The 56,261-nt window shown below is 73.2% G+C and carries 52 protein-coding genes and 1 pseudogene (1 of these 53 running past the window's edge); 26 read left to right on the forward strand and 27 right to left on the reverse strand.

Going from position 1 to position 56,261, the window contains the following annotated elements; genetic code table 11:
* Positions 1 to 686: 686 nt before the first annotated feature.
* From ngcE to dxs, 8 genes are all read left to right on the forward strand, one after another.
* Positions 687 to 2,105 (forward strand): N-acetylglucosamine/diacetylchitobiose ABC transporter substrate-binding protein, encoded by a 1,419-nt coding sequence (gene ngcE, locus ACTWQH_RS23790; RefSeq protein ID WP_443288751.1) that lies wholly within the window; start codon positions 687 to 689, stop codon positions 2,103 to 2,105.
* Between the two features lie 24 nt (positions 2,106 to 2,129).
* Positions 2,130 to 3,191 (forward strand): carbohydrate ABC transporter permease, encoded by a 1,062-nt coding sequence (locus ACTWQH_RS23795; protein WP_443288752.1) that lies wholly within the window; start codon positions 2,130 to 2,132, stop codon positions 3,189 to 3,191.
* A gap of 3 nt (positions 3,192 to 3,194) precedes the next feature.
* Complete coding sequence (locus ACTWQH_RS23800; protein ID WP_443288753.1) at positions 3,195 to 4,121, forward strand: carbohydrate ABC transporter permease; 927 nt, start codon at positions 3,195 to 3,197, stop codon at positions 4,119 to 4,121.
* Between the two features lie 119 nt (positions 4,122 to 4,240).
* Positions 4,241 to 5,425 (forward strand): ROK family transcriptional regulator, encoded by a 1,185-nt coding sequence (locus ACTWQH_RS23805; RefSeq protein ID WP_443288754.1) that lies wholly within the window; start codon positions 4,241 to 4,243, stop codon positions 5,423 to 5,425.
* Positions 5,426 to 5,600: 175 nt separating this feature from the next.
* Positions 5,601 to 6,698 (forward strand): substrate-binding domain-containing protein, encoded by a 1,098-nt coding sequence (locus tag ACTWQH_RS23810; protein WP_443288755.1) that lies wholly within the window; start codon positions 5,601 to 5,603, stop codon positions 6,696 to 6,698.
* Positions 6,699 to 6,837: 139 nt separating this feature from the next.
* Entirely contained in the window at positions 6,838 to 7,671 is an 834-nt protein-coding gene (locus tag ACTWQH_RS23815; protein ID WP_443288756.1) for an ATP-binding cassette domain-containing protein, read from the forward strand.
* Positions 7,665 to 8,942: a sugar ABC transporter permease gene (locus ACTWQH_RS23820; RefSeq protein ID WP_443288803.1), complete on the forward strand. Its 1,278-nt coding sequence runs from the start codon at positions 7,665 to 7,667 to the stop codon at positions 8,940 to 8,942. The genes ACTWQH_RS23815 and ACTWQH_RS23820 overlap by 7 nt, the downstream gene beginning before the upstream one ends.
* Before the next feature lie 204 nt (positions 8,943 to 9,146).
* On the forward strand, positions 9,147 to 11,096 hold the full coding sequence (gene dxs, locus ACTWQH_RS23825; protein ID WP_443288757.1) for a 1-deoxy-D-xylulose-5-phosphate synthase: 1,950 nt from the start codon (positions 9,147 to 9,149) through the stop codon (positions 11,094 to 11,096).
* Positions 11,097 to 11,154: 58 nt separating this feature from the next.
* On the opposite strand, the gene ACTWQH_RS23830 is transcribed toward dxs, so the two are convergent.
* The 7 genes from ACTWQH_RS23830 to ACTWQH_RS23860 all read right to left on the reverse strand — a co-directional run bounded on the left by ACTWQH_RS23830 (position 11,155) and on the right by ACTWQH_RS23860 (position 18,649).
* Positions 11,155 to 11,574, reverse strand: coding sequence for a VOC family protein (locus ACTWQH_RS23830; RefSeq protein ID WP_443288758.1), 420 nt, complete (start codon positions 11,572 to 11,574; stop codon positions 11,155 to 11,157).
* Positions 11,575 to 11,649: 75 nt separating this feature from the next.
* Positions 11,650 to 12,048 (reverse strand): NTP pyrophosphohydrolase, encoded by a 399-nt coding sequence (locus ACTWQH_RS23835; RefSeq protein ID WP_443288759.1) that lies wholly within the window; start codon positions 12,046 to 12,048, stop codon positions 11,650 to 11,652.
* Complete coding sequence (locus tag ACTWQH_RS23840) at positions 12,045 to 14,183, reverse strand: 3-hydroxyacyl-CoA dehydrogenase NAD-binding domain-containing protein (protein WP_443288760.1); 2,139 nt, start codon at positions 14,181 to 14,183, stop codon at positions 12,045 to 12,047. Before ACTWQH_RS23840 ends, ACTWQH_RS23835 begins: the two co-directional genes overlap by 4 nt.
* An 88-nt stretch (positions 14,184 to 14,271) precedes the next feature.
* The gene (locus ACTWQH_RS23845; RefSeq protein WP_443288761.1) at positions 14,272 to 15,513 is read right to left on the reverse strand and encodes a thiolase family protein; all 1,242 of its coding nucleotides are present in this window, start codon (positions 15,511 to 15,513) and stop codon (positions 14,272 to 14,274) included.
* Between the two features lie 143 nt (positions 15,514 to 15,656).
* Positions 15,657 to 16,919 carry an HRDC domain-containing protein gene (locus ACTWQH_RS23850; RefSeq protein ID WP_443288763.1) on the reverse strand — a complete coding sequence of 421 codons (1,263 nt, stop codon included), beginning with the start codon at positions 16,917 to 16,919 and terminating at the stop codon, positions 15,657 to 15,659.
* A 231-nt stretch (positions 16,920 to 17,150) separates the two neighbouring features.
* Positions 17,151 to 17,813, reverse strand: a complete 663-nt coding sequence (locus ACTWQH_RS23855) for a LuxR C-terminal-related transcriptional regulator (RefSeq protein WP_443288764.1) — start codon at positions 17,811 to 17,813, stop codon at positions 17,151 to 17,153.
* Positions 17,814 to 18,016: 203 nt separating this feature from the next.
* A complete protein-coding gene (locus ACTWQH_RS23860) occupies positions 18,017 to 18,649 on the reverse strand; it encodes a DUF3000 domain-containing protein (RefSeq protein WP_443288765.1) in 633 nt (210 codons plus the stop codon).
* Positions 18,650 to 18,739: 90 nt separating this feature from the next.
* On the opposite strand from ACTWQH_RS23860, the gene hemE reads away from it, so the two are divergent.
* On the forward strand, positions 18,740 to 19,825 hold the full coding sequence (gene hemE / locus ACTWQH_RS23865; protein ID WP_443288766.1) for a uroporphyrinogen decarboxylase: 1,086 nt from the start codon (positions 18,740 to 18,742) through the stop codon (positions 19,823 to 19,825).
* 15 nt (positions 19,826 to 19,840) lie between these two features.
* Here hemE and ACTWQH_RS23870 read toward each other — a convergent pair whose 3' ends face one another.
* Entirely contained in the window at positions 19,841 to 20,818 is a 978-nt protein-coding gene (locus tag ACTWQH_RS23870; RefSeq protein ID WP_443288767.1) for a DUF4349 domain-containing protein, read from the reverse strand.
* A 125-nt stretch (positions 20,819 to 20,943) separates the two neighbouring features.
* Here ACTWQH_RS23870 and hemG point away from each other — a divergent pair, with 125 nt between their 5' ends.
* Together hemG and hemQ are read left to right on the forward strand one after the other, a co-directional pair.
* Positions 20,944 to 22,401 carry a protoporphyrinogen oxidase gene (hemG, locus tag ACTWQH_RS23875; RefSeq protein ID WP_443288769.1) on the forward strand — a complete coding sequence of 486 codons (1,458 nt, stop codon included), beginning with the start codon at positions 20,944 to 20,946 and terminating at the stop codon, positions 22,399 to 22,401.
* 18 nt (positions 22,402 to 22,419) lie between these two features.
* Positions 22,420 to 23,139 (forward strand): hydrogen peroxide-dependent heme synthase, encoded by a 720-nt coding sequence (gene hemQ / locus ACTWQH_RS23880; RefSeq protein ID WP_443288771.1) that lies wholly within the window; start codon positions 22,420 to 22,422, stop codon positions 23,137 to 23,139.
* 20 nt (positions 23,140 to 23,159) lie between these two features.
* On the opposite strand, the pseudogene zapE reads toward hemQ, so the two are convergent.
* Both zapE and ACTWQH_RS23890 read right to left on the reverse strand, forming a co-directional pair.
* Positions 23,160 to 23,705 (reverse strand): annotated as a pseudogene (zapE, locus tag ACTWQH_RS23885) (AFG1/ZapE family ATPase); the annotation flags it as partial.
* Positions 23,706 to 23,959: 254 nt separating this feature from the next.
* Positions 23,960 to 24,196: a hypothetical protein gene (locus ACTWQH_RS23890; protein ID WP_443288773.1), complete on the reverse strand. Its 237-nt coding sequence runs from the start codon at positions 24,194 to 24,196 to the stop codon at positions 23,960 to 23,962.
* Positions 24,197 to 24,262: 66 nt separating this feature from the next.
* Here ACTWQH_RS23890 and ACTWQH_RS23895 point away from each other — a divergent pair, with 66 nt between their 5' ends.
* From ACTWQH_RS23895 to ACTWQH_RS23915, 5 genes are all read left to right on the forward strand, one after another.
* A complete protein-coding gene (locus ACTWQH_RS23895; RefSeq protein WP_443288774.1) occupies positions 24,263 to 25,063 on the forward strand; it encodes a pyrimidine reductase family protein in 801 nt (266 codons plus the stop codon).
* A gap of 167 nt (positions 25,064 to 25,230) precedes the next feature.
* Complete coding sequence (locus tag ACTWQH_RS23900; protein WP_443288775.1) at positions 25,231 to 25,698, forward strand: indole-3-glycerol phosphate synthase; 468 nt, start codon at positions 25,231 to 25,233, stop codon at positions 25,696 to 25,698.
* A 132-nt stretch (positions 25,699 to 25,830) separates the two neighbouring features.
* Positions 25,831 to 27,243 carry a UDP-N-acetylmuramate--L-alanine ligase gene (gene murC / locus ACTWQH_RS23905; protein WP_443288776.1) on the forward strand — a complete coding sequence of 471 codons (1,413 nt, stop codon included), beginning with the start codon at positions 25,831 to 25,833 and terminating at the stop codon, positions 27,241 to 27,243.
* Positions 27,244 to 27,267: 24 nt separating this feature from the next.
* Entirely contained in the window at positions 27,268 to 27,672 is a 405-nt protein-coding gene (gene msrB / locus ACTWQH_RS23910) for a peptide-methionine (R)-S-oxide reductase MsrB (RefSeq protein ID WP_443288777.1), read from the forward strand.
* 23 nt (positions 27,673 to 27,695) lie between these two features.
* Positions 27,696 to 28,391: a type 1 glutamine amidotransferase gene (locus ACTWQH_RS23915; protein ID WP_443288804.1), complete on the forward strand. Its 696-nt coding sequence runs from the start codon at positions 27,696 to 27,698 to the stop codon at positions 28,389 to 28,391.
* Between the two features lie 23 nt (positions 28,392 to 28,414).
* Here the strand turns inward: ACTWQH_RS23915 and treZ are convergent, their stop codons facing one another.
* Positions 28,415 to 30,172: a malto-oligosyltrehalose trehalohydrolase gene (gene treZ, locus ACTWQH_RS23920; protein WP_443288805.1), complete on the reverse strand. Its 1,758-nt coding sequence runs from the start codon at positions 30,170 to 30,172 to the stop codon at positions 28,415 to 28,417.
* 16 nt (positions 30,173 to 30,188) lie between these two features.
* A complete protein-coding gene (locus tag ACTWQH_RS23925; protein ID WP_443288778.1) occupies positions 30,189 to 31,133 on the reverse strand; it encodes a GNAT family N-acetyltransferase in 945 nt (314 codons plus the stop codon).
* 197 nt (positions 31,134 to 31,330) lie between these two features.
* Here ACTWQH_RS23925 and ACTWQH_RS23930 point away from each other — a divergent pair, with 197 nt between their 5' ends.
* Positions 31,331 to 31,906 carry an FHA domain-containing protein gene (locus tag ACTWQH_RS23930; protein ID WP_443288779.1) on the forward strand — a complete coding sequence of 192 codons (576 nt, stop codon included), beginning with the start codon at positions 31,331 to 31,333 and terminating at the stop codon, positions 31,904 to 31,906.
* Between the two features lie 128 nt (positions 31,907 to 32,034).
* On the opposite strand, the gene ACTWQH_RS23935 is transcribed toward ACTWQH_RS23930, so the two are convergent.
* Positions 32,035 to 32,973 (reverse strand): lytic polysaccharide monooxygenase auxiliary activity family 9 protein, encoded by a 939-nt coding sequence (locus ACTWQH_RS23935; RefSeq protein WP_443288780.1) that lies wholly within the window; start codon positions 32,971 to 32,973, stop codon positions 32,035 to 32,037.
* A 149-nt stretch (positions 32,974 to 33,122) separates the two neighbouring features.
* Positions 33,123 to 35,603 (reverse strand): malto-oligosyltrehalose synthase, encoded by a 2,481-nt coding sequence (treY, locus tag ACTWQH_RS23940; RefSeq protein WP_443288781.1) that lies wholly within the window; start codon positions 35,601 to 35,603, stop codon positions 33,123 to 33,125.
* A gap of 159 nt (positions 35,604 to 35,762) precedes the next feature.
* On the opposite strand from treY, the gene ACTWQH_RS23945 reads away from it, so the two are divergent.
* From ACTWQH_RS23945 to ACTWQH_RS23965, 5 genes are all read left to right on the forward strand, one after another.
* Positions 35,763 to 36,986 carry an SAV2148 family HEPN domain-containing protein gene (locus ACTWQH_RS23945; protein WP_443288782.1) on the forward strand — a complete coding sequence of 408 codons (1,224 nt, stop codon included), beginning with the start codon at positions 35,763 to 35,765 and terminating at the stop codon, positions 36,984 to 36,986.
* Positions 36,987 to 37,047: 61 nt separating this feature from the next.
* Positions 37,048 to 37,593, forward strand: coding sequence for a DUF1697 domain-containing protein (locus ACTWQH_RS23950; protein WP_443288783.1), 546 nt, complete (start codon positions 37,048 to 37,050; stop codon positions 37,591 to 37,593).
* 535 nt (positions 37,594 to 38,128) lie between these two features.
* Complete coding sequence (locus tag ACTWQH_RS23955) at positions 38,129 to 38,536, forward strand: NUDIX hydrolase (RefSeq protein WP_443288784.1); 408 nt, start codon at positions 38,129 to 38,131, stop codon at positions 38,534 to 38,536.
* A gap of 600 nt (positions 38,537 to 39,136) precedes the next feature.
* Positions 39,137 to 39,937, forward strand: coding sequence for a calcium-binding protein (locus ACTWQH_RS23960; protein ID WP_443288785.1), 801 nt, complete (start codon positions 39,137 to 39,139; stop codon positions 39,935 to 39,937).
* A 23-nt stretch (positions 39,938 to 39,960) separates the two neighbouring features.
* The gene (locus ACTWQH_RS23965; protein ID WP_443288786.1) at positions 39,961 to 41,034 is read left to right on the forward strand and encodes a glycoside hydrolase family 26 protein; all 1,074 of its coding nucleotides are present in this window, start codon (positions 39,961 to 39,963) and stop codon (positions 41,032 to 41,034) included.
* A gap of 244 nt (positions 41,035 to 41,278) precedes the next feature.
* Here ACTWQH_RS23965 and ACTWQH_RS23970 read toward each other — a convergent pair whose 3' ends face one another.
* Positions 41,279 to 42,682, reverse strand: coding sequence for an MFS transporter (locus ACTWQH_RS23970; RefSeq protein WP_443288787.1), 1,404 nt, complete (start codon positions 42,680 to 42,682; stop codon positions 41,279 to 41,281).
* Positions 42,683 to 43,294: 612 nt separating this feature from the next.
* Between ACTWQH_RS23970 and ACTWQH_RS23975 the strand changes: the two genes are divergently transcribed.
* Positions 43,295 to 44,266, forward strand: coding sequence for an NAD-dependent epimerase/dehydratase family protein (locus ACTWQH_RS23975; protein WP_443288788.1), 972 nt, complete (start codon positions 43,295 to 43,297; stop codon positions 44,264 to 44,266).
* A gap of 143 nt (positions 44,267 to 44,409) precedes the next feature.
* On the opposite strand, the gene ACTWQH_RS23980 is transcribed toward ACTWQH_RS23975, so the two are convergent.
* Positions 44,410 to 44,868, reverse strand: a complete 459-nt coding sequence (locus tag ACTWQH_RS23980; protein WP_443288789.1) for a gamma-glutamylcyclotransferase family protein — start codon at positions 44,866 to 44,868, stop codon at positions 44,410 to 44,412.
* 149 nt (positions 44,869 to 45,017) lie between these two features.
* Here ACTWQH_RS23980 and ACTWQH_RS23985 point away from each other — a divergent pair, with 149 nt between their 5' ends.
* The 3 genes from ACTWQH_RS23985 to ACTWQH_RS23995 all read left to right on the forward strand — a co-directional run bounded on the left by ACTWQH_RS23985 (position 45,018) and on the right by ACTWQH_RS23995 (position 46,877).
* Entirely contained in the window at positions 45,018 to 45,101 is an 84-nt protein-coding gene (locus ACTWQH_RS23985; protein WP_443288806.1) for a putative leader peptide, read from the forward strand.
* 184 nt (positions 45,102 to 45,285) lie between these two features.
* Positions 45,286 to 46,182 carry a TauD/TfdA dioxygenase family protein gene (locus ACTWQH_RS23990; protein ID WP_443288790.1) on the forward strand — a complete coding sequence of 299 codons (897 nt, stop codon included), beginning with the start codon at positions 45,286 to 45,288 and terminating at the stop codon, positions 46,180 to 46,182.
* 26 nt (positions 46,183 to 46,208) lie between these two features.
* A complete protein-coding gene (locus ACTWQH_RS23995) occupies positions 46,209 to 46,877 on the forward strand; it encodes a winged helix-turn-helix domain-containing protein (RefSeq protein WP_443288791.1) in 669 nt (222 codons plus the stop codon).
* Between the two features lie 27 nt (positions 46,878 to 46,904).
* On the opposite strand, the gene ACTWQH_RS24000 is transcribed toward ACTWQH_RS23995, so the two are convergent.
* The 11 genes from ACTWQH_RS24000 to ACTWQH_RS24050 all read right to left on the reverse strand — a co-directional run.
* Positions 46,905 to 47,783, reverse strand: coding sequence for a sirohydrochlorin chelatase (locus tag ACTWQH_RS24000; protein ID WP_443288792.1), 879 nt, complete (start codon positions 47,781 to 47,783; stop codon positions 46,905 to 46,907).
* A gap of 148 nt (positions 47,784 to 47,931) precedes the next feature.
* Entirely contained in the window at positions 47,932 to 48,867 is a 936-nt protein-coding gene (locus ACTWQH_RS24005) for an ABC transporter permease (protein WP_443288793.1), read from the reverse strand.
* Positions 48,854 to 49,684 carry an ABC transporter ATP-binding protein gene (locus tag ACTWQH_RS24010; protein WP_443288794.1) on the reverse strand — a complete coding sequence of 277 codons (831 nt, stop codon included), beginning with the start codon at positions 49,682 to 49,684 and terminating at the stop codon, positions 48,854 to 48,856. The genes ACTWQH_RS24005 and ACTWQH_RS24010 overlap by 14 nt, the downstream gene beginning before the upstream one ends.
* Positions 49,685 to 49,764: 80 nt before the next feature.
* Positions 49,765 to 50,883 carry an ABC transporter substrate-binding protein gene (locus ACTWQH_RS24015; RefSeq protein ID WP_443288807.1) on the reverse strand — a complete coding sequence of 373 codons (1,119 nt, stop codon included), beginning with the start codon at positions 50,881 to 50,883 and terminating at the stop codon, positions 49,765 to 49,767.
* A gap of 341 nt (positions 50,884 to 51,224) precedes the next feature.
* Complete coding sequence (locus ACTWQH_RS24020) at positions 51,225 to 51,380, reverse strand: hypothetical protein (protein ID WP_443288808.1); 156 nt, start codon at positions 51,378 to 51,380, stop codon at positions 51,225 to 51,227.
* Position 51,381: 1 nt separating this feature from the next.
* The gene (locus ACTWQH_RS24025) at positions 51,382 to 52,722 is read right to left on the reverse strand and encodes a sulfate adenylyltransferase subunit 1 (RefSeq protein WP_443288795.1); all 1,341 of its coding nucleotides are present in this window, start codon (positions 52,720 to 52,722) and stop codon (positions 51,382 to 51,384) included.
* Between the two features lie 2 nt (positions 52,723 to 52,724).
* Positions 52,725 to 53,672: a sulfate adenylyltransferase subunit CysD gene (gene cysD, locus ACTWQH_RS24030; protein ID WP_443288796.1), complete on the reverse strand. Its 948-nt coding sequence runs from the start codon at positions 53,670 to 53,672 to the stop codon at positions 52,725 to 52,727.
* 151 nt (positions 53,673 to 53,823) lie between these two features.
* Positions 53,824 to 54,369 (reverse strand): adenylyl-sulfate kinase, encoded by a 546-nt coding sequence (cysC, locus tag ACTWQH_RS24035; protein WP_443288797.1) that lies wholly within the window; start codon positions 54,367 to 54,369, stop codon positions 53,824 to 53,826.
* A 79-nt stretch (positions 54,370 to 54,448) separates the two neighbouring features.
* Positions 54,449 to 55,177, reverse strand: coding sequence for a phosphoadenylyl-sulfate reductase (locus ACTWQH_RS24040; protein WP_443288798.1), 729 nt, complete (start codon positions 55,175 to 55,177; stop codon positions 54,449 to 54,451).
* 9 nt (positions 55,178 to 55,186) lie between these two features.
* Complete coding sequence (locus tag ACTWQH_RS24045; RefSeq protein WP_443288799.1) at positions 55,187 to 55,405, reverse strand: hypothetical protein; 219 nt, start codon at positions 55,403 to 55,405, stop codon at positions 55,187 to 55,189.
* Positions 55,406 to 55,412: 7 nt separating this feature from the next.
* Positions 55,413 to 56,261, reverse strand: the 3' portion of a protein-coding gene (locus ACTWQH_RS24050) for a nitrite/sulfite reductase (protein ID WP_443288800.1). It continues 846 nt past the right edge of the window; only the last 849 of its 1,695 coding nucleotides appear in the window; its start codon lies beyond the right edge, outside the window; the stop codon is at positions 55,413 to 55,415.

Here is a 56,261-nt window from a genome sequence, read left to right on the forward strand (position 1 = left end):
CCCCCCCCCCCCAACCCCCTCATCCGTCCCCGCCCGGCCGCGGACCCGCGGCGCGGGCGAGGGCCCCAGAGTGTGCGCTGGCCCCGGAAGCGCCAGCGGTCTGGGGGCGTAGGCGGCTGCGCGGGTCCGCCCGCAGCGCAGCCGCAAGGCGATGCGCGCGTGAAGGCGGGGGCGCTGGTCCCGGAGATCCCGAGGGCCGGGGCGTGGGCTCCTGCGCGGCTTCGCCCGCGGCGCGGTGCGGGGCGCGGGCCCGCAGAATCCGGGGTGTCTGCGGGGGCGGTGCGGTGGAGCGTACTGCGGGGCAGTGTGCGCGTGGGCCGCGGGGGCGCTGGTCCCGGTGGGCCTGGGGGGCGCGGCGTGGGCTCCTGCGCGGCTTCGCCCGCGGTGCGGGCGCGGGCCCGCAGGATCTGGGGCTGTCCGCGGGCGGCTCGGGGCTGCCGCGGGACGGTGCGCGCATGGGGGGTGCGGGGGCGCAGCCCCCGCAAGCCAAGGGGTCCGGGGGCGTCAGCCCCCGGCCGTCCCCGGGCCGCACGGGGCGGGCGGTCAAGCCCGCGGCATGCGCCATGTGTCGCGGAGATCTCGACTCGGAAAAGCCTGCCGCCGAACCCCGTCCGCGATCTTCCGTGGTCGGGCCGATTGGACTATACCTGTCGAGATCCGGGCCCCCAGAAGGCGAGGACATCACCATGACGTCCAGTCCGCACGTCAACCGCCGCACGCTCATCAGATCGACCGCCGCGGGGCTGCTCGCGGTGCCCGCGATCGGGGCGCTCAGCTCCTGCGCCAGCGGGGGCGGTGACGGCAACGACACCATCGAGCGGGTCGACCCCACCAAGGACAATCCGCTCGGCGCCAACCCCGACGGCGACCTCGAGGTCGTCATCTTCGACGGCGGCTTCGGCGACCAGTACGCCATCGACGCCGAGAAGGTCTACGAGCGCAGCTACGGCAGCGTCGACCACTCCAAGACGCAGGAGATCCAGTCCCGGCTCCAGCCCCGCATGGTCCAGGGCGAGCCGCCGGACGTCATCGACAACTCCGGCGCCGAGGCGATGGACATCGCCGCCCTGATCCGCAACGACCAGGTGCAGGACCTGACCGAACTGCTCGACGCGCCCAGCCTCGACGACCCCAACTCCACCGTGCGCGACACCCTGATGCCCGGCACCGTGGAGATGGGGCAGTTCGGCTCCCAGGCCGTGTGGCGGCTCAACTACGCCTATCACATCTACGGCCAGTGGTACTCCCGCACCGCCCTCCAGCGCCTCGACGCCGAGTACCCGAGAACCTGGGACGAGATGATCGACGTCTGCGAGAAGGCGAAGCGGCAGGGCATGGCGGGCTGGACCTACGCCGGCCAGTACCCGTACTACTTCAACTTCACCCTCTACCCCTTCATCGCCAAGATCGGCGGCGCCGACGTGATGCGCGCCATCGACAACCTGGAGCCCAACGCCTGGCGCCACGACGCCGTGCGCGCCGCCTTCGAGGCGTACCACGAGCTCTACGCGCGCGGCCTGATCCTGGAGGGCACCCCGGGCATGACGCACGAGGACTCCCAGGCCGAGTGGACCGCCGGCAACGCCCTGTTCATCCCCAACGGCTCCTGGGTGGAGAACGAGGCGAAGGAGACCACCCCGGACGACTTCGACATGGCGGTCGGCCCGCCCACCAGCCTGGACGACGGCGACGCCATGCCGTTCGAGACGATCTGGGCGACGGCCGGCGAGCCGTTCATCGTCCCCGCCGAGGCGCGCAACGTCGCCGGCGGCATGGAGTTCCTCCGCATCATGCTCGGCAAGGAGTCCGCCCAGAACTTCACGCGGCTGGTCTCCTCCCTCACCTGCGTGCGCGGCGCCGAGCAGGGCCTGCCGCTCGGCCCCGGCCTGGCCAGCGCGGTGGAGACGTTCAACGCCGCGGGCGACAACGTCCTCATCATCCGGATACAGGACTGGTACCGGGAGCTGAACAACGAGGACATCGGGGGCGCCGTCTCGGCCATGATGAAGGGCGACCTGACGCCCGACGAGGCCATCGACGCCTGCCAGCAGGCCGCCGACGCCACCGCGCAGGACGACTCCATCGAGAAGTTCCAGCACACCTGACGACCGGAGAGTTGGGACCCCCGCATGGACGACCTGGCCGTGTCGGACAACACCGCGAAGGACGCCACGCCGAGCGGGCGGCGGCCCCCGCCGCCCGCCCCGGCCCCCGTGCCGCTGCTCGTCGCGGCGGTCTTCCTTCCGCCCCGCCTCACCCCCACCCGGGTGCGGTACGACCGCCGCTACCGCAAGCTCGACCAGTACCGCTTCATCGCCTGGTTCCTGCTGGCGCCGGTGGTGGTGTACGCCTTCCTCGTCGTCTCGCCCTTCCTCCAGGCGTTCTACTACTCGATGACCGACTGGACGGGCTTTTCGAGCGACTACACCTTCACGGGCCTGGAAAACTACGAGCGCCTCTGGAACGACGAGCAGTTCTGGGACGCCACCCGCAACAGCGTGCTGCTGCTGATCGCCGCCCCGCTCATCACCCTCTCCCTCGGCCTCTTCTTCGCCTTCATGCTGAACGCCGGGGGACGGCAGCGCCCGAACGAGGCGGTTTCCGGCGTCGCCGGATCGCGCCTGTACAAGATCTTCTATTTCTTTCCGCAGGTGCTGTCGATAGCGATCATCGCGGTGATCTGGACCCGCATCTACAGCCCGCGCAGCGGGGCGCTCAACGAGGGCCTCGACGTGGTCGGCCTCACCTCCCTGCGACAGGACGACTGGCTCGGCGGCGATCTCGCGGTCTACTGCGTCCTGACGGTGCTGTGCTGGTCCTTCGTCGGCTTCTACGTGGTGCTCTTCTCCGCCGCGATGAGCTCCGTTCCGCGTGACGTGTACGAGGCCGCGCTGCTGGACGGCGCCAGCCGCCCCGTCACCTTCTTCCGCGTCACCCTCCCGCTGATCTGGGACACCGTCCAGATCGGCTGGATCTACATGGGCATCCAGGCGATCGACTCCTTCGCACTGGTGAACATCATGGTCCCGGAGCACGGCATCGACGTGCTGCCCGTCTACCTCTACGAGAAGATGATCCGGGACGGCCAGGCGGGCTATGCCACCACCATCGGCGTCGCTCTCTTCCTGATCACCCTGGTCTTCGCCGTGCTCGTCATGCGTCTTGGCAGGCGCGAACGGATCGAGTTCTAGCCGATGGAGGCAGAGAACATGACCACCACCCGGTCCGTCGAGCGGCCCGAGGAGGCGACCGCCGCCAAGAGCACCGACCCGCCGCCGGCCGGCCGCCGCGGTGAGGGCCGCGTGCTCAACGCCTTCGCCCACTCCTTCCTCGTGCTGTGGACGTTCATGGCCGCCGGCCCGCTGCTGTGGGTGCTGATCTCCTCCTTCCGCCCCCACGGCGACCTCGTCTCCGACCCCTTCGGCCTGCCGACCAGCCTGGAGTGGGACAACTTCACCCACGCCTGGTCCAACGCCAACATCGGCCGCTACACCCTCAACTCGCTGATCATCCTGTCGGGCTCGCTCACCGGCACCATGCTGCTCGGCGCCATGGCGGCGTACGTGCTGGCGCGCTTCCGCTTCCCGGGCAACCGCCTGATCTACCTGCTCTTCTCCGGCGGCATGATGTTCCCGGTCTTCCTGGCCCTGGTCCCGCTGTTCTTCATCCTCAACAACATGGGGCTGCTGAACACCCGGCAGGGCCTGATCGTGGTCTACATCGCCTACTCGCTGCCGTTCACGGTCTTCTTCCTGGTGGCGTTCTTCCGCACGCTGCCCGGCGCGGTGCAGGAGGCCGCAACCCTCGACGGCGCCTCGCACACCAGGACCTTCTTCCAGATCATGATGCCGATGGCCCGCCCGGGCCTGATCAGCATCGGCATCTTCAACTTCCTCGGCCAGTGGAACCAGTTCGTGCTGCCCCGGGTGCTCAACCTCGGCAGCGAGGACGACGCCGTGCTGCCGCAGGGCCTGGCCGCCCTGATGGTGCAGCAGGGCTACGAGGGCGACTGGGGCGCCCTGTACGCGGGCGTGACCATGGCCATGCTCCCGGTGCTGGTGGTGTACGTGACCTTCCAGCACCAGGTGCAGTCCGGCCTCACGGCGGGCGCCGTCCGCTGACCGCTTCCTGCAAGCGGTTTCACCGCCGTTCTCCCGCGGACCGCCCCGAGTTCATATAGTGGGCGCGGTGTCCCGACCGCCGAGCCGCCCTGCCCGGGACACCGGAAGTGGAGAGAGCCGTGGAGACTCCGGGGTCGCAGTCCTCCCTGCACCGGGCCAATCTCGAACGCGTGGTCCGCGCGGTGCGCGCCGCGGGGTCCCTGACACAGGCGGAGATCGCCCGTACCACGGGCCTGTCCGCCGCCACCGTCTCCAACATCGTTCGGGAGTTGAAGGACCTGGGGACGGTCGACGTGCGCACCGTCTCGGCCAGCGGCCGGCGCGCGCGCAGCGTCTCGCTCTCCTCCGACGCCGGGATCGTCGTCGGCGTCGACTTCGGCCACTCCCACCTGCGGGTGGCGGTGGGCAACCTCGCCCACCAGGTGCTGGCCGAGGAGGCCGAGCCCTTCGACGTGGACGCCTCGGCGGACCAGGGCTTCGACCGTGCCGAGAAGCTGGTGGGGCGGCTGCTGTCGATCGCGGGCGTGGACCGGAACAAGATCATCGGCGTCGGCCTGGGCGTGCCCGGCCCGATCGACGTGGCCACCGGCGCGCTGGGCTCCACCGCCATACTCCCCGGCTGGCGCGGCACCAACCCGCGCGAGGAGCTGGCCGCCCGGATCGGCGTTCCCGTCCACGTCGACAACGACGCCAACCTCGGGGCCCTGGGCGAGCTGGTCTGGGGCAGCGGGCGCGGCTCGAAGGACCTGGCGTACATCAAGGTGGCCAGCGGCGTCGGCGCCGGGCTGGTCATCAACGGCCAGATCTACCGCGGCCCGGGCGGCACGGCGGGCGAGATGGGCCACATCACGCTGGACGAGTCGGGCCCGGTCTGCCGCTGCGGCAACCGCGGCTGCCTGGAGACCTTCACCGCCGCGCGCCACGTGCTGCCGCTCCTGCACGCCAGCCACGGCACCGAGCTGACCATGCGCCGGGTGGTGCAGCTCGCCCGGGACGGCGACCCCGGCTGCCGCCGCGTCATCGCCGACATCGGCCGTCACATCGGCAGCGGCGTCGCCCAGTTGTGCAACCTGCTCAACCCCAGCCGGGTGGTGCTCGGCGGCGACCTGGCCGAGGCGGGCGAGACGGCGCTCGGCCCGATCCGGGACTCGGTGGGCCGGTACGCCATACCCAGCGCCGCGCGCCAGCTCACCCTGGTCCCCGGCGCGCTCGGCGGCCGGGCCGAGGTGCTGGGCGCGCTGGCGCTGGCGTTGCGGGAAATGGGCGAGGGGATGCTGCTGACCCCCGCGGTCCCGCCGCGCTAACTGATAAACCCACAGGATAAAAAAATATCTCCCAATTCCGCGCGCCCGGTCTCACTTTGGTTGAGAACTGTTTTAAGTATTGACGGCGGCTTTCCCTGAGGAGTTAGCTCGCCTCCGATCAACGGCCGCGACGCCGCGGCCCGAGTCGGAGAGGCCAACCCCTATGCGTCGATCCATGCGTCGTTTAACGCGAATAGCCGCCACCGGAGCCGTATCGATTGTCCTGGCCACCGCCCTGGCCGCCTGTGGAGAGGCCGGAGGCGGGGACGATGAGGACGAAGGCGGCGAACAGTCGGGAACCATCGGTCTGCTGCTGCCCGATGACGTCACCACCCGGTACGAGACCTTCGACCGGACCTTCTTCGAGGCCAAGGTCGAGGAGATGTGCCCCGACTGCGACGTCAGGTACAACAACGCGTCCAACGACTCCAACACGCAGAAGCAGCAGTTCGACGCGCTGCTCGCGGCGGGCGCGGACGTCATCGTCCTCGACGCGGTGGACTCCGCCGCCACCTCCTCCTGGGTCGAGGACGCCGCCGCCGAGGGCGTGCCGGTGGTCGCCTACGACCGCCTGGCCGAAGGCCCCATCGAGGGGTACGTCTCCTACGACAACGAGCGCGTCGGCGAACTCCAGGGCCAGACCCTGCTCGACACCCTCGGCCAGGACGCGGAGGGCGCCCGGGTCGTGATGATCAACGGCGCTCCCACCGACCCGAACGCCGGGCTGTTCAAGAGCGGCGCCCACTCCGTGCTCGACGGCGCCGTCGACATCGTCTTCGAGCAGGACGTCGAGGAGTGGGACGGCGCGATCGCCAACCAGGAGATGACCGCCGCCATCGACTCCCTCGGCGCGGACGGCTTCGACGCGGTCTACGTCGCCAACGACGGCATGGCCGCGGGCGTGGTGAACGCGTTGCAGTCCGCCGGCATCAGCGGCATCCCGGTCGGCGGCCAGGACGCCGAGCTCGCCGCCCTCCAGCGCATCGCGGCCGGAACGCAGACCTTCACCATCTTCAAGGCGTACCGGCCGGAGGCCGAGACCGCCGCCGAGATGGCCGTCCGCCTGCTGCGCGGCGAGGAGTTCGGCAGCGAGCTGGCCCCCACCACCGTGGACAGCCCCACCACCGAGGGCATCCCCGCCCAGCTGCTCGACCCCGTCGCCGTGACCGTCGACAACATCACCGACACCGTCATCACCGACGACTACTACACCGTCGAGCAGGTCTGCGAGGGCGAGTTCGCCCAGGCCTGCGAGGACGCCGGCATCCGCTGACACGCCGGCGACGCCCACGGCCGTCCGTCACACCCCCCGCACCACCGCACCACCGCACACCACCGCGCCCGGGGCAGCCCCATACCGGGGCCGCCCCGGGCCGCTCCACGCCCCACAACGAGCGGAGAAGGAGCCGAGCATGACCGCCACCCCCGTCCTGGCGCTGCGCGGTGTCTCCAAACGGTTCGGCGCCGTGCAGGCGCTCACCGACGTTGATCTGGAGATCCGCTCCGGCGAGGTGACCGCCCTGGTGGGCGACAACGGCGCCGGAAAGTCCACCCTCATCAAGACCATCGCCGGGGTACACCCCCTGGACTCCGGCAGCATCTCGTTCAAGGGCAGACCGGTCCACATCGCCCGGCCGCACGACGCCCAGGATCTCGGCATCGCCACCGTCTACCAGGACCTCGCGCTGTGCGACAACCTCGACGTGGTCGCCAACCTCTTCCTCGGCCGCGAGATCAGGACCCGCCACGTGCTGGACCAGGTCGCCATGGAGCAGCGCGCCCGGGAACTCCTGGACACCCTCTCCATCCGCATCCCGAACGTGCGCATCCCCGTCGCCTCGCTCTCCGGCGGCCAGCGGCAGGTCGTGGCGATCGCCCGCGCCCTGGTCGGCTCGCCCGAGGTCGTAATCCTCGACGAGCCCACGGCCGCGCTCGGCGTCGAGCAGACCGCGCAGGTCCTCGACCTGGTGGAGCGGCTGCGGGACCAGGGCCTGGCCGTCGTCCTCATCAGCCACAACATGGCCGACGTGCAGGCCGTCGCCGACGAGGTCGCCGTGCTGCGGCTCGGCCGCAACAACGGCCTCTTCCGCGTCGAGGACACCTCCAACGAGACGATCGTCGCCGCCATCACCGGCGCCACCGACAACGCCGCCAGCCGCCGCCTCGGCCGCCGCCCCCGCCGCGCCTCCGCCCACGGCGAGTCGGACCGGCCCGCCGACGGCGCGGCGAACAAGGAGGAATCGTGAGCACCGAGCCCACGCTGCGCAAGACCGAGGCGGAGGCGAACGGGACGGGCGAGCCCTCCGGCGACCCCCGGCTGCTCGTCCGTCAGCAGGGCCTGTCCGGGCACCTCCAGGACTTCGTACGCCGCGTGCGCGGCGGCGAGCTCGGCTCCCTGCCCGTCATCGTCGGCCTCATCGTCATCGCCATCATCTTCGAGGCCGAGACCGGCACCTTCCTCACCCCGCGCACCCTGAGCAACATCAGCGTCTACATCGCCGGTCCCGGCATCATGGCCGTCGGGATCGTCCTGGTCCTGCTGCTGGGCGAGATCGACCTCTCCGTCGGCTCCATGGCGGGCCTGTCGGCCGCACTGTGGGCCGTGCTGTCGGTCACCCACGGCTGGGACGACCTGCTCGCCATCCTCACCGCCATCGCCGCGGGCGCGGCCGTCGGCACCATCCACGGCTTCTTCTTCGCCCGCGTCGGCGTCCCGGCGTTCGTCGTCACCCTCGCCGGCTTCCTCGGCTGGAGCGGCATGCAGATCTGGGTGATGGGCGAGGAAGGCACCATCAACATCCCCAGCGACAGCCTCGTCCGCGACTTCGGCAACTTCTACTTCTCGGACATCTCAGCCGCCTACTCGCTGGCCACCGTCCTGACCGGCGGCTACCTGCTGGCCCTGCTGCGCGACACGCGCCGCCGTCAGAGGGCCGGGCTGCCCACCCGCACGCGCGGCGAGATCCTGCTGCGCACCGGCCTGATCGCGGTCGCCTCCTTCGTCACCGCCTACACCCTGAACCAGCACCGCGGCCTGCCACTGGCGCTGGTGATCTTCCTGGCCGTCCTGCTGATCGTCGACTTCGTCGTGCGGCGCACCACCTACGGGCGGCAGATCTTCGCCGTCGGCGGCAACGCCGAGGCCGCCCGCCGCGCCGGCATCAACGTCGAGCGCGTCCGGCTCACGGTCTTCACCCTCGCGAGCACCCTCGCCGCGCTCGGCGGCCTCTTCTGGGCCGCCCAGGCCGGCGGCGCCTCGAAGTCCCTGGGCTCGGGCAACCTGCTGATGAACGTCATCGCCGCCGCCGTCATCGGCGGCACCAGCCTCTTCGGCGGCCGGGGCTGGGTCTGGTCGGCGTTCCTGGGCACCCTCGTCATCCAGTCCATCACCACCGGCCTGAACCTCATGAACATGTCCAGCGAGATCCAGTACATGATCACCGGTGCCGTGCTCCTGATCGCGGTGGTCGTGGACTCGCTCTCCCGGCGTACCCAGAGGACCGCCGGGCGGACTTGAATCGCAACATAATCGACACATTCGGTCAAAGAGCGGCCCGGGCTGCGCACAGTGGCCCGGGCACGCCCCTGCGCCGGACGTATGCGGCCGACCGCCCCGCCGCCGTCCGGGGACGGAACACTAGACTCGACGAACCGGCAGGGCCGCTCACACCACCGGCCCCGCGGGCGAGAAGACGACGCGTGCGACCCGCAAGGAGGAACGGTGCCGCTGCTGACCCGCATCTCGGGACCGCGTGATCTGGACCGGCTCACCCCCCAGCAACTCGACCAACTGGCCGGGGAGATCCGCTCCTTCCTGATCACCTCCGTCGCCAAGACCGGCGGGCACCTGGGCCCGAACCTCGGCGTCGTCGAGCTCACCATCGCCCTCCACCGCGTCTTCGCCTCGCCCGCCGACCGCATCCTGTGGGACACCGGCCACCAGAGTTACGTCCACAAGCTGCTCACCGGCCGCCGCGACTTCTCCCGGCTGCGCGCCAGCGGCGGCCTGTCGGGGTATCCCTCGCGCGCCGAATCCGATCACGACGTGATCGAGAACAGTCACGCCTCGACCGTGCTGGGCTGGGCCGACGGGCTGGCCAAGGCCAACGAGCTGCGGGGCCAGTCCCACCGCCACGTCGTCGCCGTCACCGGCGACGGCGCGCTGACCGGCGGCATGGCCTGGGAGGCGCTGAACAACATCGCCGCCGCCAAGGACCGCCCCCTGGTCATCGTCGTCAACGACAACGAGCGCTCGTACGCCCCCACCATCGGCGGCCTCGCCAACCACCTCGCCACCCTGCGCACCACCGACGGCTACGAGCGCTTCCTCGCCCGCGGCAAGCAGATGCTCAACAGGACCCCCGTCGTCGGCAAGCCCCTCTACGAGACCCTCCACGGCGCCAAGAAGGGCCTGAAGGACGTCATCGCCCCGCAGGGCATGTTCGAGGACCTGGGCCTGAAGTACGTCGGGCCCATCGACGGCCACGACATCCAGGCCCTGGAGTCCGCCCTGCACCGCGCCAAGCGCTTCGGCGGCCCCGTCATCGTCCACTGCATCACCGAGAAGGGCCGCGGCTACCAGCCCGCCCGCGACGACGAGGCCGACCAGTTCCACTCGGTCGGCGTCATCCACCCCGACACCGGCCTGCCCGCGAAGACCTCACGCGCCGCCGACTGGACCGACGTCTTCGGCGAGGAGATCGTCCGGCTCGGCCGGGAGCGCGAGGACATCGTCGCCATCACCGCCGCCATGCTCCGCCCCGTCGGCCTCCACGCCTTCGCCCAGGAGTTCCCCGAGCGGGTCTTCGACGTCGGCATCGCCGAGCAGCACGGCACCGTCTCCGCCGCGGGCCTGGCCACCGGCGGCCTCCACCCCGTCTTCGCCGTCTACGCCACCTTCCTCAACCGCGCCTTCGACCAGCTCCTGATGGACGTGGCGCTCCACCGCTGCGGCGTCACCTTCGTGCTCGACCGGGCCGGCATCACCGGCCCCGACGGCCCCTCGCACCACGGCATGTGGGACATGTCGATCCTCCAGTGCGTCCCGGGCCTCAGGCTCGCCGCCCCGCGCGACGCCGACCAGCTGCGCGCCCAGCTCCGCGAGGCCGTCGAGGTCGACGACGCCCCCACCGTCGTGCGGTACTCCAAGGGGAAGGTCGGCCCGGCCGTCCCCGCCCTCGGCACGGTCGGCGGCATGGACGTGCTGCGCCGGCCCGGCACCGACAGCCCCGACGTGCTCATCGTCTCCGTCGGCGCGCTCGCCCAGGTCTGCCTGGAGGCCGCCGAGCACCTCGACCGGCAGGGCATCAGCGCCACCGTGGTGGACCCCCGCTGGGTCAAGCCGGTGGACGAGGCGCTGCCGGGCCTGGCCGCCCGCCACCGCATGGTGGTCACCGTCGAGGACAACGCCCGCTCGGGCGGCGTCGGCTCGGCCATCGCTCAGGCCCTGCGCGACGCCGACGTCGACGTGCCGCTGCGCGACTTCGGCCTCCCGGCCCGCTTCCTCGACCACGGCGCGCGCGACGAGCTGCTGACGGCCGTCGGCCTCACCGGCCCCGACATCGCCCGCCAGGTCACCGGCCACGTCGCCCGCCTGCCCCAGCAGGACCTGTCGGCCCAGCAGGCCCAGCCGGTCCGCGGCGACTTCGTGGGCGACGACCGGCTGGGCTGACGGGGTCGGCAAGGGATAGGGGGCAGGGGGCAGGCGCCCGGGCCCGGGCGGACGGCGTTCAGCCCTGCTCCTGCTGCCCCTCCATGGCCGACATGTCCATCCAGATGATCTCCCACAGGTGGCCGTCGGGGTCGGTGAAGCTGCGCCCGTACATGAAGCCCTCGTCCTGCGGCTCCCGGGGCGACGTGCCACCCGCCGCGAGCGCCCGGTCGACCAACTCGTCCACCTCACCCCGGCTGTCGGCCGACAGCGCGATGATCGCCTCCACGCTGGACGAGGCGTCGACGATCTCCCTGGTGGTGAAGGTCTTGAAGAACGGCTCGACCAGCAGCATCGCGTAGATGTGCTCGCTGATCACGAGGCACGCGGCGTTCTCGTCGCTGAACTGCTCGTCGAACGAGTAGCCGATCTCCTTGAAGAACGCCTTCGAGCGGTTCAGGTCCTTGACCGGCAGGTTGACAAAGATCTTCTTCGACATGGGCACTGCTCTCCCCTCGGGCCCGGCCCCCCAGCGGGGCCGGTCGAAAGGTTAGACCGGGGGGTCCCGCGGAACTCATCGCCCCTGGCGCAGCACACTTTTGGGCCCGGCAACCTCCGCCCCCAGCGCCACCACCCGCGCCCGCAGACCCCGGTCCGCCGTCACCACCACGCACCGCCGCCCAGCGCCCTCCGCGCCGACCAGCTCCACGATCCGGTCGTCCCCGCTGCCCGGGGCGGAGACCACCCGCACGCCGGGCACCGAGGCCACGCCGCGCGCCGCGCCCTCGACCACCAGTACCAGCTCCGCCGGCTCCGGATACGCCACCAGCCGGTCGCGCAGCCGCTCCGCCGCGCCGCGCCGGTCCCGCCACCAGCCGTCGGGCACCGAGCCGACGACGTTCGCCCCGTCCACCACGACGAGCGGCGGCCGGCCCCCCTCGGGACCGGCCGCCGCGCCCAGTTCCTCGCTCACCTCGGAACGCCGGCCTCGCCGACGGGCAGGAAGCGGCGTCCGACGACGCGCTCCGAGACGCCCTCTCGGTCGAGGTAGGGGGCGACGCCGCCCAGGTGGAAGGGCCAGCCGGCGCCCGTGATCAGGCACAGGTCGATGTCCTGCACCTCGGCCACCACGCCCTCGTCCAGCATCAGCCCGATCTCCTCGGCGATCGCCTCCAGCGCCCGCGTCCGCACCTGCTCCTCGGTCAGCGCGGCGTTCCCCGTCTCGAAGAGCGCCGCCACCTCCGGGTCCAGCTCGGTCGTGCCCTGCGCGTACAGGCTCTTCTTGCCCGCCTCGACGACCCGGCCCAGGTTGGCCGAGACGGCGAAGCGGTCGGGAAACGCCCCGTGCAGGGTGCCCGCCACGTGGTGCGCCACGGCCGGCCCCACCAGCTCCAGCAGCGTGATCGGCGACATCGGCAGCCCCAGGGGGGCCAGCGCCCCGTCGGCCGTCGCGACCGGCGTTCCCTCGTCGATGGCGCGCAGCACCTCGCCCATGAAGCGGGTCAGGATGCGGTTGACGACGAACGCGGGCGAGTCCTTCACCAGCACCGCCGTCTTCTTCAGCTTCTTCGCCACCGCGAACGCCGTGGCCAGCGTGGCGTCGTCGGTGCGCTCGGCCCGCGCGATCTCCAGTAGCGGCAGCACCGCCACGGGGTTGAAGAAGTGGAAGCCGACGACCCGCTCGGGGTGCTTCAGGCCCGAGGCCATCTCGCCGACCGACAGCGAGGAGGTGTTGGTGGCCAGCACCGCGTGTTCCGGCGCCACCGCCTCCACCTCCGCGAACACCTGCTGCTTGACCGTCATCTCCTCGAAGACCGCCTCGATGACGAAGTCGGCGTCGGAGAAGGCGGCGGTGGTGTCCAGCGTGCCGGTGACGGCCGCCTTGAGCCGGTTGGCCTTGTCCTGGCCGATGCGGCCCTTCAGCAGCAGCATGTCGATCTGCTCGTGGACATAGCCCACGCCCTTGTCGACCCGCTCCTGGTCGATGTCGGTGAGCACCACAGGCACCTCCAGGCGGCGGGCGAACAGCAGCGCGAGCTGAGAGGCCATCAGGCCCGCGCCCACCACGCCTACCTTGGTGACCGGGCGGGCCAGCGACTGGTCGGGCGCCCCGGCGGGCCGCTTGGCGCGCCGCTGCACCAGGTTGAAGGCGTACAGCGCGCTGCGCTGCTCCTCGCCCATGATCAGGTCGGCCAGCGCCCGCTCCTCGGCGGCCAGGCCCTCGCGCAGGTCGCCGTCGCGCACCCGCGCGATGATGTCCAGCGCCCGGTACGCCGCGGGCGCGGCGCCGTGCACCTTCTCGTCGGCGATCTGGCGGCCCCGGGCCACGGCACGGTCCCACGCCTCGCCGCGGTCCGGCTCCTGCCGCACCACCTCGACCTCGCCGCGCAGCACGGCCGAGGTCCACACCAGCGACTGCTGGAGGAAGTCGGCGCCGTCGAAGAGGGCGTCGGCGATGCCCAGCTCGTAGACCTGGGGGCCCCTGAGCATGCGGTTCTGGCTCAGGGCGTTCTCGACGATGACGGTGACCGCCCGGTCGGCGCCGATGAGGTTCGGCAGCAGGGTGCAGCCGCCCCAGCCGGGCACCAGGCCGATGAGGGTCTCCGGCAGCGCGAACGCCGTGACCGCGCGCGAGACCGTGCGGTAGGTGCAGTGCAGCCCGACCTCCACGCCGCCGCCCATGGCCGCGCCGTTGTAGTACGCGAAGCTCGGCACCGGCAGCGCGGCGAGGCGGCGGAAGACGCCCTGCCCGCTGCGGGCGATCGTCCCCGCCTCCTCGTGCTCCTTGAGCTGCGCCACGCCCTTGAGGTCGGCGCCCACGGCGAAGATGAACGGCTTGCCGGTCAGGCCGACGCCGGTGATCTCGCCCGCCTCGGCCTCCGCCGCCACCTGGTCGATCGCGGCGTTGAGGTGGGCCAGGGACCGCGGCCCGAAGGTGGTGGGCTTGGTGTGGTCGAAGCCGTTGTCCAGCGTGATCAGCGCGAAGCGCCCGCCGCCCTGCGGCAGGTCCAGGTGCCGCACGTGCGCCTGGGTGACCACCTCTCCGGGAAACCGCTCCGCCGCCTTCTCCAGCAGCTCGGCGATGGTCGCCGACTCGCTCGCGCTCACTTGCTGCGCCTCCTGTTCGCTTCTCCGCCCACGCGGCGGCGTGCGGTCATCGTCGTCGTCTGCGGCCCGGCAGCCGCGTGCGCGTCGCTCACGGACGGCCCTCCCAGTGCGGGTTCTCCCAGATGACCGTGCCGCCCATGCCCATACCCACGCACATGGTGGTCAGGCCGTAGCGGACGTGCGGCTGGGCCTCGAACTGGCGGGCCAGCTGCGTCATCAGCCGCACGCCCGAGGAGGCCAGCGGATGCCCGTAGGCGATGGCGCCGCCGTACTGGTTGACCCGGGGGTCGTCGTCGGCGATGCCGTAGTGGTCCAGCAGCGCCAGGACCTGGACGGCGAAGGCCTCGTTGACCTCCAGCAGCCCGATGTCGCCGATCGTCAGGCCCGCCCTGGCCAGCGCCTTCTCCGTCGACGGGATCGGCCCGATGCCCATGACCTCCGGCTCCACGCCCGCGAAGGCGTAGGAGACCAGCCGCATCTTCACCGGCAGGCCCAGCTCGGCCGCCACGTCCTCGGCGGCGATGAGGGAGGCGGTGGCGCCGTCGTTGAGGCCCGCCGCGTTGCCGGCGGTGACCCGGCCGTGAGGGCGGAAGGGCGTCTTCAGCCCCGCGAGGGCCTCCCGCGTGGTGCCCGGCCGCATCGGCTCGTCGGCCGTGGCCAGGCCCCAGCCCGTCTCGCCGCCTGAGCCCGCGGCGGAGCCGCTGTCGGCTGCAGCGGTGCGGCGCACGGCGACCGGCACCAGGTCCGGCTGGATCCGGGCGTCGGCGTACGCCTTGGCCGCCTTCTCCTGGCTGCGCACGGCGTACTCGTCGGCGCGCTCCCTGGTGATCTTCGGGAAGCGGTCGTGCAGGTTCTCCGCCGTCATGCCCATGAGCAGGGCGGACTCGTCGACCAGCTTCTCGGCGACGAAGCGGGGGTTGGGGTCGACCGCCTCGCCCATGGGGTGGCGGCCCATGTGCTCGACGCCGCCGGCGATCGCGAGATCCGCCGCGCCGAAGGCGATCGCGCCCGAGACGGTGGTCACCGCCGTCATGGCGCCCGCGCACATGCGGTCGATGGCGTAGCCGGGAACGCTCTTCGGAAGCCCGGCGAGGACGGCGGCGGTGCGGCCGATGGTCAGGCCCTGGTCGCCGATCTGGGTGGTCGCGGCGACGGCAACGTCGTCGACGCGCTCGGGCGGCAGCTGGGGGTTGCGCCGGAGCAGCTCGCGGATGCAGGCGATGACCAGGTCGTCGGCCCGGGTCTCGTGATACAGCCCCTTCGGGCCCGCCTTGCCGAATGGGGTGCGGACGCCGTCGACGAAGACGACGTCCCTGACGGTACGAGGCACGATGGCTCTCCTCCACGGTGGTTCCCGGTGTCCACCACCCATGCTACTCGCGGGTAACAGCGTGGCAAGGCCCGTCACCAGGGATTCCCCCCGGGGCCGGGCGCGTTCCGGCGCGGCCGCGTGCCCGGGCCGCGCCCCCCGGCTCAGGCCGTGGCACCGAGCGCCTCGGTCAGCGCCTCGACGGTCTGCTCGATCTGCCACTCCCGCGCCCCCAGGCCGCGCAGCGCCTCCGAGACCGCCTGCGGCGTCCGCTCGGCCGGCGGCTCCCAGCACAGCCGCCGCACCACGTCCGGGGCCAGCAGGTTCTCCTGGGGCAGCCGCAGCTCCTCGGCGTGCGCGGTGACCGCGCCGCGGGCGGCGGCCAGCCGGGCGGCGGCGGCCGGGTCGCGGTCGGGCCAGGCCCGGGGCGGCGGCGGGCCCTCCGCGGGCAGCCCCGGCTGGGGCAGCTCCGCCTCCGGCAGCTCCCTGGCCCGGTCGATGGCCGACTGCCACTGCTGGAGCTGGCGGCGGCCCATCCGGTGGCCGAAGCCGTGCAGCCCGGCCAGGGTCTTGACGTCCGGCGGCAGCGCCTGGGCGGCGGCGATGATCGCCGCGTCGGAGAGCACCTTGCCGGGCGAGAGATCGCGGCGCCGCGCCAGCCGGTCGCGCGCCGTCCACAGCTCGCGGACGACGGCGAGCTGGCGGCGGCGGCGCACCTTGTGCAGCCCGGAGGTGCGGCGCCAGGGGTCCTTGCGCGGCGGCGGCGGGGGAGCGGCGGCGATGGCGGCGAACTCCTCCAGCGCCCACTCCAGCTTTCCCTGCCGCCTGAGCTCCTCCTCCAGCGCGTCGCGCAGGTCCACCAGCAGCTCCACGTCGAGGGCGGCGTACCGCAGCCAGGGCTCGGGCAGCGGACGGCTGGACCAGTCGACGGCCGAGTGCCCCTTCTCCAGGCTGTAGCCCAGCACCGTCTCGACCATCACGCCGAGCCCGACCCGGGCGAAGCCCGCCAGGCGGCCGGCCAGCTCCGTGTCGAACAGCCGGGTCGGCACCATGCCTATGTCCCGCAGGCACGGCAGATCCTGAGTGGCGGCGTGCAGCACCCACTCGGCCTGGGCCAGGGCCTCGCCGAGGGCGGAGAGGTCGGGGACGGCGGCCGGGTCCACCAGGGCGGTGCCCGCGCCCGCGCGGCGCAGCTGCACCAGGTAGGCGCGCTGCCCGTACCGGTAGCCGGAGGCCCGCTCGGCGTCGACGGCCACCGGGCCGGTGCCCGCCGCGAAGGCGCTGACGACGCCGGCGAGGGCTTCGGGGTCCGCGGTGACCGGGGGCACTCCCTCCCGTGGCGCCAGCAGGGGGACCGGCGCCGGACCTGATGGCTCGCGCGTGGAGACTTCAGGGGAGGCTTCGGCGGTCTGCTGAGCGTCGGTCACCTGTCAAGGGTAACTGTGTGCGCACAGTACACGACGTCTCCCCGCGCCCCGATGAGGGGGCGCGGGGCCGGTCGTCCGGGTCGGCGGACGACCTGCGCAAACGGCGTTGGGCGGCGGAACGGGCAGGTGGGCGGGCGTCCGGCGGTGAATACTGAGCGAACTCGGCGGGCGTGCGGCGGGACGCCAGCCGCCCCTCCGGCGCCACCGGCTCGCCGGGGAGGGTTCGTCCGGTCAGTGGATGATGCCGGTCCGCAGCGCCACCGCCACCATCCCGGCGCGGTCGCCCGTGCCGAGCTTGCGCGCGATGCGGGCGAGGTGGCTCTTGACGGTCAGCGCCGACAGCCCCATGGAGACGCCGATCGCCTTGTTCGACTGGCCCTCCGCCACCAGCCGCAGCACCTCGACCTCGCGCCCGGACAGCTCCCGGTAGCCGCCCTGGTGACGGGGCGCGCCCGGCGGGCGGCGGTGCATCCGGGCGGCGGCCGCGCCGATGTGCGCGGCGCCGTGCCGGACCGGAGGGCCGAGGTTGTTCCGGGTGCCGGTGACGACGTAGCACTTCACGCCGCCGGCCAGGGCGTTGCGCACCGCGCCGATGTCGTCGGCGGCCGACAGCGCCAGCCCGTTGGGCCAGCCCGCCGCGCGGGTCTCGGACAGCAGGGTCAGCCCCGAACCGTCGGGGAGATGAACGTCGGCGACGCAGATGTCGCGCGGATTGGCGACTCGGGGACGGGCCTCCGCGATGGACGACGCCTCGATCACATCCCGCACGCCGAGGGCCCACAGATGGCGGGTCACGGTGGAACGGACGCGAGGGTCGGCCACGACGACCATGGCGGTCGGCTTGTTGGGGCGGTAGGCGACCAGGCTTGTTGGGTGCTCAAGAAGAACAGACACCGGGCCTCCTGGAGACGGGGGGTGGGGAGGATCCACGTGAACCGACTTATGCCGATAAGTCAGGGTGATCCGGATGGAAGGGTCACTGAATCCTTCGGCAGGAGAGCCCGGCGCCTTTAGAGAATGATCACGAACCGGTGATTCGTCATCCCGGCGTCATCCCCGCTCGTCATCACGGCGGACGCCGGGGCCCGGCCCTCCGCTCACGTCCAGCGCGGCCCGCGCCGCCGCGGCAGCGCGGTCACCGCTCCGCTCCCGCCCTCCGGCGGCAGCCCCGCGCACTGCGCCAGCAGCCCGCACCACGCCAGCAGATGCCCGCCGACCGCCGCCATGTCCGCCGGGGTCCACGAAGCCCGCAGCTCCAGCTCGGCGCGCGGCGGCCGCCCGGCGAGGCCGCCGAAGAACGCCGAACCCGCCCGCGTCACCGTGCCGCTCGGCTCCCACCGCTCAAGGCCCCGCCCGTCCAGCGCCTCCGTCAGCCACGACCAGGCCACCTCCGGCAGCAGCGGGTCCGTGCCCAGCTCCGGCTCCAGGTCGGCCCTGGCCAGCGTCACCACCCGGAACGCGCCCCGCCAGGCCTCCTCGCCCGCCGGGTCGTGCAGCAGCACGAAGCGGCCGTCGGCCAGCTCCTCGCCGTCCACCCCCACCGTCGCCGACAGCGCGTGGGCGTAGGGCGCCATCCGCCGGGGCGCGGGCAGCGGCGCCAGCCGCACCTCGGGCCGGGGCCCGGCAGCCTCCAGCGCCGCCACCGCCTGCCGGAAGGTCGGCGGCGCCCCCGCCAGGGGGTCGTGCATATCTCCGGACTCCTCCGCCGTGTGAGTGCGAGACGCTGCCATGGCGGGTAACCCTAGGCTCCCACGGCCCCGCACGGTGGTAGCCACACCCGGCAGCGCGCTCGGGACGTCCGGCCGGACAGAGGGCCGGACATGAAAGCCGGACATGAAAGACTGCCGCACGTGACTGCGAATCGCCCGGCGAACGCCGCCGTGACCGACTCTCCGTTCCTGCGGGCCTGCCGCCGCGAGCCGGTGCCGCACACGCCGGTCTGGTTCATGCGCCAGGCCGGGCGCTCCCTGCCCGAGTACCGCAAGGCGCGCGAGGGCATAGCGATGCTGGACTCCTGCATGCGGCCCGAGCTGGTCACCGAGATCACCCTCCAGCCGGTGCGCCGCCACGCGGTCGACGCCGCCGTCCTCTTCAGCGACATCGTCATCCCGCTCAAGGCCATCGGCGTCGACCTCGACATCCGGCCCGGCGTCGGCCCGGTCGTCGCCCGGCCCTTCCGCAGCCGCCAGGACCTGGCGCGTCTGCGTCCGCTGGAGCCGGACGACGTCAAGTACGTGACCGAGGCCATCGGGATGCTCACCGCCGAGCTCGGCGCCACGCCCCTGATCGGCTTCGCCGGCGCCCCCTTCACGCTCGCCAGCTACCTCGTGGAGGGCGGCCCCTCCCGCCACCACGAGCACACCAAGGCCCTGATGTACGGCGACCCCGGGCTGTGGTCGGAGCTGCTCGACCGGCTCGCCGCCATCACCGCCGCCTTCCTCAGGGTGCAGATCGAGGCCGGGGCCTCGGCCGTTCAGCTCTTCGACTCCTGGGTGGGCGCCCTCGCCCCGGCCGACTACCGCAGGGCCGTCCTCCCGGCCTCGGCCAAGGTCTTCTCCGCCGTCGCGGGCTACGGCGTACCCCGCATCCACTTCGGCGTCGGCACCGGCGAGCTGCTCGGCTCCATGGGCGAGGCCGGGGCCGACGTCGTCGGCGTGGACTGGCGGGTGCCGCTGGACGAGGCGGCCCGCCGCGTCGGCCACGAGCTGGCGCTGCAGGGCAACCTCGACCCCGCCGTCCTCTTCGCGCCGCCCGAGGCCGTCGCCGCCCAGGCCCAGCGGGTGCTGGACGCCGCCGCCGGCCTGGAGGGGCACGTCTTCAACCTCGGGCACGGCGTTCTCCCGGAGACCGACCCGGACGCCCTCACCCGGCTCGTGGCGTACGTCCACGAGCACACCGCCCGCTAGCCGCGCCGGCTCGCGTCACTCGGTGCTCGGGGCAGGCTCGTCCGAGCCCGCGCGGGCCGGCCAGCGCCGGCGGCACGCCCATCCGGCCAGCGCCAGCAGCGCCAGCGCGGCGGCGAACGGCAGCACGGCGACGACGACCGCCCCGGACCAGGCGAGGGTCGTCACGAACGCCCCCCACCCGCCGGACAGCGCCGCGCCGATCGAGGGCGCCGAGGAGTCGTCGTCCTCCTCGCCGCCGCGCGGCTCCGCGTCCGGCTCGCGCAGTTGCAGGGTGACCGTGGCCATGGCCGTCTGGCCGCGCAGCGACTCCTGCTGCGACTGGAGCGCCTCCAGGTCCGACTGCCGGGTGCTGAGCTCGCCCTCCAGGATGACGATGTCGTCGATCGAGACCGCGTCCTCCATCAGCGATCTGACGCGGTCGACGCTCTCCTGCTGGGTGGCGATGCGGCTCTCCACGTCCACCACCTGGTCGGTGACGTCCTCCGTCGTCACCTCCCGCCCGGACAGCTCGCCGAGGTCCGACAGCTCCGACAGCAGTTCCTCGTACCGGTCCTGCGGCACCCGCAGGGTGACGGTGGAGCGCTCGCGCCCCCGGGAGTCGCGGTCCGTGCTCTCCTCGCTGACGTAGCCACCGGACGCCTCGGCGAGCGAGACGGCCTCGGCGTACCGGCCCGCCACGTCGTCGGTGAGGACCGTCAGGCGGGCGGTGATGATCCGGTGCTCCGGGGCGAGCCGGGGGGAGTCCGCCCGGTCGGCCGCCGCCCCGGCGTCGGCGCCCTGGCCGGAGGCGTCCGCCGCCCCCTGCGCCGCTTCCTCCCGCGCGGCCTCGCCGCCCTCCACCTGCGCTGAGTCCGCGGACGCGCCGCCGCCGTCGCCGTCGCCGGAGCGACCGCAGGCGGTCAGCGCCAGCAGCAGCGCGAGCGGGAACGCCAGCAGCGCCGTCGCGCGAGCGCCGCGGCGGCGGGCGGCCGCGGCCATGACCGGCTCTTTCATGGGGACTCCTTCGGTTGCGCCCTCGTGAACGGCGATTGGACGTGTCCGGGCGGTGCCGGGTTTCTGGCGCCCGGTTCCGAAGAGGTCACGCTCGGACACCGGTCGGCGTCTGGGAGAGTGGAGCCATGCATGTGATCGTCATCGGCGGTGGGATCTCCGGCCTGGCGGCCGCCCACCGGCTGCTTACCGCCGGGGCTCGCGTCACCGTGCTGGAGGCGTCCGAGCGCTTCGGCGGCAAGCTCCGCGGCGGGCGGATCGCCGGCGTTGAGGTGGACGTGGGCGCGGAGTCGATGCTCGCCCGCCGCCCGGAGGGGATGGACCTCGCCAGGGCCGTCGGCCTCTGCGACGCCCTGCGCTCGCCCGCGCTCAGCGGGGCCTCGATCTGGACCCGGGGCGCGCTGCGGCCCATGCCCGCCGAGCACGTCATGGGCGTGCCGGGTACCGCCGCCGCCCTGGCCGGGGTGCTCTCCGACACCGGCCTGGCGCGGGTCGCCCGCGACGCCGAGCTCCCGCCGCTGGCGATCGAGGAGGACGTCGCCATCGGCGGCCTGGTCGCCGAGCGGATGGGCCCGGAGGTCGTCGAGCGGCTGGTGGAGCCGCTCCTCGGCGGCGTCTACGCCGGCGACGCCTACCAGATCTCCATGCGCGCCGCCGTCCCCCGCCTCTTCGAGGCCGCGCGCGAGCACGACTCGCTGCTGGGGGCCGTGCGCGCCGTGCTGCGGAACCCCGCCGCCGGCAAGCCGGGCGACCCCGTCTTCGCCGGCCTGGAGGGCGGCCTCGGGACCCTGCCCGGCGCGGTCGTGGCCGCCTGCCGCGCCGCCGGCGGCGAGCTGGAGACCGGCGCCGCCGTGACCGGGCTGCGGCCCACCGCGCGCGGCTGGGCCGTGGCCCTGGCCGACGGCCGCTCGCTCGCGGCCGACGGCGTGGTGCTCGCCGCCCCGGCCGCCGTCGCCGCCCGCCTGCTGGCCGCGGAGGCGCCCGCCGCCGCGGGGGAGCTGGCCGCCGTGGAGTACGCCTCGGTGGCGATCGTCACCATGGCGTTCCGCCGCGACGACCTGGCCCGGCTGCCCCGGGGCAGCGGCTTCCTCGTGCCGAGCGTGGACGGCCGCGCCATCAAGGGGGCCACCTTCACCAGCGGCAAGTGGGACTGGGTGGCCGCCGCCGTCCCCGAGCTGTTCCTGCTGCGCGCCTCGTTCGGGCGGTTCGGCAACGCCGCCCCGCTGGGCTGGGACGACGCCGACCTGGTGCGGGCGGCGCTGGCGGACCTGTCGGAGGCGACGGGGCTGGCCGCCCGGCCGGTGGACGCGCTCGTCACCCGCTGGCCCGACGGGCTGCCGCAGTATCCGGTGGGACACTGGGACCGCGTCGCGCGCGTGCGGCGTTACCTCGCCGCGCTGCCCGGGCTGCGGCTGGCGGGCGCCTCCTACGACGGCGTCGGCATCCCCGCCTGCGTCGCCAGCGGCGAGCAGGCCGCGCGCGAGCTGCTGAGGACGCTGTCGCCCGGCCCGCCCGAGGAGACCCTGGAGCTCTTCGAGCGGGCGGGGGAACGGGCGGACCGGGCCGGGGAACCGGCGGCGGAGTAGCGGGGAGACAATGGCGTCATGACGGACCGCAGCACTGAGCGCACGACGAACGCCGGGAAGCGAGCCAAGGAGCTCAACGACACCATCCGCTACACCCTCTGGTCGGTCTTCCGGCTGCGCGAGCCCCTGCCCACCGACCGCCGCCCGTTCGCCGAGGAGGCCGAGGAGCTGTTCGAGCAGCTGGCCGCCAAGGACGTCACGGTGCGCGGCACCTACGACGTCTCCGGGCTGCGGGCCGACGCCGACCTGATGATCTGGTGGCACGCGGCCACCGCCGAGGCGCTGCAGGAGGCGTACAACCTCTTCCGCCGCACCCGCCTGGGCCGCGCCCTGGAGCCGGTGTGGTCGAACATGGCGCTGCACCGCCCCGCCGAGTTCAACAAGGCGCACATCCCCGCCTTCCTGGCCGAGGAGACCCCCCGCGACTACGTGAGCGTCTACCCCTTCGTCCGCTCCTACGACTGGTACCTGCTGCCGGAGGAGGACCGGCGGCGGATGCTTGCCGACCACGGCAGGATGGCGCGCGGGTACCCGGACGTGCGGGCCAACACCGTGGCGGCGTTCTCGCTGGGCGACTACGAGTGGATCCTCGCCTTCGAGGCCGACGAGCTGCACCGCATCGTCGACGTCATGCGTCACCTGCGCGGCTCCGAGGCCCGGCGGCACGTCCGCGAGGAGGTCCCCTTCTTCACCGGCCGCCGCAAGCCGATCGCCGACCTGATCGCGGGCCTGGCGTAGGGCGGGCACGGGCGCGCCGCTCACGCCGCCAGCCGGTCGGCCTCCCGGGCCAGGGCGGTCAGGCGGGAGACGGCCCGCCGGTACTTCTTGCGGTAGCCGCCGTTCAGCATCGCCTCGCCGAACAGCTCGTCGAACGCCGCCCCCGCGGCCAGCACCGGTATCTCGCGGTCGTAGAGCCGGTCGGCCAGCACCACGAGACGCAGCGCCGTCGCCTGGTCGGGCACCGGCCGCACGCCGGTCAGGCAGACGACGCCCACGCCCTCGCACAGCGCGCCGTAGCGGCTGGGGTGGACCCGGGCCAGGTGGTCGAGCAGCGCGGGGAAGGCGTCGAGGCTGGCGCCGGGCAGGCGGTGGGCCAGGCGCGCGACCTCCGCCTCGGGGCGGGGCGGCGGGGCGGAGGGCAGGCCCCGGTGGCGGTAGTCCTCGCCGTCGACGCGCAGCGTGGTGAAGCGCGCGGCCAGGCCCTGTATCTCGCGCAGGAAGCCGGCCGCCGCGAACCGGCCCTCACCCAGCCTGCCGGGCAGCGTGTTGGAGGTGGCGGCCAGCCGCACGCCCGCGTCCGCCAGCCAGCTCCAGCCGGTGGGGGATCGAATCCCTTGACCGTGTGCCGCGGAGCGCCGCAGCCGATCTGTCAGCTGATCATGTCGCGGCGGGACACGCCGGAGGGGTGACATCGCACCAGCGGTCGAGCGCCCGTGAACCTCAGCCCGAAGGGGCTGGAATCCCTCGGCTTCAGCTGAGGGAGGATGTCAAGCACAGCAGCCGGTGCCCGGCCAGGGCGCGTGCAGCTCGCTGAAAGATGAGCGCGTCGGCACCTTCGTCAGATGGACGAAGGTGCAAACGCGTTCCGCTCGGGCGCGGCGGGGAGCGCGTGCCACAGCGCGGCGAACGCCTCCAGCGCCTTCACCGCCTGCCGCTGCGTGGGCCGGGCCGGGTCGGGGACGTAGGAGCCGAAGCGCACCTCGTCGAAGCGCGGCGGCGGCACCAGCTCCGCGACCAGCCGCCCGGCGGGCACCTCGGGATGGCGGGCGGAGAGCGCCAGGGGGTGGACGGACACGCTGTCCCAGCGCAGGCGCACGCAGGGCGCGCCGGGCGTGCCGGCGGGTGTGCCAGACTGCGCCCCATGCGACGCCTGTTCCCCGCCCCCGTCCCGGCCCACGAGGCCGAGGACCGCCCCTGGGAGCCGCTGGAGCTGGCCGACGCCTACGCCTACCCGGCCGGGGCCGACGCCGCGGGGGCCGACGCCGCCGGACGGCAGGCCGGCGCCTGGCTGCGGGCCAACATGGTCGCCTCGCTCGACGGCGCCGCCCACCTCGGCGGGCGCTCCGAGCCCCTGTCGGGCCCGGCCGACAAGCGGGTCTTCGGGGTGCTGCGGGCGCTCGCGGACGTCGTGGTCGTCGGGGCGGAGACGGTGCGGCGGGAGGGCTACCGGCCCGCCCGCCGCCGGCCGGAGTTCGCCGGGCGGCGGGAGGCGGCCGGACAGCCGCCGGCCCCGGCCATCGCCGTGGTCAGCGCGAGCCTGGAGCTCGACTTCTCCCTGCCGCTGTTCACCGAGGCGCGGGTGCCCACCATCGTGCTGACCGGCGAGGCCGCGCCCCCGGACCGCGTGGCGGCGGCACGGGGCGCAGGGGCAGAGGTGGTGGTGGCAGGGCGCGGGCCCGGCGTCGACCCCTCGCGCGTCAAGCCGGAGCTGGCCGCCCGCGGCCACACCCGGCTGCTGTGCGAAGGCGGGCCACGCCTGCTGGGTCAGCTCGCGGCGGCGGGGGTACTCGACGAACTGTGCCTGACCACGGCCCCCCGGCTCGCCCTCGGCGGGGCCGCCCGGGTGCTCGACGGCCCCGAACCGACCGACCCGCAGGAGGTGGAGCTGACCGATCTGCTCGCGGAATCCGGCTTTCTCTTCGCCCGTTACCGGCGGCTCTGAAAGGCACCGGGCGGGGACGGTTCCAGGTCGGACAATCTGCGGAATGTGACGTTCCGCTTATGCTGTTGTGGGCAGACTTAAGCAGCGCAACGCCCGCGTGCCATCGCGGGGAAGGATGGTTTCTGCCGGGTGTGCGGGGGCCCCGGCCCCACAGAAGGGCACTCGCCGTGATCACGACCGTTCTCATGATCGAAAAACCCTTGGTGCCCACCGACGTCGAGCTCGTCACCACCCTGCACGGCGAGGAGCGCCTCTCCTTCGTCGTGCTGATGCAGCCGCGCGGCGACCAGGACCGGCTGCTGCGCGCCCTGGACGACGTCGCGCTCGGCGAGTTCGGCGAGGCCGTGCGCGAGGCGGAGGAGCCCGAGGGCAAGGACGCGCGGCGGCCCGCCGAGCGGGCGCTGGACCACTCCGTCCACGCGCTGCGCGAGGCCGGCGCCGAGGCGGTCGGCCAGCTCGTCGACGACCATCCGCTGGACCGGCTCTCCTCCGTGGTCGAGGAGACCGGCGCCGACGAGGTGATCGTGCTGACCGCGCCGCACTTCGTGGAGGAGCTCTTTCACCGCGACTGGGCCTCCCGCGCCCGGCACAAGGTCGGCGTGCCGGTGCTCAGGCTGTTCGCGCACGCCGAGTGAGCCCGGACCTGAGCCCGGCCTGAGCCCGGCCTGAGCCCGGCCTGAGTCGGCGTCGGCCGGGCACCGGCGCGCGATGCGACAATCGGGGGGCGAGCGCGTCACCCGCCACACCACCGAAGTCAAGGAGCTCCGATGACCCAGGCCATCCCGGCCACGATGGAACGCCCCCACTTCATCGGCATCGGCGGCGCGGGGATGTCGGGCATCGCGAAGATCCTCGCGCTGCGCGGCGCCGAGGTGGCCGGGAGCGACGCGCGGGAGTCGGAGACCACCACGGCGCTGCGCGCGCTGGGCGTGGGCGTGCACCTCGGCCACGACGAGGCCCACCTGGCGGGGGACGCCACCTGCGTGGTGATCTCCAGCGCCATCCGCGACAGCAATCCCGAGCTGGCCGCCGCCCGGCTGCGCGGCATCCCCGTCCTCCACCGCTCCGAGGCGCTCGCCGCCCTCATGTCCGGCCGGCGGACGGTCGCCGTCGCCGGGACCCACGGCAAGACCACCACCACCTCCATGCTCGCCGTCGCGCTGCGCACCCTCGGGCTGCGCCCCTCGTACGCGATCGGCGGCGACCTGGACGCCCCCGCCTCCAACGCCGAACACGGCGAGGGCGAGATCTTCGTCGCCGAGGCCGACGAGTCCGACCGCAGCTTCCATCGGTACGCGCCCGAGGTCGCCGTCATCCTCAACGTCGAGCTCGACCACCACGCCAACTACGCCTCCATGGAGGAGGTCTACGAGTCCTTCGAGACCTTCGCACAGCGGATCCGGCCCGGCGGCACGCTCGTCATCAACGCCGATCAGGAGGGCGCCCGCAAGCTCACCGCCCGGCTGTGCGACGGCGGCCGCGAGGACCTGCGCCTGACGACGTACGGCGAGGCGGCCGACGCCGACGCCCGCGTCGTCAGCGTCACCCCCACCGGCCTCTCCAGCGAGGTCACCGTCGAGCTGGACGGCCAGCGGCTCATCGTCCCCGTCTCCGTCCCCGGCCGCCACTACGCGCACAACGCCGTGGCCGCGCTGGCGGCGGGCGTGGCCCTCGGCGTTCCGGCCGCCGGGCTCGCCGGGGCGCTGGCCAGCTACACCGGCGCCGCGCGGCGGCTCCAGCTCAAGGGCGAGGCGGCCGGCGTCCGCGTCATCGACTCCTACGCCCACCACCCGACCGAGATGGCCGCCGACCTCGCCGCCGTCCGGGAGGCCACCCCCGGCGGCCGCGTCCTGGTCCTCTTCCAGCCCCACCTCTTCAGCCGCACCCGGGAGCTCGGCGCCGAGATGGGCCACGCCCTCGCCCGCGCCGACGCCTCCGTGGTGCTCGACATCTACCCCGCCCGGGAGGACCCCCTCCCCGGCGTGACGAGCCAGATCATCCTCGACGCCGCCCGCGCGCGCGGCGCCGAGGTCCGCGCCGAGCACGCCAAGGAGGCGGCGCCCGCGCTGATCGCGGGAATGGCCCGGCCCGGGGACCTCGTTCTCACCATGGGAGCCGGCGACGTCACCGATCTCGGGCCGCGCGTCCTCGACCGGCTCACGGAGCGCTCAGCGTCGTAAGCGTCGCAGAAGGAGGCAACAGCCATGGCATACAAGGTCGAGAAGTCCGACGAGGAGTGGCGCGCGCACCTGACGGACGAGGAGTACCACGTGCTGCGCGAGGCGGGCACCGAACGGCCCTTCACCGGCGAGTACACCGACACCAAGACCGTCGGCGTCTACGCCTGCCGCGCCTGCGGCGCGGAGCTCTTCCGCTCCGAGACGAAGTTCGACTCGCACTGCGGCTGGCCGTCCTTCTACGACCCGGCCGACACCGACGCCGTCGAGACCCGCCCCGACCACTCCCTGCCCGGCCGCCCCCGCACCGAGGTCCGCTGCGCCGCCTGCGGCTCCCACCTCGGCCACGTCTTCGAGGGCGAGGGGTACGGCACCCCCACCGACCTCAGGTACTGCATCAACTCCATCGCCATCCGGCTGGAGGAGAGCTGAGCCCTCCGGCCGCGCCCCGCGCCCTGGTGATCCAGAACACGCGCGGCGGCGGGCCCGGCCGCCTCGGTGCCTGGCTGGAGGAGGCCGGGGTCGCGCCGGAGGTGGTCCACGCCTACGACGGTGGCCAGGTCCCCGCCGAGCCGGGGCCCGGCCACGCCGCCGTCGTCGTGCTCGGCGGCGGCTTCATGCCCGACGACGACGCCCGCGCGCCCTGGCTGCGGCCCACCCGCTCCCTCGTCGCCGCCGCCGTGGCGCGCCGGACGCCGGTCTTCGGGATCTGCCTCGGCGGCCAGCTCCTCGCCCACGTGACCGGCGGCGCCGTGGCCGCGGACAGCGGGCCGCCCGAGATCGGCAGCACCCCGATCACCCTGCGCCCCGAGGCCGCCGGCGACCCGCTCTTCGGCGGCCTGCCGCCCCGCGTGCCCGCCATCGAACGCCACGTGGACGCCATCACCGCGCTGCCGCCCGGCGCGGTGTGGCTCGCGGAGACCGCGGCCTGCCCCCACCAGGCGTTCCGGCTCGGCCCGGCCGCGTGGGGCGTGCAGTTCCACCCCGAGGCGGCGGCCGGGCAGCTGCGCGGCTGGGACCCGGCCGGGCTCCGGGAGCGCGGCCTTGACCCGGAGCGGCTGTACCGCGAGGCCGAGGCCGACGACGCGGCCTCCGCCGCCGCGTGGCGAACCGTCGCCCGCCGCTTCGCCGCCGTCGTCCGGGAGGCATGACAGGGCGCCGCCCGCGCCGCCCGTCACTCCGCCCGCAGCAGCACCATCGCCGAGCGCGGCGGCATCCGCAGCCGCCCCGGCCGCCCCGGCGGCGGGCAGCGGTGGGTGGTGGCCAGCCGGGTGAGGCTGCCCGGGCCCACGCGGACGGTGGCGGGGGAGTCGGCGAGGTTCAGCGCGAGGGTGAGCGGGCCGACGTCGGCCAGCAGCCAGCGGCCGTCCTCGTCGAAGCGGACGGAGACGTCGGCGAGGGCGAGATCGTGCGGCAGGTGGGCGTTGCGGATGCCGATCAGGCTGCGGTGCCACGCCCACAGCCACACCAGCTCGGGCCGCTCAGGCCAGTCGAGGCACGAGCGCTCCCGGGTGGCGGGGTCCTGCGGGTCGGGGATCTCCCCCGCCGCCCAGCCGTGGGCGGCGAACTCGCGGCGCCGCCCGTCCCGCACCGCCGCCGCCAGCTCCGGATCCTGATGGTCCGTGAAGAACTGCCAGGGCGTGGTGGCGCCCCACTCCTCACCCATGAAGAGCATCGGCGTGAACGGCCCGCACAGCACCGGCACCGCCGCCAGCGCCGCCCGCTCCGGCCCGGCCAGCGCGGCCAGCCGCTCGCCGAGCGCCCGGTTGCCGACCTGGTCGTGGGTCTGGGCGTAGCCGACGAGGCGGCGGGCGGGCGTCGCGGCGCGGTCGAACGGCCGGCCGTGCGGGCGGCCCCGGAACGCCGAGTGGGTGCCGTCGTGGAAGAAACCGCCGGTCAGCGTCTTGGCCAGCGCCGCCATCGGGGCGCGCGCGAAGTCGGCGTAGTAGCCCTGCGACTCGCCGGTGAGGGCGGCGTGCAGCGCGTGGTGGAAGTCGTCGTTCCACTGGGCGTGCAGCCCGCGCCCGCCGGCCCCGCGCGGCTCGGTCGTCGCCGGGTCGTTCTGGTCCGACTCCGCCACGAGGAACAGCGGGCGGCCGAGCTGCGCGGCGTGCCCGTCCACGGCGGCCGACAGCTCGGCGAGGAAGTGCCGGGGCGAGTCGTCCAGCAGCGTGTGCACCGCGTCGAGACGCAGCCCGTCCAGCCGGAAGTCCCGCAGGAAGGCGAGGGCGCTGCCGATGAGGTACGCCCTCACCTCCGGCGAGCCCGGGCCGTCGAGGTTGACGGCCCAGCCCCACGGCGTCTCGTGGCGGTCCGTGAAGTACGGGCCGAACTCCGGGAGGTGGTTGCCGGAGGGGCCCAGGTGGTTGTGGACCACGTCCAGCACCACGCCGAGCCCGTGGCCGTGGGCGGCGTCCACGAAGCGCTGCAGCCCCTCGGGCCCGCCGTACGGCTCGTGCACCGCCCACGGCGCCACGCCGTCGTACCCCCAGCCGTGCCGCCCGGGGAAGGGACACACCGGCATGAGCTGCACGTGGGTCACGCCCAGCCGGGCCAGGTGCGGCAGCCGCCCGGCCGCCGCCGCGAAGGTGCCCTCCCGGGTGAAGGTGCCCACGTGCAGCTCGTAGAGCACCGCGCCCGGCAGCCCGCGCCCGGCCCACCGGTGGCGCCAGGCGTACGCCGCCGGGTCGAAGACCGCGGCCGGCCCCTCCGGCCCGTCGGGCAGGCGGCGGGCGCGCGGGTCGGGCAGCACGGGGCCGTCGTCCAGCGCGAAGCCGTACCGCGCGCCGGGCCCGGCCGCGGCCTCGGCCCGCCACCAGCCCTCCCGGCCGTCCGCCGGCCGCATCGCCAGCGGACGGCCGGAGAGGTGGAGCGTGACGCGCCCGGCCCGGGGCGCCCACACCTCGAAGATCCTCGAGCGCATGGGCACCATCCTCACCGGGCGCCGGTCAGGCGGCCGGCGGTGACATGCAGAAGCGGTGCTGGACCACCGGGTAGCCGGCGCGGGCGAACCCCGCCGCCATCGGGGCGTTGCCCACGTCGGTGGCGGCCACCACCTTCTCGGCGCCCTCGGCCGCGAGCGTGTGGGTGCACTCCGCCAGCAGGTCGTAGCCGTAGCCGTGGCCGCGCTGCTCGGGCACGACGCCGATGAAGCCGACGATCGGGGTGCTCTGGTTGAACGCCGGGACCTGGATGCCGGCCAGCTCGCCGCCGGGGGTGTACGCCAGCCGCCACCACTCTCGCGGCGAGGGGCACCAGCGGAAGAAGTCCAGCTCCTCCTGGGCGGCCAACTCCACGCCGCCCTTCGCGATGGCGCGCTGGGCGTGGGCGTCCAGCGTCGTGCTGTGCACCCGGCGCAGCACGTCCAGGATCACCTCGTCGTCCGGCTCGGGCCGGAACTCCAGGCGCCCGGGCCGCTCCGGCAGCCCGTGGCCCGGCGTCCAGACGTAGCGGTAGCGCTCGACCAGCGGCCGGTAGCCCGCCTCGGCCGCCGCGTCGATGCGGGCCCGGGCCCCCGCCGCCGCGTCCGGGTCCTCACGCCAGCCGGGCGGCAGCACCAGCTCGTACTCCGCGCGCAGCTCGGGCGGCACGCGGCGCAGCAGCTCGACCGCGGCGGCCCGGTCGGTGAAGTCGAACCAGTCGAGCACCAGAGGCCTGTCGTCCGTCTGCCCCGCCCAGAACGCGGCGCGGGCCACCACCCCGCCGTCGCGCAGCGCGACCCAGGTCCACTCGGGCCGGTACTCGCCGCCGGCGGCGATGGTCGCGTACGTGTTGTGCGGCGGGTCGAGCAGCGCCCGGCCGACGAGCGCGGGCCGGGGGTCGGGGTCGGGCAGGGAGTGAAAGAGTGCGTGTGCCTCGCCCTCGGCGAGCGCACGGATGACCAGATCGGTCACGGTGTTGGGGTCCTTCCGGAAGGCGTCACGCGCTTCCGGTCAGCCCGGTGAACGCCCGGAGGAGGGGCGACGGAAGCGCGGCGTGGTGTTGGGTGACATGGCTGCGCCTCCTTCCTCGACTCGGCGGGCGTGCGCACAGGGTAGCTCAATCCCCGGGCACCTGGACAGAGATGGTCGTGGTCGCGGACAATTTCCGCATGACCTCGGTCGAGTACGGCTCCCACGCACCGCGCGTATCGGACGCGGAGCGGGAGCGCGCGCTCGCGGTGCTCCGGCAGGGCCTGGTGGACGGCCGGGTCTCGCAGGACACCTTCGTCCGCCGCATGGAGCTGATCCTGGCGGCGGTGCGGCTCCCGGAGCTGAACGACGCGATCCGCGACCTGCCCTACCAGGAGCCGGCCCCGCAGCGCACCGGCGGCTGGTTCCTGGCGACCGTCACCCGCCTGTCGGCGTTCAACGAACGCATGCGCCGCGCCTGGCAGTCGGAGCGCCTGCCGCAGCTCCTGCTGCCCGCCCCCGGCCCGCTGCCGCTCTCCATCGGCCGCGCCTCCGGATCCGGCCTGCGCCTCAACCACGCCAGCGTCTCCCGGCAGCACGCGACCCTGCGCGGCACCGGCACCGGCTGGACGCTGCGCGACCTCGGCTCCTCCAACGGCACGTGGGTGAACGGCCTCCGCGTCACCGACAGCGTCCGGGTGCGCCCGGGGGACCACGTCAGCTTCGGCGCGATGGCGTTCCGCCTGGCGGCGCCGAGCCAGGAGCTCTACCGCTAGCGCTAGCCACGGGCCTTGCGAGGTGGGGGCGCGGAAGCGGGAAGGACCACGGAAGCCGGCCTGCCGCCCAAGCGGGGGCTGGGAGGTGGGGCGGCAGGCCGGAGTTTCCGGGGTGGGGCGCTGCCGGGCTAGCGGAGCCAGCCCGGCAGCGCCGTGCGGACGGCGTCGAAGACTGCGGTCGACGCCGTCGGGGCCGCCGGGCCCGCGTGGGCGGCGTGCTCGGCGGCGGTGGCGTGGTCGGCGGAGGTGGCGTGGTCGGTGGCGTGGTCGACGGCGGGCGTGTTCTCCTCGACGGCCGCCGCCGCGTCGGCCAACTCGTCGGCGGTCAGCGTGCCCTGGCCCGGGACGGTGACCTCGCCGTCGCCGCCGTCGAAGACGACGTCGGAGCAGCTGTAGAACGTCTCCTCGCTGTCGGAGCGCTCCCACACCATGTAGATGATGTGGCGGCCGCTCACGTCGGACGGCATGGTGGCGTCCCAGTAGTAGTGGCCCTCGTCGGTGCCCGGGCCGCCCTCGGCCGGCGGGTCGGTCGCCTCGTCGAAGGGCACGTCCTCCAGGTTGTCCCACGTCAGCGGCTGCGTCGGGTCGTAGCTGTCGTTGGTGATGTACATCCGGATGGAGCCGGGGTGGTGGGCCCAGTTGTTGTACTGGACCTCGTACGTCTCGCCCGCCGTGAGGTGGGTGACGGGCCAGTCCTCGCGCGGCAGGTCGAAGCCGGAGAAGTCGTAGACGGTGGCGCCGCCGCTGCACAGCTCGCCGTCGGGGACGAAACCCTCGGTGCGCCCGCCGCCGTCGGAGCGCAGCACGGCGAACCAGTTGTAGAAGCCGTTCGCGCCGCTGGTCTCCATCGCAGCCTTGCAGGCGGGGTTGGTGGGGTTCAGGGCCCCGGTCTCATCCAGGCTGTGGGCGTAGCACAGGTAGGTGCGGCTGCCAGGGACGAGCGGGGCACCGTGCGCCGACGCGCTGCCGGCCGTGAACATCACGCCGGCCATCGCGGGAAGGGTGGCCAGGGCCGTCAACAGCCCCAGCCGCTTCGCTCGCGCACGGAGCCTTGCTCGGTCACTCATCGCGTTGCGTCCCTTTCGCCGTGATGAGGGTGGGGGGAACCAGGGGTAGCTCGGTGGAAGCGCAATGGGAGCGCTCCCACTCCCCGGACCGTAGCGCCCGGGCAACTCTCCTGTAAAGACTTGTGACAACCCCAGCCTGTGAGGAGGCGTCAGTTCGCCTCGTCGAGGACGAGCAGCGCCACGGGGTTCTCGGCGAACAGTTCGGACAGCCTGGCCTTGCCCGTCACCGCCCGCCCGGTGAGCAGGTCGCGCCAGCGGCCGGCCGGCAGCGGGAGGTGCGTGCCGTCCCAGCCGCCGCCCGCGGCAAGCCGCCGCGACAGCCGGGTGACCGCCGTGATCACCCGCTCCGCGCGCCCGAACGCCAGGCAGTGCGCCGCCGCCGGCCCCTCGGCGTACACCGGCTGGTACCCGGCGTCCGCCCCGAACCATCCCGGATGGTCCCGGCGCAGCCGCAGCGCCGCCGCCGTGACCCGCAGCTTCTCGTCGCTCAGGTCCCAGCTCACCACCGGCTCGCCCGCCCCGGCGGCCGCGTCCATCGCGGCCAGCCGCTGGACCGGGAGCTGCGGCAGCCTGCGGTTGTCGGGGTCCACCAGCGCCAGGTACTGCCGCTCGCTGCCCCGGTACACGTCCGGCACGCCGGGCATCGTCAGGTGCAGCAGCGCGGCGCCGAGGGTGTTCGCCCGCACCTGCGGGTCCAGCGCGCGGGCGAACACCGCCAGCGTGTACAGCGAAGGCCCGCACGGCCCGGCCAGCACGAAGCGCTCGACGGCCGCCTCGTACGCCGCGTCCCGCTCGGTCCAGCTCGTGTGCAGCCCGGCCTCCCGCACCGACTTCAGCATCGCCGCCAGCAGCCGCTCCTGGTCCGGGAAGCCCACGGCGAACGCCGTCTGCCACGCCGTCCACGCCAGGTGCGGGTCCGGCGCGCGCACGCCCGCCCGCGCCGTCTCCTCCGTCAGCCGCGCCACCAGCTCGCCCCAGCCGCGCGGGTCCTCGCTCAGCGCCGCGAGCGCCGCCCGCACGTCCCCGCTGCGCTTGGTGTCGTGCGTCGTCAGCACCGTCCCGGTCAGCGGCCAGTCGCGCTGGATCCGGGCGCAGTAGGCGTGGAACGCCTCGGGCGCCAGCACGGGCGCGCCCGGGTCGCCGCCCACCTCGGCGGCCGACAGCAGCGGCGTGTAGCGGTAGCAGGCGGTGTCCTCGACCGCCTTGGCCCGCAGCGCGGCGGACACCTGCGCGAAGCGCACCCGGACCTCCGTCAGCCCCGGGCCCTCGCCGTACTGCCCCAGGACCAGCCCGCGCACCGTCTCGACCGCCTCGGCCTCGCCGGGCACGCCGAACGCCGCGCGCGCCCCCTCGGCGGCGGTGGCCAGCATCGCCTGGTCGACGGCCGAGGCCGGGCCGCCCTCGGGAACGTAGGGCCGGTAGACCGGCAGCCGCACCAGCAGCTCGACCAGGGCGTTGCGCAGCGCCCAGGGCGCGTGGTCGCGCAGCCGCAGCTCGGCGTCGTCGCGGCAGACCCGCTCGGCGGCGCGGACCAGGCGTTCGCACTCCGCGGCCAGCTCGTGGTCGATCACCCGGTACGCGGCGCGGCGCACGGTCGCCGCCCAATCGCCGCCGTGGTCGGGGGGCGCGCCGGTGAACGCCCGGTAGGCCTCGGTGAGTTCGTCGCAGCCCTCGGGGTCGGCGAGGACGCCGTCGACGTGGCGCATCGCGTCGTAGCCGGTGGTGCCCGCGACGGGCCAGTCGGCGGGGAGCTGCTCGCCGGGGCCGAGGATCTTCTCCGCCACGATCCAGGCGCCGCCGTCCGCCCCACCGCCCGCGCCGCCGCGTTGCTCCTCGACGCGCTCGCGCAGCCGCCGCAGGTAGCCGCGCGGGTCGGCCAGGCCGTCGGGGTGGTCCACGCGCAGGCCGTCGATGACGCCCTCGCCGACCAGCCGCAGCACGGTGGCGTGCGTGGCCTCGAACACGGCCGGGTCCTCCACCCGCAGGCCGATCAGCTCGGAGATGGCGAAGAAGCGCCGGTAGTTCAGCTCGGTGCGGGCCAGCCGCCACCAGGCCAGCCGGTAGTGCTGGGCCTCGACCAGCTCCGGCATCGGCAGGTGCTCGGTGCCCTCGCGCAGCGGGAGGCGGTGCTCGCCGTAGCGCAGGGCGCCGTCGGCCACCGCGAGGGCGCTCAGCTCCTGGCCGAGCGGCGCGCCCAGCACCGGCAGCAGCAGCCGCCCGCCGCCCGCCTCCCAGTCGATGTCGAACCAGCGGGCGTACGCCGAGCCGGGGCCGTCCCGCAGCACGTGCCACAGCGGCCGGTTCAGCTCGGTCCTGGCGGGCAGCGCCATGTGGTTGGGCACGATGTCGGCCACCAGGCCGAGGCCGTGGGCGCGGGCGGTCCCGGCGAGGCGGCGCAGGCCCTCCTCCCCGCCCAGCTCCTCCCGCACCCGGTCGTGGTCGGTGACGTCGTACCCGTGCGCGGAGCCGGGCACGGCCTCGAGCACCGGCGAGAGGTGAAGGTGCGTCACGCCCAGCGAGGCGGCGTAGGGCACGATCTCCTCGGCCGCGGCGAACGGGAAGTCGGGCTGCAGCTGCACCCGGTAGGTGGCGGTGGGCGCGAGGCCCGGTCGGGGCGTCATGCGCGTCATGCACACCCTCTGCCCGGACGGCCCGGCGGGCAAGCGCGGCGGGCGGGCTCCTGCCTGCCGGAGTTGATCTTGCCGTGAGCTGCGCGGCGCGGCCGTACCGCAGTAGGCTTCCTTGATCCATGACAGGGGTGGAAACCGGGGTGGAAGGCGGTGCGGGCGGTGAGCGCTTCGGGGCTTGAACTGCCCCCGGGAAACGGGGGTGAGACCGCCGAGGCCACGACCGGGGCGGTGCCCGTGCCGCGCCCGGTGGAGATCGGCGCGGACCTGGAGTGGAGCGCCGAGGACTGGGCCGAGGTGCGCACCCGCGTGGAGCGGGCGGGCCGGGCGTACGTGTGGCTGAACCTGGTCGAGCAGCGGCTGCGCTCGGTGGTGGGCGCGGTGCTGCGGCCGGTGTACGAGCCGGTGCACGGCCCGGAGTGGGAGACGGCGGCGGCCGGTCCCACCGGCCAGGAGTGGGTGCAGCGGGCCGCGGCGCTGCGCGAGGTGAGCCGCCGCAAGGGGCATGTGCTCGATCCGGCCGACGACACGGTGCTCGCCTTTCTGACGCTTCCGCAGCTTCGTGAACTCATGGTGCAGCACTGGCCGTGCTTCGCGCCGTATTTCGACAATCGCCGCGAGCTGGAGCTGACGCTGGACGAGCTGGAGGTGGCGCGCAGCGCGGTCAGCCGCAACCGGGGCCTGAGCCGCGCGGTGCTGGAGCAGGCCGAGCGCGCCTGCGCCCGGCTGCTGCGGCTGCTGGACTCCGGCGCCCCACCGTCGGCCGGGCGGCTTCCAGCGGACGCCGTCGAGAACCTGGTGGGGGACAGGTTCACGGACGTGGCCGGAGTCCACCCGGACCGGGTGCGGCTGCAACGCCAGCTTCCCGCCGAGGAGCTGTTCGCCGGCGCGCGGCGGCTGGACGCGGTCGGGATCGGTCTCGGGCTGCTGGTGCAGAACTACCCGGGGCGGCGCCTGGTGCGGCTGGCGGAGTCGGGGTGCCGGGTCCGGCTGCTGTTCCTCAACCCGGCCAGCGGCGCGATGCGGCGGCGGGAGCGGGAACTCGGCCTCAAGCGGGGCGAGCTGGCCCGCTCGGTGGAGACGAACATCCTCCACGTGCGCCGGGTGCGCAGCCGGGTGCGCGACCCGGAGGCGTTCGAGATCCACGTCTTCGACGACACCCCGCGCTTCTCCGCCTACTTCGTGGACGGCGACGGCCCGGACGGGGTGGCGGTGGTCCAGTCGTACCTGCGGCGCAGCCGGGGCATGGAAACGCCGGCGCTGGTGCTGCGGCGGGCCGGGCGGGAGCTGCTGCAGGACGCGGCGGCCGACGGCGAGCTGAGCCTGTTCGAGACCTACCGGGAGGAGTTCGAGTGGGCGTGGAAGCACTCCCGCCCGGTGTCGTGAGCGGCTCGCGGTGCCGCTGGGACTCCTGAGGATTGTCAGTGGGGCGCCGTAGGGTGGCGCCATGACTGACCAGACGGCCTACGCCGCGCTGCTGCGCGGCGTCAACGTCGGGGGGCACAACAAGGTCCCGATGGCCGAGCTGCGGGCGCTCCTCACGGAGCTCGGCCACGGCGACGTGCGCACATACCTCCAGAGCGGGAACGCGGTCTTCACCGCCCCGCCCAGACCGGAGGCGGAGCTGGCGGCGGAGCTGGAGCGGGCGATAGCCGAGCGGTTCGGCTTCGACATCGGCTGCCTGGTGCTCAGCCGCGCCGAGCTGCGCGCGGTCGCCGCGCGCTGCCCCTTCCCGGCCGCGGAGCTCGACCCCGCGCGCCTGCTGGTCGTCTTCCTCGACGTCCCGCCGGACAGGCACCCCGTCTGCCGGGCGGACCCGGCCCGCTTCGCCCCGGACGAGTTCCGCCTGGGCGAGCACGAGATCTTCGCGTACTTCCCGGGCGGCATGGGCCGCAGCAAGCTCGGCCAGGCGCTGTCCACCCCGGGCAAGGACTTCACGGCGACGGCCCGCAACTGGCGCACGGTGACGCGGCTGCTGGAGCTGACGGCGTAGGCCGCGCCGGAAGCGAGGCACCACCGCGATATCCGACCACGCCGACGCCACGACGATTGAAGCGGCACTCAACCGCGCGTTCTCCCAGTCGACGGCGTCGGCATTCTGCTGTCCAGCGCAAACATGCTGCTCAGCGACCGAGAACGTCACGACGGAGGCTTCTTCATCGCCTGTCTCTGCACCCCACTACTCGGCCCCGATCTCGCCGCACAACTTCCCCGCTACCGCCCCACATCCCTCCTCGCCCGGGAAACGAACGGCGATCTCGCCCTCGTGCTGCCACGCTGGCGCAGCAGAGCCTAAGAAGCCGCCACGGATGCCGACCGCAAGATCCTCAGCCGCGCCGTCGCCCGCCGCATCGTACGCACGGGATTCACCTTGATCACGCCCCGTTGGGTCGGGTGGACCAGCGACCTCGACGAGGCCGCCGAACTCTTCGGTCGCTGGAGCCGACGGCGTAGTCCCCCTTCCCGCCCCTTCCCGAACCACCGCCCATTCAGGGCTCGGCGTGTGATGGCGCGGGTAGGGTGTGGATGTGGCGGAGCGTGACGGTGTCCCGGAGAAGGTCGCGTGGGTCTTGGTGCGGGAGGGGCATGTGCTGGCGACACGCAACCGTGGGAATGATGTCTTCTACTTCCCGGGCGGCAAGCGGGAGCCGGGCGAGTCCGATGCCGAGACACTGTTGCGGGAGATCGACGAGGAGCTCCAGGTGGCCATCGATGAGGACACTATGGTGCACTTCGGAACATATGAGACGCGAAACGGGCCTGCTGGTGACGTCAACTTCCGGATGATCTGCTACACGGCTCGCCATCGCGGGACGCCGGTTCCGGCGCGGGAGATCGCCGAAATGGCCTGGCTGGGCTATGCCGCGCGGAACCGTGTCTCGGCCGTGGATCAGATGGTCTTCGACGCGCTTCACGCGGCCGGACACTTGTCGTAACTGCCGTCGTAACGCCCAAGATCGATGTCGGTATGACCCCGTTCTCGCGCAGACATGTGGTGCAGAGCCATGTGGCGTCTTGCTGCTGACGAGGGGAGTGTTCGACGTGCGCCGCGCGTATGTGGTTGAGGAGCGCGGCCATGCCGGCCGGAGGGGCGGTGAGGACGGTGGCGGGTCGGCTACGACGAAGTCCGCAGGCGGTGCAGCGATGATCCCCAGCAGTCGCCTGCCCTCGTCATCGTCGATCTCACCTCTGCCACCCAGCCTGATGGCCGCACAGCGTGCACGACGGCCCCGGACGGAGCGTCACGTCACAACAGGGGCAAACCTTGCCTGATGCGGCACTGGTTCCCGGACGATCGCGCTGAGTTCCAGCCATAGGTCATGTGCGCGATCCGCGTCATTGACTCACGCCCCGTGCACCGCAACTATGAACTCCGGCCGCTTCGCCACCAGCAGCCAGCCAGTCATGGCCCCGCTGGCCCGTCACCTCTCTCTGCGTGCGGCGTATGGTGCGCGATCACCCATGCAACGAATGACGTGGAGCGAATGGAGAGGACGCCCATGCGAATGCGCCTAGCCGCCCTCGGGGTTGCCGGCTTGGCAGGCACGACCATCGCCCTGTGGCCGCCGCCCGCGTCGGCCCAGCAGGGTGCGCGGGCCCACGTCGAGGAAGGCGCGGAAGGCTCGCAGAACCCTGTCCTCTCGGATGTCATCTACGAGGCGGGCAGCGGCGAGAAGAACGACGTCACCATCGCCGCCGGCGCGAACGACACCGAGCTCGTGATCGACGATGTCGTCCCCATCGAGGCCGGCCAGAACTGCGTACACCCCGACGAAGCCGACCTCACCCGGGTGATCTGCACCGTGGAGACCACGGATCCGAAGCTCGTACACCTCGACGTCACGCTGGGCGACCTGAACGACACCCTCGAGTCCCGGGCTCCAGGGAAGCCGCACGTGGAAGGTGGGCCGGGCGACGACGTGCTCGACGCCGCGTCGACCACGAAGGGCGAGACCGCCGGCATCCTGGGCGGCCCGGGCAACGACACCCTCTCCGGCGCCAACAACCTCTACGGCGGCGAGGGCGACGACACGATCACCGGCACCATCGGCTATGACACCATCCTGGGCGGCCCGGGGTCCGACACGATCCAAAGCTCCGGCGGCTTCGACGTCATCTACGGCGAGGACGCCACCTTCAGGGGCAGCGGAGACGACGAGATCCACGCCGGGGGCGGCGACGACCTGGTCTACGGCGAGGGCGGCGCCGACACGATCCACGGTGACGACGGGGTTGACTGGCTCTACGGCGACGACGGCGACGACGAGCTGCACGGCGGCCCCGGCGAGGACCTGATCGACGGCGGCCCCGGCGACGACGACGAGAGCCAGGACTGACCATTACCCCGAGAGGAGTCCTGATGAACGACCATGCCCAAAAGCGCCGTTCGACGCGCCGACGCCGCAGCCTGAGCCTGGTCGCGGCGGCGCTCGCCGCCGTTGCCGTGAGCCCGCTGACGATCAGCGGCTCCACCGCGAACGGCGCCTCCACCGACGCCGCCGGGGCGAGGGAGGAGTGCACGCAGAACGAGATCCTTGTCCCCAACTGCGGTGTGCTGTGGGGCATCTACACCAAGCCCGAGGGTGGTGACCTCCCCGCCACGGTGACCGGCATCGAGGAGGACATCCAGCGGAAGTTCGACTTCATCCACCGCTACCACGACTTCTCCGGCCAGGGCTCACAAGGGGTCTTCCCGGACGCGGCCGAGAAGGAGCTCGCGCAGAACGGCGAGCGCACGCTCCTGATCAACTGGACCACCCGCGTCCACGGCACCGACGGAGAGGAATCCACCCGGGTGCCATGGGCGGACGTCGCCAACGGCGACTACGACGAGTCGGTCATCCGCCCGGCGGCGCGGCGGATCGCGGAGTTCGGCCAGCCGGTCTTTCTCGCCTTCGACCACGAGGCCGAGGGCGCCCGCGCCCCCGAGCAGGGCGACGGCCCGGAGTACGTCGCGGCGTGGCGTCACATCTACGAGATCTTCCAGGAGGAGGGCGCCGACAACGCCATCTGGACCTGGATCCAGGTCGGCTGGATCGGGCACCAGGACACGGTGGCGAGCTTCTACCCGGGCGACGAGTACGTCGACTGGATCGGCTACGACCCGTTCAACTACTACGTCTGCCGCAACAACGAATGGCGCTCGCCGGACGTGGCGTTCAGCCGCTGGTATGTGTGGCTCCAGCGGAACGGCTTCGCGGACAAGCCGGTCATGCTGGCCGAGTACGGCACCGTCGCCGACCCGGAGGACGAGTCGGCACAAGCGCAGTGGTACCGCGATCTGGTGCCCGCGCTGGAGAGGTACCCCAACATCAAGGCCGTCGCGCAGTTCAACACCTACAAGAACTGCGACACGCGCGTGACCACGCAGCCCGACGTCCTGGAGGCGTGGGCCGAGGCCGGCCGCAGCGACTACATCAACATCGATCGCTGACTTCACCGGCACCGCATCGCGTGCTCTGCGACCGCACCCACGTGCTGATCACGAAGGTGGGGGCGCCGTCACCGTTCGCGGCGACCGGCGCCCGAAACGTCTACGTCTTCGGTGCCCGCGTGGACCGCACAGCGGGAGAGCACACGGCGGAAGACCGGGAGCGGGAGGAGCCCCCTCCTCGATATCGCGCCCCGGTCCCTCGCCGAACCCTGGCTTCGCCTCGCCGCCACAGCTCTCAGCTGCCTCACCGTTCAGGCCGCCGAGGCCGCGGCCGCCCTCTGGATCGCGATGGGGCGACTGACGGCGACGGGCGCCCTTCCTCCACGGACTTCGGGGCTGACTGGCCCGGTGACACCGTGCTGTTCGTCCCCGAACTCCGGGCCCTGCCGCCGGCACCGCCAGGATCGGAGCGATAGCGGAGTAGCTCCGGCTGGAGCATCGCGAGCGCCAGCATGGCGAGCACCGTCAGCACCCCGCCCCCCGCGATCGCCCAGGCGGGGCCGAACGCCGCCCCCGCCACGCCGTGCGCGAGGTGCGCCAGCCACGGCCCGCCCGCCGACACGACGTAGACCGAGCCGACCAACCGCCCCCGCAGCTCTTCCGGCGCGCAGTCGTGGAGCACGGTCGTGCGGAAGACGCTGAGCAGCATCAGCGCCACGCCACCCAGCACCAGCAGCCCCGCCGCGAGCCACAGATGACGCGCCACGCCGAACGCGGCGACGGCCAGGCCCCAGCCGCACACGGCCGCCGTGATGACCACCCCGTGCCGCGTGAGTCGCGTGAACGCCCCCGACGCGGCCCCCGCCAGCACCGCGCCGAGCGACATCGCCGCGGTCAGCACGCCCAACGCGAAGCCGCCGCCCGGCGGATCGCCGAAGGTCTCCCGGGAGACCTCCGGGAAGAGCGCGGCCGGGTTGCCGAAGACCATCGCGGTCAGGTCGGCGAGGAGGACCACCCGCAGCACGCGGTGACCGGTCAGGTAGCGAAAGCCTTCGGCCACCTGCCGGACTCCGGCGTGGCGGCGCCCATCCGAAGGCGGCAGCGGCGGCAGCCGCCACACGGCGTACACCATGGCCAGCAGCGCCAGCGCGTCCAGCAGGTACAGTACGGCGACCCCGGTCAGCGGCAGCAGGGCGCCCGCGATCAGCGGGCCGATCACCGGGCCCAGCCAGCGGGCGGTGGCCTCCAGGGAGTTGGCCGCCGGGCGCAGCTCGGTCGGCACCAGGCGCGGCACGACCGAGCCGCGCGCGGCGGCGTTGGCGCCCAGGCAGCCCTGCATGAGGCCGAGCAGCACGAACAGCGCCCACACCGAGTCGAGGCCGGTGGCGGCCTGCGCCCACAGCAGCAGGCACACGGCCGCGATGCCGCCGTTCGTCGCCAGCAGCAGCCGCCGCCGGTCCACGGCGTCCGCCAGTGCCCCGCCCCACAGCGCGGCGGTCGCCAGCGGCCCGAGCGCCGCGAGGGCGGCGAGGCCGACGTACGCCGAGGAGCCGGTGAGCTCGTAGATCTGAAGAGGCACCGCGAGCGCCGTGAAGCTGGCGCCGACGGCCGTCACCGCGCCGGAGAGCCACAGCCGCCGGAAGGCCGCGATCCGCGCCGGGCGGAGGTCGGTCCCCAGCCGCCGCACCCAGCCACGCGCGTCACCCACGGCAGCCACGACGCGCCGCTGGCCAGCGCCGGTTCCCTGGAGGCTGCTCGTCGGTGGCGAGGCGGGCGGCGAAGCCCGCCGCCGTGGCGACCGGCGGGAGGCGGGGTTGTCGGTGACGGTGCCAGAGGTCCAGCCGGTGCAGACCGAGCTCCGCGAAGCACCAGGCGGCCCAGGGCGCACGCAGGCCGTGGCCACGCTCCTGCCACGGGCGGCGGCCACCCTCCGGTGTTGCGCGCCCAGCTGATCCGCGAGACCGCGACGCACCCGAGGGCGGCGCGGCCCTCGCCGCCCTCGGTGACCGCCCAGGAGAACGCCGACCCCTCGGTTCGTTCCCCGCGGCCGGCGGCGATCCAGCGCGGCCCGGCCGACTCCACGTCCACCCGGCGTCAGCGGCGCGTTGACGGCGTCCCGGACGCCGGGGCCTGTCCAGGCGCATCGTGCCGGGCCCGTGGCCGGCCATGGCACCTCGCTGCGTTGTCGGGCTCGCCCGCGTACGCCCTCAGGCCCTTGGCGGCCTGAGAGGTGCCCCCCTACGCGGTTTCTGCCGTGGGCGAATCTGCTGCGAGCGTCGTCGGCTTCCCTTTCCCGCCGCGGGCGGGGAGGCTGGCCGCCATGAAGGTTCTGATGCTTGGCGGCACGCTGTTCGTCGGCCCCGCCGTCGTCGACGAGGCCAGGGCACGCGGACACGAGGTCACCCTCTTCAACCGTGGGAGCACGCAGCCACCGCCCGGCGTCACGGCCCTGCGCGGCGACCGCACCGCCGAGGGTGGCCTCGCGGCGCTGGCGGACGGCTCGTGGGACGTGGTCGTCGACGCCTGGTCGGGGGCCCCGCGCGCGGTGCGCGACGCCGCGCGGCTGCTCGCCGGGCGGGCCGGGCGTTACGTCTACGTCTCCAGCCGCTCGGTCTACGTCTGGCCGATGCCGGCCGGGCTGACGGAGGACGGCCCCCTCGTGGAGGCCTCGCCCGACGCGGAGGACACCGACTACGCGGAGGACAAGCGCGGCGGCGAGCTGGCGGCCGAGGCGGCGTTCGGGGAGCGGGCGCTGCTGGTGCGGTGCGGGCTCATCCTCGGGCCGCGCGAGGACGTCGGCCGCCTGCCGTGGTGGCTGGAACGCATCGCCCGCGGCGGCCGGGTGCTGGCACCGGGGCCGCGCGAACTCCCGCTCCAGTACGTCGACGTGCGGGATCTCGCGAACTGGCTGCTGGACGCCGCCGAGCGAGGGCTCGGCGGACCCTACGACGTGGTGAGCCCGCCGGGGCACACGACGATGGGCGGGCTGCTCGACGCCTGCGTCGAGGCGACGGGGTCGGACGCCGAGCTGTGCTGGAGGAACCCGGAGGCGGTGCTGGCGGCGGGCATCGAGCCGTGGACGGAGGCGCCGATCTGGTCGCCGCCGGGGGAGGGCCACGACGCGGCGCACCAGTCGGATGTGTCGAAGGCGCTCGCGGCGGGGCTGCGGTGCCGGCCGGTCGGCGAGACCGTCGCCGACACATGGGCGTGGCTGCGCGCGCACCCCGGCTTCGAGCCGAGCGAGCCCGTCGGCATCCCGCCGGAGGCGGAGGCCCGCGCGCTGGGGCAGTGACCGGGGCTCCGCCCCGGACCCTCATGCCCGACCCGCCCCGCCCCGGGCGGAGGGTGGGCACACACCGGGCGGCAGGCCACGGCCCGCACTCACCCCGGGGTCCGGGGCAGCGCCCCGGTCTGGGAAGGGGTGGGGTGGGGGAGCTACCCCGCCGCCGGCCAGGATCCGCCGGGGATGCGCGTGCCGGAGGCCCGCAGCGTCGCCGCCCGCGGATCCGCCGCCAGATACGTCCACGCGCGCGTCGCCCTGCCGTCCGCGCGGACGACCCGCACGGCGACCCGCTCGTGGTGATTGCCGGGCGCGCCCGGCCGGTACCCCTCCAGCCGGTCGAGCGTGGCCAGCACCTCCGCGTAGTGCGCCGGATCCGGATACACCAGCTCCCCCCGAACGCCCTCGCCCGGCGGCGCGGCGACGGCGTAGGGATAGCCCGGTCCCTCGTACAGCACCGCGCCCGGCAGTCGCGCCGGCTCCTCCGACGCGATCCTGCCGCGCAGCGCCCACCCGTGGTGACGCTGGCCCGGGCGCAGCGTCCCGCAGACGAAGAACGGCAGGCGCTCGGCGGTCGTCTGCCCGGTCGTCTGCCCGCCCGTCGGCCCGCTCATTTCTGGCCGCTCCTCCGCGTGAATCTGGCTTGATCCGGCCGCTCCGAGCTGGATTTCCTTCTTTTCCCACCAAAGTGATGGGTTTCACTGAAGGAGACGCACCGTAACACCTTGACGGCCGTGTGACGTCGCTGGCATCGTCATAAAGCGTGAGTCAAGCTGACTTTCTCGTAGCGCGCCTGCACGTCGATCTCCGACGGCAGGCCAGCGCGATCTGTGCCACGGGCCGCTGACCCGCCCGGCTCAACTCCATCGGTCCGGCGCCCGCGCGGCGCCCCACGAGCCATCCGGCTTCCGGCATCAGCTCGTCCCGTGACATCCCGTGCCAGCTCCGGCGCCCCGACTCTCCCGCATTCGCTTCATCCCTCGGGGCGTTGGGAGGCGTTGGCACGATGAACAGAAAGGCAGCCCCAGACCATGACCACCACAGCCTTTGACATCCGCCGGGTCGGCGGGCGCATCGGGGCCGAGATCATCGGCGTCGACGTCACCGCGGACCTCGACACCGCCGTCATCGCGGAGATCAACGCCGCGCTGCTGGAGCACAAGGCGATCTTCTTCCGCAACCAGCACCTCGACGACGCGGCCCAGCTCCGGTTCGCCTCCCTCTTCGGCGAGTTGACGAAGGCCCACCCCATCGTGCCGTCCGCCGACGGGCAGCCCCACGTGCTGGCCGTCAACGGAGACGAGGGCGTGCGCGCCAACCACTGGCACACCGACGTCACCTTCGTCCGCACCCCACCGAAGGTCACCACGCTGCGCAGCATCGTGGTCCCGCCCTACGGCGGCAACACCCTGATCGCCAACGCCGCCGCCGCCTACAGCGACCTGCCGTTCCCGCTGCGCCAGCTCGCCGACACGCTCTGGGCGGTCCACACCAACCTCCACGACTACGCCGAGCCCAAGACGCGGCGCGCCGCCGAGCACCGCAGGCGGTTCCACTCCCGCGCCTACCACACCGCGCACCCCGTCGTCCGCGTCCACCCCGAGACGGGCGAACGCGGGCTGTTCATAGGGGGTTTCGCCCAGCGCATCATCGGCCTGTCCTCCGACGAGTCCCGCGACATCCTGCGCATCCTCCAGTCGTACGTGACGCGGCCGGAGAACTTCGTGCGCTGGACCTGGGCGCCGGGGGACCTGGTCGTCTTCGACAACCGCATCACCCAACACCACGCCCCCGACGACTACGGCGACCTGCCGCGCCTGCTGCACCGGGTCACCGTCGCCGGGGACGTACCCGTCGGCATCGACGGCGAGCGAAGCAGCGTCGTCAAGGGCGACGACGCGGCCCACTACTCGCCCGCCGCCGCGTGAGCACATCGCCGAGGAAGGAGACGACCATGCGGCAGCAGCTCACCACCCTGTCGGCCCTGTCGGACATCCCGGGGCTCACCGCGCTGCCGGACGTCACCGTGACGCTGGCCCCGGAGGTCGAGGTCCCGACGGAAGGACTGGAGGGGCCGGACGGCAGCGTGCCGCTGGTCGGCTACCTGGTCCTGGCTCCGGCGGGCACCCAGCTCAACGACCTGCTGGCGCTGCCGTTCGCGGATCGGCGCGGGCACGGCGAGCGTGACGAGGACGCGGGCCAGGCGGGCGCCGGGACCGACCTCGTCGGCACCGCCCCAGGGACCGGCGCCGGGACCGGCGTGCGCGGCCAGGACGACCAGCCCGGACAGCGGCGCGAGCGGCGGCACCTGACCGAGGCCGTGCCCGACAAGGGGCTCGACATCGACCTGGACAAGCGCACGGTCACGGTCGACGGCGCCTCGCTGCGGCTGACGTACCTGGAGTTCGAGCTGCTCGCGCACCTGGTGCGGCACCCGCACCGGGTCTACACCCGCGAGCAACTCGTGGCCACGATCTGGGGGTACGGCCCGGTGGGTGACCAGCGCACCGTGGACGTGCACATCGCACGACTGCGGCGAAAGCTGGGCGCGGCCTACCGGGAGCGGATCGTGACCATCCGCCGCGTCGGCTACAAGTACGTCCCGGCGCGCGCCTCGCGTTGACCTGAGGCCGGTTGACCGGCCACCCGGTCAACCGGCCAGGCGTGAGGCGGCGTTCGAGGAACCGGCCTCCCGGTAGCGGCGTACCAGCAGCCGGGCGAGCTCCGGGGCGTCGCCGAGCACAGGGGCCAGCACGTCCGCGTGCGCTTCGCGGGCGCCGGCGACGATCCGGTCCGGCAGTCGCCCGGGGGCGATGACACAGGGGGCGACGGCCACGCGCCGGATGCCGTCCGCAGACAGGGCGCGGACGGCATCCGGCGTACGGGGGAACGCGGCTGAGGCGAACGCCGGCACCACCCGTGCCCAGCCCGCGGCCTGCCGCCACCAGCGCGCGAACGCCTCGATCACGGCGATCGCCGCCGGGTCCGAGGTGCCCGCCGAGGCCAGCACGACGCCGGTTCGGCGCCGCTCGGCCGCCGACAGCACCGGCAGCCCGGCCTCGGCCAGCCGCCGCTCCAGCGCCGCGGCCAGCAGCTCCGCCGTGGCGGACCCGGTCGCGGACTCCGTGGCGGACCCGGCGCCGGACCCGGATGCGCCGGGCCCGTGCGGGTCCGCCCACGCGCCGTCCCGGCCGCGCCAGGGCTGGTCCCGCGCGTCCGCCCGGACAGGGCCCAGCACCTCGGCCTGCCGGACCGACAGTCCCGGCAGCCGCGGCGGGATGCCCGCGAGCACCGCCGGGATGTCGGTCTTGGCGTGGTAGGCCCGGCTCAGCAGCAGCGGCACGGCCGTGACCTGCCGCTCGCCCGCCCCGTGCAGCCGGACGAGTGCCTGCGGCACGCGCGGGGCGTTGAACTCCAGAAAGCTCACCGCGACCCGCGGCACGGGGGCCAGCGACCGCACCCGCGCCGCCAGCGCGGACACGGTCGCAGCGTGCCGTGGGTCGCGGCTGCCGTGGGCGACGATGAGCATCGCCGGCGCCGGGGCCGGCGCCGGGGCGGATGCCGGGGTTGCCGGAGATGGCGCTGGTATCACCGCTCCATTGTCCGTCCCTGGCATCCGTCCCGCCCGCCCGGCCCCCGTCGCCGGTCTCACTCGCGGTACGCCGGCCCGCGCCGCCCTACGCCGCCCGCGCCAGCAGGCCGCGGCTGCGCAGGATGCGGCGTTCCAGCGGGGAGAAGAACAGCAGGTCGACGGCGACACCCACGAGCAGGATCAGGAAGATCGCGGTGATCACCCCGGACATGTTCTGCATCGTGCGGTAGTTCTCCATCAGCTGGCCGAGCCCGGTTCCCAGGGCCGGGGAGCTGACGATCAGCTCGGCGGCCATCAGGGAGCGCCAGGAGAACGCCCAGCCCTGCTTCAGCCCGGCCAGATACCCCGGCAGCGCCGCCGGGAGCAGCACGTGCCGGACGCTGGTCAGCCCCCGGGCGCCCAGCACCCGGCCAGCCCGCAGGTACAGCGGCGGGATCTGGTCCACGCCGGCGACGATGCCGTTGGCGATGGAGGGCACCGCGCCCAGCAGCACCACGGCGTAGATCGTGCCGTTGGTGAGGCCGAACCACAGGATCGCGGCCGGTACCCACGCGATGGACGGCAGCGACTGCAGGCCCGTCAGAATCGGGCCGATGGCCGCGCGCACCAGCTTCACCCGCGCCACGATCAGCCCCAGCGGGGTGCCGATGCAGATGGCGATGAGGAACCCGAGGATGCCGCGCGAGACGCTGGTCCACACGTATTCGAGCAGCGTGCCCTCCAGCCACATCTCGTGGATCGTGTCCCACACGTCCAGCGGGGCGGGGAGCACGTACTCCGGCTTGACCTCCGCCCAGTAGGCGAGCTGCCAGACCGTCAGGACCAGTGCGATCGCCACGATCGGCGGCAGGACCTTGGTGGTGAGGATGCGGCCGACGGGGACGCGCTCGGATTCGCCGTGCACCTCCAGCGCGTCGAGTCCGGCGAGGTCGGAGGCGTTTCTCTCGTTCTCGTCGGGGCCGATCGCTCCTCCCGATCCGTTCACCGAAACCGTCGAGGTGTGGGGGTCAGTGCTTGCCATGGCGGCGGATCTCCTCCCGGAGGCGTTCAGTGATCTCCACGGAGAGCGCCGAGACATCGGCGTCCTCCACGCGGCGCGGCTGCTTGATGTGCACCACCCACTCCTCGACGACCCGGCCGGGGCGCGAGGAGAGCAGCACGATGCGCTCGGCCAGCACCACGGCCTCGCGCACGTTGTGGGTGACGAAGAGGACGGAGACGCCGGTCTCGGACCAGATCCGGCTCAGCTCCTCGTGCATCACGTCGCGGGTGATGGCGTCCAGGGCCGCGAACGGCTCGTCCATCAGCAGCAGTTCGCTGGCCTGGGCGAGCGCCCTGGCCAGCGCCACGCGCTGCCGCATGCCGCCCGACAGCTCGTGCACCCGCTTGGCGTACGCGCCGCCCAGCCGCACGAGGTCCAGCAGCCGTTCGGCCTCGCCGCGGCGCTGATTCTTCGGCACCCCGCGCAGCCGCAGGGCCAGTTCGATGTTCTGGCCCGCCGTCAGCCACGGGAAGAGCGCGTGCTCCTGGAACATCAGGGAGGGCCGCCCGTAGGGGACCGATATGGACCCGGCCGAGGGGCTGTCGAGCCCGGCGACCAGGTTGAGCAGCGTCGACTTGCCGCAGCCCGACGCCCCGAGCAGCGTGACGAACTCGCCCGGCGCGACGTCCAGGCTGATGTTGTCGAGAACGAGTTGCTGGGCCCCGGGCCTGCCGAAGGACTTGGAGACGTGGTCGAGACGGACCGCGTACGGCGGCCGAGTCGCCTCGTCGAAAGTCGTCGAGTCGGTCTTGTCGGTTTTCGTCTTGCTCTTGTCGGACTTGAGCGTGACGGCCATCGGTGTCACCTCCTGGGTGTGGTGCTGGTGCTGGTGCTGGTGCTGATCCCCGCGCGTTGGATCGTGGGGGGGTGCGTGGGTCACTGAACGCCGAGGCCGGCGTCGTTGGTGATCTCGGGAAGGTTCTCCTGCTTCAGGACCGTGTTGAGGATGGAGAGGTCGTAGATGCCCGTCAGGTCCACCGCTTCGAGCAGGCCGGACTCAACCGTGTGCTCGGCGCTGACCTTGAGCGTCGGGGCCAGCGGGTCGTTGAGGAACTCGACGTGCTCGAACGCGGGGTCGAGCACCTCGGCGGGCAGCTCGCTGCCGCCGGGCAGCGCCGCGATCTCCGCGTTGAACGTCGTCTTGGCCTCGTCGGGGTGCTCGTTGAGCCAGGCGTTGGTCCGCACCACGCCGCGCACCACGGCCTCGACGACGTCGGGGTGCTCCTCCAGGAAGGACTGCGAGGCGACGAGGTGGGTGACGACGTACTGGCCGTTCTCCCACAGCTCGCCCTCGTCCAGGAGCGTCTCGGCGCCGCGGTCGAGGAGGGTGGCGGCGGTCGGCTCCGGCACCCAGGCGCCGTCGATGTCGCCGCTTTCGAAGGCCGCCGGGATCTCGGCGTTGGGGATGCGCAGCACCGTGGCGTCGCCGGAGCCGTCCACGGGGTCGACCTCCAGGCCCCGCTCCGCCAGGTAGCTCAGCAGGGCCACGTCCTGGGTGTTGCCGAGCTGCGGGGTGGCGAAGGTCTTGCCCGCCAGGTCGTCGAGGCCGGAGACCTCGTCGGGGTTGACGACGAGGGAGGCGCCGCCGGACGCCGCGCCGGAGACGATCCGCAGGTTCTGGCCGCCCGACTGGGCGTAGCCGTTGATCGCCGGGTTGGGGCCGACGAAGGTGAGGTCGACGTCGCCGGAGTTGATCGCCTCGATGGCGGAGGGGCCGGCGTTGAAGATCTGGGTCGCCGCCGCCGTGCCGCCGAGCTCCTGGCGGATGAGGCCGTCGTCGGCCAGGCCCACCACGGCGGTCGCGTGGGTGATGTTGGCGAAGTAGCCGATCGACACCTCCTCGGTGGAGAGCACCTCGCCCGAGCCGGCGGCCGGCTGCGCGGAACCGTCGTCGGTGTCGTCGGCCGCTGAGCCGTAGCCGCAGGCGGTGAGGGCGGCCAGCAGCAGGGGCGTCACCGCGGCGGAGACCGTCAGGCGGCGGCGCAGCCGGGCCAGGGGCGGGGGAGCGGAGTGGGAGGAGTGGGGACGCGCGAAGCGCGCAGGGGAGGGCAGAGCGGTGTTCACAGGGGTGTTTCCTCTCGGCAGCCCGGAACGGCGCAGCGCGGCAGCGCGAATCCGGGCGTCGGACAGTGCTCGGCGATGTCGATGCGTGTCGAAGCGTGTCGAAACGGCGAGGATGCACGGGAGTTGGCGCGATGGCGCACGCAGGCGCGTGCGCTCGCGGCCTTGACGGACGCGGCGTTTGGGCCTAGCTTTCCTACTAAAGCTGTAGGGAAGTAGGGCTACCCGTCATCCGAGACAGCACGTGAGAGAGTGCGCGTGAAAGACAGCTTGCGTCAGCCGTCACATCGCCCGAGGCCGCCCTGCCCGCTGCCGAGGGTGCCGCTGCCCACGCGGCCGCCCTCCTTGGCAAAGGTGGCATATACATCGAAGAAGCGGTGCCGGGCGGCGAAGCGTCTGAAGACGCCGCCGGGCACCGCTTCTCCGGTCATGCTAGAAGTCCCACCCCTCGTCGTCCGCCTCGGTGGCCGGAGCGGTCTTGGCCGCCGCCTCGGCGAAGGCGTCGCCCGCCATGCCGCCGGTGAGAGTGGCGCCGTCGGCGGGGTCGATGAGCAGGAACGCGCCGGTGGCGCGCGAGTCCGCGTAGGCGTCCAGCGCCAGCGGCTCGGCGATGCGGATCCGCACCCGGCCGATGTCGTTCGCCACGAGCTGGCCCGGATCCGGATGCTGAGACAGGTCGTCCAGGGTCAGCCGGGACGGAATCTCCTTCACGATGGCCTTGACCGTGCGCGTGGTGTGCTTCAGCAGCACCCGTGCGCCCGGCACCAGCGGCCGGTCGTGGAGGTGGCACACGGTGGCCGTGATGTCCTGGCTCGGAGCCAGGCCGGCGTCCGACGGGGCGATCAGGTCGCCGCGCGAGATGTCCAGGTCGTCGGCGAGCGAGACCGTCACCGACTGCGGCGCCCACGCGACCTTCACGGAGCGGCCCAGCAGGTCGATCCGCTCGATGGTGCTGCTGCGCCCGGAGGGCTGCACGGTGACCTGCTGGCCGACCCGCAGCACGCCGGAGGCGATCTGCCCGGCGTAGCCGCGGAAGTCGCGGTGCTCGGGCGTCTGCGGGCGGATCACGAACTGCACGGGGAAGCGCGCCGGGTCCTGGCTCGGGTCGTGCGTGACCGGCACGGTCTCCAGGTGCTCAAGGACGGTCGGGCCGCCGAACCAGTCCATGGTGGCGGAGGGGGTCACCACGTTGTCCCCGGCCAGCGCCGAGATCGGGATGGCGGTGATCTCCGGAACGCCGAGCGAGGCCGCGTACGCCGTGAACTCCTCGGCGATGGCCGCGAAGACGGGCTCCGCGTAGTCCACCAGGTCCATCTTGTTGACCGCCAGCACGACGTGCGGCACGCGCAGCAGCGCGGCGACGGCGGCGTGGCGGCGGGTCTGTTCGACGACGCCGTTGCGCGCGTCCACCAGGATGATGGCCAGCTCGGCCGTGGAGGCGCCGGTGACCATGTTCCGCGTGTACTGCACGTGCCCGGGGGTGTCGGCCAGGATGAACCGGCGCCGGGGCGTGGCGAAGTACCGGTAGGCCACGTCGATGGTGATGCCCTGCTCGCGCTCGGCCCGCAGGCCGTCGGTGAGCAGAGCCAGGTCGGGGGCCTCCTGGCCACGGTTGCGCGAGGCGAGCTCGACGGCCTCCAGCTGGTCGGACAGCACGGACTTGGAGTCGTGCAGCAGCCGGCCGACGAGCGTGGACTTGCCGTCGTCGACCGAGCCCGCGGTGGCGAACCGCAGCAGCGAGGTGTCGGAGATCTCGATGGTCGTGCTGGTCATCCTCAGAAGTACCCCTCGCGCTTACGGTCTTCCATTGCGGCCTCGGACATCTTGTCGTCGGCACGCGTGGCGCCGCGCTCGGTCAGGCGGGAGGAGGCGATCTCCGCGATGATCTGCTCGATCGTCTTCGCGTCGGAATCAACCGCTCCCGTGCAAGACATATCACCTACCGTGCGGTATCGCACCAGGCGCGTCACGACCTTTTCCTCTTCCTTCGGGCCGCCCCACTCGCCGGGCGCCAGCCACATGCCGTTGCGAAGGAAAAGCTCCCGCTCATGAGCGAAGTAGATCTCGGGGATCTCGATCTTCTCGTGGGCGATGTACTGCCACACGTCGAGCTCGGTCCAGTTGGACAGCGGGAAGACGCGCACGTGCTCACCGGGGGCGTGGCGGCCGTTGTAGAGCTGCCACAGCTCGGGGCGCTGCCGCCGCGGGTCCCAGCCGCCGAACTCGTCACGCAGCGAGAACACCCGCTCCTTGGCCCGCGCCTTCTCCTCGTCGCGGCGACCGCCGCCGAAGACCGCGTCGAAGCGGTTCTTCTCGATGGCGTCGAGCAGCGGAACGGTCTGCAGCGGGTTGCGCGTGCCGTCGGGGCGCTCGCGGAGCTGGCCGCGGTCGATGAAGTCCTGCACCGAGGCAACGTGCAGTCGCAAAGCGTGCCGCGCCGCGACGCGGTCCCGGTAGTCGATGACCTCCGGGAAGTTGTGTCCGGTGTCCACGTGCAGCAGGGCGAAGGGCAGCGGCGAGGGCGCGAACGCCTTCAACGCCAGGTGCAGCATGACGATGGAGTCCTTGCCGCCCGAGAAGAGGATCACCGGCCGCTCGAACTCGCCGGCCACCTCGCGGAAGATGTGCACGGCCTCGGACTCCAGCACGTCCAGGTGCGAGAGCGCGTAGGGACTGTCGGCGTCCCCGGGAGGCTGAGAGGAGGTCTGGTCCGCCGCCGTCATACTGAGTCTTCCCTTCGCTCGCTGGTGCGCCCCCGCGTGTGCGTCCCGCGATCGAGTCGCGTCGTGTTCCTCGTGGCTGTCGTGTCCGTCGTTACTCTAGCCACCGCCGTCACCCCCGCGCCCCGGCGACCGGCGGCTGTGCACGGAGCGGTCACAACAGTCCCCTTTCGGCGAGCAGCGTGTGGAGGATCTCGGCCGACTCCTCGATTGTCTGCTCATGCGCGGCGATCCGCAGGTCGGGGTCGGTGGGCGGCTCGTAGGGGTCGTCCACGCCCGTCAGCCCCGACAGCTCGCCGGCGGCCTGCTTGGCGTACAGACCCTTCACATCGCGCTGCGAGCAGATGTCCAGGGGCGTGGCCACGTGGACCTCCACGTAGCCGGTGCCCGCCGCCTGGTGGCGCTTGCGCACGGCCTCGCGGCTCACCGCGTACGGGGCGATGACCGGGACCAGCGTCTTCACCCCGTGCGAGGCCAGCATCTCGGCGACGAAGCCGATGCGCTGGACGTTGGTGTGACGGTCGTCGCGGGAGAAGCCCAGGCCGGCGGAGAGAAACTCGCGGATCTCGTCGCCGTCCAGCACCTCCACCCGGTGCCCTTCGCTCTCCAGCCGCTTCGCCAAGGCGCGGGCGATGGTGGTCTTGCCCGCACTCGGCAGGCCGGTGAGCCAGATGGTGGCGCCCTGGCCGGTCTCGCTCATCTCCGGCGTCCTCGCTATCCGTTGGTTGGTGTGTCTGTCATGTCTGATGGCCTGACCGCACACCCTAGGTGCTAGCGGCTCAGCTGTGCAGCCCGCACTCCGTCTTGGCCAGACCCGCCCAGCGGCCGGCGCGAGGGTCTTCGCCCTCCACTATCCGACGGGTGCAGGGCGCGCACCCTATCGAGGTGTAGCCGTCCTGGAGCAGCGGGTTGGTGAGGACTCCGTGCTCGGCGATGTAGTTCTCCACGTCCGCCTGCGTCCAGCGGGCGATGGGGGAGACCTTGACCTTGCCGCGCCGTGCATCCCAGCCAACGACAGGGGTGTTGGCCCGCGTGATGGCCTCGTCGCGGCGAAGTCCCGTCGCCCAGGCATCGTACTCGCGCAGCCCCGCCTCCAACACCTGGACCTTGCGCATGGCGCAGCACATGTCGGGGTTGCGCTCGTACAGCCTGGGGCCGTACGCCGCGTCCTGCTCGGCGACGCTCAGCCGCGGAGTGAGTGTGATGACGTTCACGTCCATCACCGCCTGGACCGCGTCACGGGTGCCGAGGGTCTCGGGGAAGTGATACCCGGTGTCGATGAACAACACGTCCACGCCCGGGTAGACGCGGGATGCCAGGTGCATGACGACCGCGTCCTCCATGGAGGAGGTGATGCACAGCCGCGGGCCGAAGGTGTCGGCGGCCCAGCGCATGATCTCCAGCGCCGGGGCGTCCTCCAGCTCGCGGCCGGCGCGCTGGGCGAGCTCGCGCAGCTCGTCGGCGTCGCACCGCTCGGGGTTGACGGTGGTGGTGGCGGTGGTGTTCAAGGAGCTCCCTCAGCTTCCTTCTGCGCTGCCGGGGCCGCCGTCATGGACGACGGCGCCGGCGGCTGGGCGAGTGAGCCCGCTGGCCAGCAGACCCAGGAACGACAGGCGGAAGGCCCGGTTGCACGACGCGCAGTCCCAGGCGCCGTGACCAGCCTCACTCGGACGCAGGTCCTCGTCCCCGCAGTAGGGGCAGTAGAACGGTGCTGCTCGGTCGCTCGTGTCGTTCATGTGCAGCTCATTTCAGAGATCCCTCGTCGGCTCGCGCGACCCAGTGAGCGAAGCGCTCACCGTCCTCGCGCTGCGCCTGGTAGGCCCGCAGCACGCGCTCGATGTAGTCGGCGAGCCCGGCGGCGGTGACCTTCAGGCCCCGGATCTTGCGGCCGAAGCCGGGCTCGAGGCCGAGGGAGCCACCCAGGTGAACCTGGTAGCCCTCGACCTGGTTGCCGTCGGCGTCGGTGACCAGCTGGCCCTTGAGACCGATGTCCGCGATCTGGATACGGGCGCAGGAGTTGGGGCACCCGTTGACGTTGATGGTGAGCGGTTCGTCGAAGTCCGGCAGCCGCCGCTCCAGCTCCTCGATGAGCCAGGCGCCGCGCGCCTTGGTCTCGACGATGGCGAGCTTGCAGAACTCGATTCCCGTGCAGGCCATGGTGCCGCGCCGGAAGACGGACGGGGTGGGGTCGAGATCCAGCGCCGCCAGGCCCTCGGTGAGCGGCGCCAGCTGCTCCTCGGCGACGTCGAGGATGAGCATCTTCTGCTGGACGGTGGTGCGCACCCGCCGGGAGCCGTGGGCCTCGGCGAGGTCGGCGATCTTCGACAGCGTGGCGCCGTCGACCCTGCCGACGCGCGGGGCGAAGCCCACGTAGTACCGGCCGTCCTTCTGGCGGTGCGCGCCGATGTGGTCACGCCAGGCGTGCACCGGCTCCTCGGGCGCCGGGCCGTCGATCATCCGCCGCAGCAGGTACTCGTCCTCCAGCACCCGGCGGAACTTCTCCGCGCCCCAGTCGGCGACGAGGAACTTGATCCGGGCCCGGGTGCGCAGCCGCCGGTAGCCGTAGTCGCGGAAGAGCCCGACGACGCCCTC

This window comes from Streptomyces sp. 6N223 (genome assembly GCF_052246635.1).
Classification (GTDB): Bacteria; Actinomycetota; Actinomycetes; order Streptomycetales; family Streptomycetaceae; genus Streptomyces.

What these genes read in the sequence shown, in the direction of transcription:
- ACTWQH_RS24025 (WP_443288795.1), bottom strand. Translation starts at nt 52,722, where the DNA reads ATGACCAGCACGACCATCGAGATCTCCGACACCTCGCTGCTGCGGTTC.
- ACTWQH_RS24005 (WP_443288793.1), bottom strand. Translation starts at nt 48,867, where the DNA reads ATGGCAAGCACTGACCCCCACACCTCGACGGTTTCGGTGAACGGATCG.
- ACTWQH_RS23930 (WP_443288779.1), top strand. Translation starts at nt 31,331, where the DNA reads ATGACCTCGGTCGAGTACGGCTCCCACGCACCGCGCGTATCGGACGCG.
- ACTWQH_RS23815 (WP_443288756.1), top strand. Translation starts at nt 6,838, where the DNA reads ATGACCGCCACCCCCGTCCTGGCGCTGCGCGGTGTCTCCAAACGGTTC.
- treZ (WP_443288805.1), bottom strand. Translation starts at nt 30,172, where the DNA reads ATGGTGCCCATGCGCTCGAGGATCTTCGAGGTGTGGGCGCCCCGGGCC.
- ACTWQH_RS23895 (WP_443288774.1), top strand. Translation starts at nt 24,263, where the DNA reads ATGCGACGCCTGTTCCCCGCCCCCGTCCCGGCCCACGAGGCCGAGGAC.
- ACTWQH_RS23795 (WP_443288752.1), top strand. Translation starts at nt 2,130, where the DNA reads ATGGACGACCTGGCCGTGTCGGACAACACCGCGAAGGACGCCACGCCG.
- hemQ (WP_443288771.1), top strand. Translation starts at nt 22,420, where the DNA reads ATGACGGACCGCAGCACTGAGCGCACGACGAACGCCGGGAAGCGAGCC.
- ACTWQH_RS23860 (WP_443288765.1), bottom strand. Translation starts at nt 18,649, where the DNA reads ATGGCAGCGTCTCGCACTCACACGGCGGAGGAGTCCGGAGATATGCAC.
- ACTWQH_RS23975 (WP_443288788.1), top strand. Translation starts at nt 43,295, where the DNA reads ATGAAGGTTCTGATGCTTGGCGGCACGCTGTTCGTCGGCCCCGCCGTC.
- ngcE (WP_443288751.1), top strand. Translation starts at nt 687, where the DNA reads ATGACGTCCAGTCCGCACGTCAACCGCCGCACGCTCATCAGATCGACC.
- ACTWQH_RS24045 (WP_443288799.1), bottom strand. Translation starts at nt 55,405, where the DNA reads ATGAACGACACGAGCGACCGAGCAGCACCGTTCTACTGCCCCTACTGC.
- ACTWQH_RS23800 (WP_443288753.1), top strand. Translation starts at nt 3,195, where the DNA reads ATGGAGGCAGAGAACATGACCACCACCCGGTCCGTCGAGCGGCCCGAG.
- ACTWQH_RS23935 (WP_443288780.1), bottom strand. Translation starts at nt 32,973, where the DNA reads ATGAGTGACCGAGCAAGGCTCCGTGCGCGAGCGAAGCGGCTGGGGCTG.
- cysD (WP_443288796.1), bottom strand. Translation starts at nt 53,672, where the DNA reads ATGACGGCGGCGGACCAGACCTCCTCTCAGCCTCCCGGGGACGCCGAC.
- hemG (WP_443288769.1), top strand. Translation starts at nt 20,944, where the DNA reads ATGCATGTGATCGTCATCGGCGGTGGGATCTCCGGCCTGGCGGCCGCC.
- ACTWQH_RS23950 (WP_443288783.1), top strand. Translation starts at nt 37,048, where the DNA reads ATGACTGACCAGACGGCCTACGCCGCGCTGCTGCGCGGCGTCAACGTC.
- ACTWQH_RS23980 (WP_443288789.1), bottom strand. Translation starts at nt 44,868, where the DNA reads ATGAGCGGGCCGACGGGCGGGCAGACGACCGGGCAGACGACCGCCGAG.
- ACTWQH_RS23965 (WP_443288786.1), top strand. Translation starts at nt 39,961, where the DNA reads ATGAACGACCATGCCCAAAAGCGCCGTTCGACGCGCCGACGCCGCAGC.
- ACTWQH_RS23870 (WP_443288767.1), bottom strand. Translation starts at nt 20,818, where the DNA reads ATGAAAGAGCCGGTCATGGCCGCGGCCGCCCGCCGCCGCGGCGCTCGC.
- ACTWQH_RS23995 (WP_443288791.1), top strand. Translation starts at nt 46,209, where the DNA reads ATGCGGCAGCAGCTCACCACCCTGTCGGCCCTGTCGGACATCCCGGGG.
- treY (WP_443288781.1), bottom strand. Translation starts at nt 35,603, where the DNA reads ATGACGCGCATGACGCCCCGACCGGGCCTCGCGCCCACCGCCACCTAC.
- ACTWQH_RS24000 (WP_443288792.1), bottom strand. Translation starts at nt 47,783, where the DNA reads ATGCTCATCGTCGCCCACGGCAGCCGCGACCCACGGCACGCTGCGACC.
- ACTWQH_RS23990 (WP_443288790.1), top strand. Translation starts at nt 45,286, where the DNA reads ATGACCACCACAGCCTTTGACATCCGCCGGGTCGGCGGGCGCATCGGG.
- msrB (WP_443288777.1), top strand. Translation starts at nt 27,268, where the DNA reads ATGGCATACAAGGTCGAGAAGTCCGACGAGGAGTGGCGCGCGCACCTG.
- ACTWQH_RS23810 (WP_443288755.1), top strand. Translation starts at nt 5,601, where the DNA reads ATGCGTCGTTTAACGCGAATAGCCGCCACCGGAGCCGTATCGATTGTC.
- murC (WP_443288776.1), top strand. Translation starts at nt 25,831, where the DNA reads ATGACCCAGGCCATCCCGGCCACGATGGAACGCCCCCACTTCATCGGC.
- ACTWQH_RS24010 (WP_443288794.1), bottom strand. Translation starts at nt 49,684, where the DNA reads ATGGCCGTCACGCTCAAGTCCGACAAGAGCAAGACGAAAACCGACAAG.
- hemE (WP_443288766.1), top strand. Translation starts at nt 18,740, where the DNA reads ATGAAAGCCGGACATGAAAGACTGCCGCACGTGACTGCGAATCGCCCG.
- cysC (WP_443288797.1), bottom strand. Translation starts at nt 54,369, where the DNA reads ATGAGCGAGACCGGCCAGGGCGCCACCATCTGGCTCACCGGCCTGCCG.
- ACTWQH_RS24020 (WP_443288808.1), bottom strand. Translation starts at nt 51,380, where the DNA reads ATGACCGGAGAAGCGGTGCCCGGCGGCGTCTTCAGACGCTTCGCCGCC.
- ACTWQH_RS23830 (WP_443288758.1), bottom strand. Translation starts at nt 11,574, where the DNA reads ATGTCGAAGAAGATCTTTGTCAACCTGCCGGTCAAGGACCTGAACCGC.